Source organism: Algoriphagus boritolerans DSM 17298 = JCM 18970 (genome assembly GCF_900108085.1).
GTDB lineage: Bacteria > Bacteroidota > Bacteroidia > Cytophagales > Cyclobacteriaceae > Algoriphagus > Algoriphagus boritolerans.
Genome location: NZ_FNVR01000018.1, coordinates 26,864 through 84,534, shown reverse-complemented (window position 1 = coordinate 84,534; position 57,671 = coordinate 26,864). Strand labels below are relative to the sequence as shown.

General features: G+C 43.9%; 53 protein-coding genes, 1 pseudogene and 1 riboswitch (1 of these 55 cut by a window edge). Of the genes and pseudogenes, 27 read left to right on the top strand and 27 right to left on the bottom strand.

Going from position 1 to position 57,671, the window contains the following annotated elements:
• Together C4S61_RS14845 and C4S61_RS14840 are read right to left on the bottom strand one after the other, a co-directional pair.
• On the bottom strand, nucleotides 1-674 hold the 5' portion of the coding sequence (locus tag C4S61_RS14845; protein ID WP_103925595.1) for a hypothetical protein. The gene continues 610 nt to the left of window position 1, outside the view; only the first 674 of its 1,284 coding nucleotides appear in the window; it begins with the start codon at nucleotides 672-674; its stop codon lies off the left edge, out of view.
• Nucleotides 664-1,380, bottom strand: coding sequence for a type III pantothenate kinase (locus tag C4S61_RS14840; RefSeq protein ID WP_103925594.1), 717 nt, complete (start codon nucleotides 1,378-1,380; stop codon nucleotides 664-666). Before C4S61_RS14840 ends, C4S61_RS14845 begins: the two co-directional genes overlap by 11 nt.
• 91 nt (nucleotides 1,381-1,471) lie before the next feature.
• On the opposite strand from C4S61_RS14840, the gene C4S61_RS14835 reads away from it, so the two are divergent.
• From C4S61_RS14835 to C4S61_RS14825, 3 genes are all read left to right on the top strand, one after another.
• Nucleotides 1,472-2,545 carry an anhydro-N-acetylmuramic acid kinase gene (locus C4S61_RS14835; protein ID WP_103925593.1) on the top strand — a complete coding sequence of 358 codons (1,074 nt, stop codon included), beginning with the start codon at nucleotides 1,472-1,474 and terminating at the stop codon, nucleotides 2,543-2,545.
• An 80-nt stretch (nucleotides 2,546-2,625) separates the two neighbouring features.
• Nucleotides 2,626-3,852, top strand: a complete 1,227-nt coding sequence (locus tag C4S61_RS14830) for a Glu/Leu/Phe/Val dehydrogenase dimerization domain-containing protein (protein WP_103925592.1) — start codon at nucleotides 2,626-2,628, stop codon at nucleotides 3,850-3,852.
• Nucleotides 3,853-4,032: 180 nt separating this feature from the next.
• Complete coding sequence (locus C4S61_RS14825; protein ID WP_103925591.1) at nucleotides 4,033-5,562, top strand: sodium:proton antiporter; 1,530 nt, start codon at nucleotides 4,033-4,035, stop codon at nucleotides 5,560-5,562.
• Here the strand turns inward: C4S61_RS14825 and C4S61_RS14820 are convergent.
• On the bottom strand, nucleotides 5,539-6,141 hold the full coding sequence (locus tag C4S61_RS14820) for a DNA-3-methyladenine glycosylase I (RefSeq protein ID WP_103925590.1): 603 nt from the start codon (nucleotides 6,139-6,141) through the stop codon (nucleotides 5,539-5,541). The genes C4S61_RS14825 and C4S61_RS14820 overlap by 24 nt on opposite strands.
• A gap of 94 nt (nucleotides 6,142-6,235) precedes the next feature.
• Here C4S61_RS14820 and alr point away from each other — a divergent pair.
• Nucleotides 6,236-7,410: pseudogene (gene alr, locus C4S61_RS14815) on the top strand (alanine racemase).
• 1 nt (nucleotide 7,411) lies between these two features.
• Here alr and C4S61_RS14810 read toward each other — a convergent pair.
• From C4S61_RS14810 to rfbC, 7 genes are all read right to left on the bottom strand, one after another.
• Nucleotides 7,412-8,149 (bottom strand): shikimate dehydrogenase family protein, encoded by a 738-nt coding sequence (locus C4S61_RS14810; protein ID WP_103925589.1) that lies wholly within the window; start codon nucleotides 8,147-8,149, stop codon nucleotides 7,412-7,414.
• A complete protein-coding gene (locus tag C4S61_RS14805; protein WP_103925588.1) occupies nucleotides 8,146-9,081 on the bottom strand; it encodes a DUF368 domain-containing protein in 936 nt (311 codons plus the stop codon). The genes C4S61_RS14810 and C4S61_RS14805 overlap by 4 nt, the downstream gene beginning before the upstream one ends.
• Before the next feature lie 54 nt (nucleotides 9,082-9,135).
• Nucleotides 9,136-9,906, bottom strand: a complete 771-nt coding sequence (locus C4S61_RS14800; RefSeq protein ID WP_103925587.1) for a phosphosulfolactate synthase — start codon at nucleotides 9,904-9,906, stop codon at nucleotides 9,136-9,138.
• Between the two features lie 108 nt (nucleotides 9,907-10,014).
• A complete protein-coding gene (locus tag C4S61_RS14795; RefSeq protein WP_103925586.1) occupies nucleotides 10,015-11,430 on the bottom strand; it encodes a tetratricopeptide repeat protein in 1,416 nt (471 codons plus the stop codon).
• 162 nt (nucleotides 11,431-11,592) lie between these two features.
• On the bottom strand, nucleotides 11,593-12,546 hold the full coding sequence (locus tag C4S61_RS14790; RefSeq protein ID WP_103925585.1) for an NAD-dependent epimerase/dehydratase family protein: 954 nt from the start codon (nucleotides 12,544-12,546) through the stop codon (nucleotides 11,593-11,595).
• 9 nt (nucleotides 12,547-12,555) lie between these two features.
• Entirely contained in the window at nucleotides 12,556-13,305 is a 750-nt protein-coding gene (locus C4S61_RS14785) for a tyrosine-protein phosphatase (RefSeq protein ID WP_103925604.1), read from the bottom strand.
• Nucleotides 13,305-13,859 (bottom strand): dTDP-4-dehydrorhamnose 3,5-epimerase, encoded by a 555-nt coding sequence (gene rfbC / locus C4S61_RS14780; RefSeq protein ID WP_103925584.1) that lies wholly within the window; start codon nucleotides 13,857-13,859, stop codon nucleotides 13,305-13,307. Before rfbC ends, C4S61_RS14785 begins: the two co-directional genes overlap by 1 nt.
• 202 nt (nucleotides 13,860-14,061) lie before the next feature.
• On the opposite strand from rfbC, the gene hflX reads away from it, so the two are divergent.
• Nucleotides 14,062-15,327 carry a GTPase HflX gene (gene hflX, locus C4S61_RS14775; protein ID WP_103925583.1) on the top strand — a complete coding sequence of 422 codons (1,266 nt, stop codon included), beginning with the start codon at nucleotides 14,062-14,064 and terminating at the stop codon, nucleotides 15,325-15,327.
• A gap of 64 nt (nucleotides 15,328-15,391) precedes the next feature.
• On the opposite strand, the gene dgt is transcribed toward hflX, so the two are convergent.
• Nucleotides 15,392-16,732: a dGTP triphosphohydrolase gene (gene dgt, locus C4S61_RS14770; protein ID WP_103925603.1), complete on the bottom strand. Its 1,341-nt coding sequence runs from the start codon at nucleotides 16,730-16,732 to the stop codon at nucleotides 15,392-15,394.
• A gap of 109 nt (nucleotides 16,733-16,841) precedes the next feature.
• Here dgt and C4S61_RS14765 point away from each other — a divergent pair, with 109 nt between their 5' ends.
• The 4 genes from C4S61_RS14765 to C4S61_RS14750 all read left to right on the top strand — a co-directional run bounded on the left by C4S61_RS14765 (nucleotide 16,842) and on the right by C4S61_RS14750 (nucleotide 20,058).
• On the top strand, nucleotides 16,842-17,648 hold the full coding sequence (locus tag C4S61_RS14765; RefSeq protein WP_103925582.1) for a DUF4382 domain-containing protein: 807 nt from the start codon (nucleotides 16,842-16,844) through the stop codon (nucleotides 17,646-17,648).
• Between the two features lie 118 nt (nucleotides 17,649-17,766).
• Nucleotides 17,767-18,558 carry a DUF4382 domain-containing protein gene (locus tag C4S61_RS14760; RefSeq protein ID WP_103925581.1) on the top strand — a complete coding sequence of 264 codons (792 nt, stop codon included), beginning with the start codon at nucleotides 17,767-17,769 and terminating at the stop codon, nucleotides 18,556-18,558.
• Nucleotides 18,555-19,583, top strand: coding sequence for a bifunctional diaminohydroxyphosphoribosylaminopyrimidine deaminase/5-amino-6-(5-phosphoribosylamino)uracil reductase RibD (gene ribD, locus C4S61_RS14755; protein ID WP_103925580.1), 1,029 nt, complete (start codon nucleotides 18,555-18,557; stop codon nucleotides 19,581-19,583). The genes C4S61_RS14760 and ribD overlap by 4 nt, the downstream gene beginning before the upstream one ends.
• Nucleotides 19,576-20,058, top strand: a complete 483-nt coding sequence (locus C4S61_RS14750; RefSeq protein WP_103925579.1) for a GAF domain-containing protein — start codon at nucleotides 19,576-19,578, stop codon at nucleotides 20,056-20,058. The genes ribD and C4S61_RS14750 overlap by 8 nt, the downstream gene beginning before the upstream one ends.
• Here the strand turns inward: C4S61_RS14750 and C4S61_RS14745 are convergent, their stop codons facing one another.
• Nucleotides 20,059-20,826: an alpha/beta fold hydrolase gene (locus tag C4S61_RS14745; protein ID WP_103925578.1), complete on the bottom strand. Its 768-nt coding sequence runs from the start codon at nucleotides 20,824-20,826 to the stop codon at nucleotides 20,059-20,061.
• A gap of 10 nt (nucleotides 20,827-20,836) precedes the next feature.
• Nucleotides 20,837-22,750: a 1-deoxy-D-xylulose-5-phosphate synthase gene (dxs, locus tag C4S61_RS14740; protein WP_103925577.1), complete on the bottom strand. Its 1,914-nt coding sequence runs from the start codon at nucleotides 22,748-22,750 to the stop codon at nucleotides 20,837-20,839.
• A gap of 177 nt (nucleotides 22,751-22,927) precedes the next feature.
• On the opposite strand from dxs, the gene C4S61_RS14735 reads away from it, so the two are divergent.
• Genes C4S61_RS14735 through C4S61_RS14720 form a run of 4 tightly spaced genes read left to right on the top strand, consistent with a single transcriptional unit; the run spans nucleotide 22,928 to nucleotide 28,065 of the window.
• Entirely contained in the window at nucleotides 22,928-23,677 is a 750-nt protein-coding gene (locus tag C4S61_RS14735) for a segregation and condensation protein A (protein WP_103925576.1), read from the top strand.
• Between the two features lie 2 nt (nucleotides 23,678-23,679).
• Entirely contained in the window at nucleotides 23,680-24,753 is a 1,074-nt protein-coding gene (locus C4S61_RS14730; protein ID WP_103925575.1) for a lysylphosphatidylglycerol synthase transmembrane domain-containing protein, read from the top strand.
• Nucleotide 24,754: 1 nt separating this feature from the next.
• Entirely contained in the window at nucleotides 24,755-27,223 is a 2,469-nt protein-coding gene (locus C4S61_RS14725; RefSeq protein ID WP_103925574.1) for a bifunctional UDP-N-acetylmuramoyl-tripeptide:D-alanyl-D-alanine ligase/alanine racemase, read from the top strand.
• 23 nt (nucleotides 27,224-27,246) lie between these two features.
• Nucleotides 27,247-28,065 carry an ion transporter gene (locus C4S61_RS14720; protein WP_103925573.1) on the top strand — a complete coding sequence of 273 codons (819 nt, stop codon included), beginning with the start codon at nucleotides 27,247-27,249 and terminating at the stop codon, nucleotides 28,063-28,065.
• Here the strand turns inward: C4S61_RS14720 and C4S61_RS14715 are convergent.
• Nucleotides 28,062-29,276: a voltage-gated chloride channel family protein gene (locus C4S61_RS14715; protein ID WP_235010012.1), complete on the bottom strand. Its 1,215-nt coding sequence runs from the start codon at nucleotides 29,274-29,276 to the stop codon at nucleotides 28,062-28,064. The two genes, C4S61_RS14720 and C4S61_RS14715, sit on opposite strands and share 4 nt — an antisense overlap.
• A 150-nt stretch (nucleotides 29,277-29,426) precedes the next feature.
• Here C4S61_RS14715 and C4S61_RS14710 point away from each other — a divergent pair, with 150 nt between their 5' ends.
• Nucleotides 29,427-30,320 (top strand): TIGR01777 family oxidoreductase, encoded by an 894-nt coding sequence (locus C4S61_RS14710; protein ID WP_103925571.1) that lies wholly within the window; start codon nucleotides 29,427-29,429, stop codon nucleotides 30,318-30,320.
• A gap of 5 nt (nucleotides 30,321-30,325) precedes the next feature.
• On the opposite strand, the gene C4S61_RS14705 is transcribed toward C4S61_RS14710, so the two are convergent.
• The 5 genes from C4S61_RS14705 to C4S61_RS22680 form a co-directional block, all read right to left on the bottom strand.
• Nucleotides 30,326-30,700 (bottom strand): type II toxin-antitoxin system VapC family toxin, encoded by a 375-nt coding sequence (locus tag C4S61_RS14705; protein ID WP_103925570.1) that lies wholly within the window; start codon nucleotides 30,698-30,700, stop codon nucleotides 30,326-30,328.
• Nucleotides 30,687-30,851 (bottom strand): hypothetical protein, encoded by a 165-nt coding sequence (locus C4S61_RS21885; RefSeq protein WP_160111258.1) that lies wholly within the window; start codon nucleotides 30,849-30,851, stop codon nucleotides 30,687-30,689. Before C4S61_RS21885 ends, C4S61_RS14705 begins: the two co-directional genes overlap by 14 nt.
• A 107-nt stretch (nucleotides 30,852-30,958) precedes the next feature.
• Complete coding sequence (locus C4S61_RS14700; protein ID WP_103925569.1) at nucleotides 30,959-31,126, bottom strand: PLDc N-terminal domain-containing protein; 168 nt, start codon at nucleotides 31,124-31,126, stop codon at nucleotides 30,959-30,961.
• A gap of 3 nt (nucleotides 31,127-31,129) precedes the next feature.
• Nucleotides 31,130-31,354, bottom strand: a complete 225-nt coding sequence (locus tag C4S61_RS14695) for a PLDc N-terminal domain-containing protein (protein ID WP_235010010.1) — start codon at nucleotides 31,352-31,354, stop codon at nucleotides 31,130-31,132.
• Nucleotides 31,355-31,375: 21 nt separating this feature from the next.
• Complete coding sequence (locus C4S61_RS22680) at nucleotides 31,376-31,615, bottom strand: PLDc N-terminal domain-containing protein (RefSeq protein WP_103925567.1); 240 nt, start codon at nucleotides 31,613-31,615, stop codon at nucleotides 31,376-31,378.
• 92 nt (nucleotides 31,616-31,707) lie between these two features.
• Here C4S61_RS22680 and C4S61_RS14685 point away from each other — a divergent pair, with 92 nt between their 5' ends.
• From C4S61_RS14685 to C4S61_RS14670, 4 genes are all read left to right on the top strand, one after another.
• On the top strand, nucleotides 31,708-34,260 hold the full coding sequence (locus C4S61_RS14685; RefSeq protein WP_103925566.1) for a M14 metallopeptidase family protein: 2,553 nt from the start codon (nucleotides 31,708-31,710) through the stop codon (nucleotides 34,258-34,260).
• 93 nt (nucleotides 34,261-34,353) lie between these two features.
• Nucleotides 34,354-35,466 carry an amidohydrolase family protein gene (locus C4S61_RS14680; protein ID WP_103925565.1) on the top strand — a complete coding sequence of 371 codons (1,113 nt, stop codon included), beginning with the start codon at nucleotides 34,354-34,356 and terminating at the stop codon, nucleotides 35,464-35,466.
• 194 nt (nucleotides 35,467-35,660) lie between these two features.
• On the top strand, nucleotides 35,661-35,753 hold the full coding sequence (locus C4S61_RS22675) for a hypothetical protein (RefSeq protein WP_332912689.1): 93 nt from the start codon (nucleotides 35,661-35,663) through the stop codon (nucleotides 35,751-35,753).
• A gap of 4 nt (nucleotides 35,754-35,757) precedes the next feature.
• Nucleotides 35,758-36,045 (top strand): Fic family protein, encoded by a 288-nt coding sequence (locus C4S61_RS14670; protein ID WP_103925563.1) that lies wholly within the window; start codon nucleotides 35,758-35,760, stop codon nucleotides 36,043-36,045.
• 263 nt (nucleotides 36,046-36,308) lie between these two features.
• On the opposite strand, the gene C4S61_RS14665 is transcribed toward C4S61_RS14670, so the two are convergent.
• Nucleotides 36,309-38,699 (bottom strand): TonB-dependent receptor, encoded by a 2,391-nt coding sequence (locus C4S61_RS14665; protein WP_103925562.1) that lies wholly within the window; start codon nucleotides 38,697-38,699, stop codon nucleotides 36,309-36,311.
• A gap of 139 nt (nucleotides 38,700-38,838) precedes the next feature.
• Nucleotides 38,839-38,935: riboswitch (TPP riboswitch) on the bottom strand.
• Between the two features lie 89 nt (nucleotides 38,936-39,024).
• Here C4S61_RS14665 and C4S61_RS14660 point away from each other — a divergent pair.
• The 3 genes from C4S61_RS14660 (at nucleotide 39,025) to C4S61_RS14650 (ending at nucleotide 42,602) form a co-directional block, all read left to right on the top strand.
• Entirely contained in the window at nucleotides 39,025-39,870 is an 846-nt protein-coding gene (locus tag C4S61_RS14660) for a fumarylacetoacetate hydrolase family protein (protein ID WP_103925561.1), read from the top strand.
• 3 nt (nucleotides 39,871-39,873) lie between these two features.
• Entirely contained in the window at nucleotides 39,874-40,302 is a 429-nt protein-coding gene (locus C4S61_RS14655; protein WP_103925560.1) for a secondary thiamine-phosphate synthase enzyme YjbQ, read from the top strand.
• 86 nt (nucleotides 40,303-40,388) lie between these two features.
• A complete protein-coding gene (locus tag C4S61_RS14650) occupies nucleotides 40,389-42,602 on the top strand; it encodes a DUF5916 domain-containing protein (RefSeq protein WP_235010008.1) in 2,214 nt (737 codons plus the stop codon).
• Nucleotides 42,603-42,765: 163 nt separating this feature from the next.
• Here C4S61_RS14650 and C4S61_RS14645 read toward each other — a convergent pair whose 3' ends face one another.
• Nucleotides 42,766-45,171: an alpha-L-rhamnosidase-related protein gene (locus C4S61_RS14645; protein ID WP_103925559.1), complete on the bottom strand. Its 2,406-nt coding sequence runs from the start codon at nucleotides 45,169-45,171 to the stop codon at nucleotides 42,766-42,768.
• A 216-nt stretch (nucleotides 45,172-45,387) separates the two neighbouring features.
• Between C4S61_RS14645 and C4S61_RS14640 the strand changes: the two genes are divergently transcribed.
• Nucleotides 45,388-46,827 carry a DASH family cryptochrome gene (locus C4S61_RS14640; RefSeq protein WP_103925558.1) on the top strand — a complete coding sequence of 480 codons (1,440 nt, stop codon included), beginning with the start codon at nucleotides 45,388-45,390 and terminating at the stop codon, nucleotides 46,825-46,827.
• Nucleotides 46,828-47,139: 312 nt separating this feature from the next.
• On the opposite strand, the gene C4S61_RS14635 is transcribed toward C4S61_RS14640, so the two are convergent.
• Genes C4S61_RS14635 through C4S61_RS14625 form a run of 3 tightly spaced genes read right to left on the bottom strand, consistent with a single transcriptional unit; the run spans nucleotide 47,140 to nucleotide 49,861 of the window.
• Nucleotides 47,140-48,375 (bottom strand): serine hydrolase, encoded by a 1,236-nt coding sequence (locus C4S61_RS14635; protein ID WP_103925557.1) that lies wholly within the window; start codon nucleotides 48,373-48,375, stop codon nucleotides 47,140-47,142.
• Nucleotides 48,372-49,430 (bottom strand): aminotransferase class I/II-fold pyridoxal phosphate-dependent enzyme, encoded by a 1,059-nt coding sequence (locus tag C4S61_RS14630; protein ID WP_103925556.1) that lies wholly within the window; start codon nucleotides 49,428-49,430, stop codon nucleotides 48,372-48,374. The genes C4S61_RS14635 and C4S61_RS14630 overlap by 4 nt, the downstream gene beginning before the upstream one ends.
• Before the next feature lie 8 nt (nucleotides 49,431-49,438).
• The gene (locus C4S61_RS14625; RefSeq protein WP_103925555.1) at nucleotides 49,439-49,861 is read right to left on the bottom strand and encodes a VOC family protein; all 423 of its coding nucleotides are present in this window, start codon (nucleotides 49,859-49,861) and stop codon (nucleotides 49,439-49,441) included.
• Nucleotides 49,862-49,920: 59 nt separating this feature from the next.
• Between C4S61_RS14625 and C4S61_RS14620 the strand changes: the two genes are divergently transcribed.
• From C4S61_RS14620 to C4S61_RS14600, 5 genes are all read left to right on the top strand, one after another.
• Nucleotides 49,921-50,823, top strand: coding sequence for a patatin-like phospholipase family protein (locus C4S61_RS14620; protein WP_103925554.1), 903 nt, complete (start codon nucleotides 49,921-49,923; stop codon nucleotides 50,821-50,823).
• Nucleotides 50,810-51,430, top strand: coding sequence for a class I SAM-dependent methyltransferase (locus C4S61_RS14615; protein WP_103925553.1), 621 nt, complete (start codon nucleotides 50,810-50,812; stop codon nucleotides 51,428-51,430). The genes C4S61_RS14620 and C4S61_RS14615 overlap by 14 nt, the downstream gene beginning before the upstream one ends.
• A gap of 180 nt (nucleotides 51,431-51,610) precedes the next feature.
• Nucleotides 51,611-52,213 carry a trimeric intracellular cation channel family protein gene (locus C4S61_RS14610; protein WP_103925552.1) on the top strand — a complete coding sequence of 201 codons (603 nt, stop codon included), beginning with the start codon at nucleotides 51,611-51,613 and terminating at the stop codon, nucleotides 52,211-52,213.
• 152 nt (nucleotides 52,214-52,365) lie between these two features.
• Complete coding sequence (locus C4S61_RS14605; protein ID WP_103925551.1) at nucleotides 52,366-53,259, top strand: YitT family protein; 894 nt, start codon at nucleotides 52,366-52,368, stop codon at nucleotides 53,257-53,259.
• A complete protein-coding gene (locus C4S61_RS14600) occupies nucleotides 53,259-53,840 on the top strand; it encodes an HD domain-containing protein (RefSeq protein ID WP_103925550.1) in 582 nt (193 codons plus the stop codon). Before C4S61_RS14605 ends, C4S61_RS14600 begins: the two co-directional genes overlap by 1 nt.
• Here C4S61_RS14600 and C4S61_RS14595 read toward each other — a convergent pair whose 3' ends face one another.
• The 3 genes from C4S61_RS14595 to C4S61_RS14585 form a co-directional block, all read right to left on the bottom strand.
• Complete coding sequence (locus C4S61_RS14595) at nucleotides 53,841-54,983, bottom strand: DUF4221 family protein (RefSeq protein WP_160111257.1); 1,143 nt, start codon at nucleotides 54,981-54,983, stop codon at nucleotides 53,841-53,843. It lies immediately after the preceding gene.
• Between the two features lie 4 nt (nucleotides 54,984-54,987).
• Entirely contained in the window at nucleotides 54,988-56,127 is a 1,140-nt protein-coding gene (locus C4S61_RS14590; protein ID WP_103925548.1) for a DUF4221 family protein, read from the bottom strand.
• Between the two features lie 73 nt (nucleotides 56,128-56,200).
• Nucleotides 56,201-57,571: an alkaline phosphatase family protein gene (locus C4S61_RS14585; protein ID WP_103925547.1), complete on the bottom strand. Its 1,371-nt coding sequence runs from the start codon at nucleotides 57,569-57,571 to the stop codon at nucleotides 56,201-56,203.
• Nucleotides 57,572-57,671 lie beyond the last annotated feature (100 nt).

Sequence of the window (57,671 nt, the reverse complement as noted above, 5' to 3'; positions counted from 1 at the left end):
ATGTAATGCAATCCTAATTTATATGCTACATCAGACACGGTCAAGCGCTCATAATACTCAGACGGACTTCCTACCTCCACTCCTTCTGTATCTGTGATTATTAATTGATTGGACCGGATCGTCGAACCAAATAAATAGGAACCGTGAAAACCTATACTGAGATTTTTTGCAAGCAAGTAACCAAAATTGACGTAAGCCTCGGAGATTCCTCCATCGCCACGGAGAAAACTGTTCGCCCTCAAATCTGAATTATCAACAGTACTCTCCACTCTCAGACGATAATTAACACTGGTGACTTGACCCAATCCCATCCCGGAAGTAAACTTTCCGGATTTGATGGGAAATGAGAGCGCCAGATAAGAGAGACCCCCGCCATCGACCAGTGAGTTTTCGGTTCCGTTGTCTACATTCAGTCGTTTATAGTTCAGGGCAGCCTGAAAATTAAAAATAGTATTCCGTGTAGTAATGGCAGGATTGACATTGTTTGCCTGCCATCCCGTTCCATAACTGATGCCCATACCTCCCATCCCTTGATTTTGGGTAAGTCCGGAGTAATTAAACTCTCCGATCCCCAAAGCACTGTAAGTGGATGCGCTGTTTTGGGCACTCACTTCTGAAAATAATAAAAGGGTGCATAATACACCCAGCGACTTCAACCCGTTTTTACTCAACATTGTGGTTTAGAATACAATTCAATCCATGGAGGACTAAATTTGGGACTACAAATATGTGGTCTTTTGCCAATGATTCAAAAGAATGCGAATCTCCCCCGCAGATATATACCTTAATTTCAGGAATTTTAAGACGATAGGCCTCTATTTGGCCCCTCAGTTCAAACTCGACTCCGTACCAAACTCCTGCCTGCATGCAGGAAATGGTTGAATTTCCGGTGAGACTTTCCGGTTTTCGGTCCAAATCCACCATTGGCAGCCGTGCTGTAAAGGCATTCATCGCCTTGGCACGCATCCGAAGACCGGGACTGATAGCACCACCCCGATAGATGGCTAGGTCATCTACAAATTCGACCGTAATGCAACTTCCCAAGTCAATGGCTAAAACGGGCTTTCTTCCAGCCATTTCCCAGGCCCCAATGGCTGCTGCAATCCTGTCAAGCCCGAGTGTTTTGGGAGTCAAATACCCATTCAGGATCGGTAAACTGGTGCTGTGGTCAAGAAATTGAAAAGGAAATGGGATTTTTTCGGATAGATCTTCCTTTGAAAATCTCACCGAACTGATCAGGCACGCCTCAAATTCCATTGCCTCCCAAAAAGTCAATGCTGCCTCAAGCTCTTCAAAATTATGGTCACCGATCAATTCATTTTTTTCAAAAAGAGCAGATTTGATTCGGGTATTGCCGATGTCTATGACCAGGTTTTTCATATCGACCGCAAATTAGACATTATTGAAAAGGAGACTTTTTCCCGCTTAAATTTATCTTTGATTGGCTTCTTTGCTTAACAATCTTTAACCCATGAACTCACAGAAATACAATTTGATCGGATTAATGTCAGGGACCTCAGGGGACGGGTTGGACTTAGCTTACGTACATTTTGAACACCAGGAAACTTGGTCTTTTCGGATCGAGCGGGCTGAGACGTTTGCCTTTCCGGAGGAATTAGGAAAAAATCTCGCTGCATCCCATCAACTTACCGGCCTGGAACTGGCACAGTTGGATGTGGATTTTGGAAAGTGGATGGGGCTCCAAGTGAAGGAGTTTTGTGACAAATTCCGGCTAAACCCAGCTGCAGTCGCTTCCCATGGGCACACGGTATTTCATCAGCCGACACGGGGACTAAGTCTCCAAATCGGCAACGGCTGGGCTCTTCATCAGGCCTCGGGACTGAAAGTTATCAATGATTTTCGGATGCAGGATGTGCAGCTGGGAGGACAGGGTGCACCCCTTGTACCTATTGGTGATCGGCTTCTTTTCTCAGATGTGGATTTTTGTATAAATCTTGGAGGCATTTCGAATATTTCCATGGAGAATAATGGGGCAAGGATCGCTTTTGACTCCAGCCCCTTCAATCTTTTACTTAACGCCGAGGCACAAAAACTGGGGAAAGCTTTCGATGCAGGTGGAGAAATCGCCCGTTCCGGAGAAGTGAACCTGACACTTTTTGAAGCGCTGAACCGACTGCCTTTCTATGAGAAAAAATCAGCCAAATCATTGGGAAGGGAGGATATGGAGCAGGACTTCTTTCCCTTAATCAAAAAATCAGGACTTAACCCGGCAGATACGTTGTGTACCTTAGTGGAGCACTTCGCTTTTCAAATCAGCTCGGTGATTCTTTCTTTTTCTACAAAAAAAACTCCCTCTGTCTTGCTAACGGGAGGAGGTGCTTACCACACTTACTTTATAGAGCGATTGGATCATTATCTCAAGAAACACTGGGTCAAAGTGGAAGCAAATCCTCAGCTGATTGAATTCAAAGAAGCTATGATTTTTGCCTTTTTGGGAGTTTTACGATTGAGAGGAGAAAACAATTGCCTTGCCTCTGTGACAGGAGCCATGAGGGACAACTGCGGAGGAACTGTTTATGGCTGAGCTGACCGGTCATCCCAAGAGCATTGAGGACTGCAAGGTATTTTTCCTATTTTTGGCCATGAATATAAACCCAAAAAGCAATGCAGGATCTGCTGGAAAAATTTGAAAACAAAAAACCTGAAATCGTATTTGAGTGGAGTGATTCGGAAACAGAAGCCGAAGGATGGGTAGTGATCAACTCCCTGAGAGGGGGGGCCGCTGGCGGCGGTACCCGCATGCGAAAAGGCCTGGACAAGCGGGAAGTGGAATCACTGGCAAAAACCATGGAAGTAAAATTCACTGTATCAGGGCCTGCGATCGGTGGAGCCAAGTCCGGGATCAATTTCGACCCCGCGGACCCGAGAAAATCAGGAGTCTTGGAGCGGTGGTACAAAGCTGTAATGCCACTCCTTAAGAATTACTACGGAACCGGAGGTGACCTCAATGTCGACGAAATTCACGATGTCATCCCCATTACGGAATCCTATGGACTTTGGCATCCGCAGGAGGGAATCGTCAACGGACACTTTCACGCCAACGAACCTCAAAAAATCCGAAAAATCGGACAATTGAGGCAGGGGGTTTCCAAAGTTTTGGAAGACCCGAACTTCACCCCAAATGGTCCTAAAAAATATACCGTTGCGGATATGATCACCGGATATGGTGTGGCGGAGGCAGCCTGTCATTTCTACTCCATTTGGGGAGGCGATATCCGGGGAAAGCGTGCAATCATTCAGGGTTGGGGAAACGTGGGTGCCGCAGCAGCCTGCTTTCTTGCAGTAAAGGGCGTGAAAATCGTGGGAATCATCGATCGTGACGGTGGACTGATCAAAGAGGAAGGATTTGATTTGGACGAAATACGGGAGCTATTTGTAAAGCGAAACGTTAACAAACTGGTGGCTGAAAATCTCATTCCTTTCGAAGAAATAAATGCAAAAATATGGGACTTGAAAAGTGAAATCTTCATCCCTGCAGCCGCTTCGCGCTTAGTCACCCAAGATCAGGTGTCACGAATGGTTGCTGCAGGTTTGGAAGTAATATCCTGCGGGGCAAATGTGCCTTTTGCAGATTCTGAGATTTTCTTTGGGCCGACAGGTCTTTGGGCCGATGAAAAAATCTCCGTGATTCCGGATTTCATTGCCAATTGCGGCATGGCCAGGGTCTTTGCCTACCTGATGAGTGATGATGCAGAAGTGACCGATAAGGCGATTTTCTCAGATGTGTCCAACACCATCAAAACAGCAATGGAAAAAACGTTTTCCAAAAATCCCCAAAAAACTAAACTGGCCCAAACTTCCTTTAAAATAGCTTTGACACAACTCGTGTAAAAGGAGGCTGAAAGAACCGAGATCGGAATTAATTTTTCCTTAATTCCGGCTCGGGTTCTTCTGAAAGTTGGACTGTTTACTTCAAAATCTGTAGTTTAGTAACCAACTTAATCCTGAAACACCCCATTAAAATTTGTTTAAATTGCCGGAAAGTAACACCCTGCACATCAAACTGACGCAATGAAGAAACATCTTATAAGTCTATCCATAATTTTCGGAATATTATTTTTTGGACTTATTGAATCCACGGATGTTTTTGCGTTTTCCGTTGAAAATGTGACGGAATTTATTGCCCAAGCTGATCCAGATTCTACCCAACAAGCTGTAGCATCTTTGGATGCCCCTGCGGAAGAAGGGGGGCATGACAGTCATTCTGCTCCGGCTTGGCTGGTGATTCCTTTTATTATATTGCTTTTGATGATCGCCACCGGGCCGCTTTTTTATGAGCATTTTTGGCATCACAATTACCCCAAAATCGCAGTAGGATTCGCGATTATGGTGGTTTTGTATTATTTGTTTGTCTTGGGCAACGTGCATAGTCCTGTCCATGCACTGGCAGAATATATTCAGTTTATCGCGCTCTTGACGTCCTTGTATGTGGCCTCCGGGGGAATTCTGATTGAGATCGACAAGAAAGCCACCCCAATGGCTAATGTTTCTCTGCTATTAATAGGTGCTGTGGTGTCCAATCTGATAGGAACCACAGGAGCCTCCATGCTCTTGATCCGTCCATTTATCCGACTCAACAAAGGAAATATCCAAGCCTATCACGTGGTATTCTTCATTCTGATGGTCAGCAATGTCGGCGGTTCCTTGACTCCCATCGGAGATCCTCCTTTGTTTTTGGGATTTCTAAAAGGTGTCCCATTCTTCTGGACAATTGAACACAACTGGCCGGCATGGGCTTTTGCACTCACTACACTGGCTACTATATTTTATTTTGTCGACCGCAAATTCGGAAGGCTACCAGAAGACGAATACACCGAAGAAATCACTTATACCAACAAATTATCCCTGATTGGGGTCAAAAATTTTGGTTGGTTATTCATCATTATTTGTGCTGTTTTCCTCGATCCCAATGTGATTGAGGGTGTTCCTGCCATCGTCTATGATGGCCAAAAATTCTCCTATCTGAGAGAGACTATCATGCTTTCGGTAGCTTTCTTCTCTTACAAATTTGGGGACCAAAAAGCCTTGAAAGGGAACGAGTTCAATTTCGAGCCGATTCGGGAAGTCGCGTTTATTTTCGTGGGAATCTTCGGCACGATGATGCCGGCTTTGGAGCTGGTGGGTAACTTTGCAAAATCTCCAGAAGGCGCTGCCATAATCACTCCCAACACGCTCTACTGGGGAACGGGAGTGCTTTCCGCGGTTTTGGACAATGCGCCAACCTATCTGAATTTCCTTGCAGCTGCCATGGCATCCGAAGGAGCGAATATCAACAGCATAGCAGAAGTACGGGAATTTGCAGCCAATACGATGAATGATTCGGACACGACCTTTCAGCTTTTGGCCATTGCCATTGCTTCGGTATTCTTTGGAGCGATGACTTACATTGGCAACGGTCCCAACTTCATGGTAAAATCAATTGCTGAGCAAAGCGGTGTGAAAATGCCTTCGTTTTTTGGCTACCTGATTCGCTTCACCCTCCCGATTTTACTTCCAATTCTCTTTTTGGTTTGGCTTTTATTTATTGCTTTCGCGGGCTAGTTTCTTCACTTCCTCATATCGGTGACAATCGACCAAGTGGTCGTTGACTAAGCCAGTTGCCTGCATGTGGGCATAGATCGTGGTACTTCCCAGGAATTTAAACCCGCGCTTTTTGAGGTCTTTGGCCAGTCGGTCAGATTCCGGAGTAGTGGCTAGGGCTTCGCCCATTGTTCTCAGAGAATTTTGAATGGGTTTGCCTCCGACAAATCCCCAGATGTAGTTTGAAAAGCTTCCAAACTCCTGCTGGACTTCCATAAAACACTGTGCATTGGTGATAGCTGCACGGATTTTCAACACATTCCGGATGATTCCCGGATCCTGCAGCAGTTCCTGCACATAACTCTCCGGAAATTCTGCTACTACCTCATAATCAAAATCTGCAAAAGCCCTGCGATATCCCTCCCGCTTCTTCAAAATGGTCGCCCAACTCAATCCTGCTTGGGCACTTTCGAGGATTAAAAATTCAAAATGGACACGGTCATCATAGACAGGCACTCCCCACTCGGTATCGTGGTAGGTGATGTATTCCGGGAATCCGAGGCACCAAGGGCAGCGGGATTGTTGAAGGAGATCTGACATAACGGCTTTGTGAACTTATGCTTTTAAAACTAATCAAGAATTGGGATAAGAATCCTTAAGGGTTTAAATTTTGCAACTTACATTAACATTCTCAATGCATCATACTTCCAGTCTGGAAATCAGTGCCAGCGCCTACAGCCAAAACATCAAATTTATACGATCTAGAATTGGCCCCGCACCGGTGATTTCAGCAGTGGTAAAAGGAAATGCCTACGGTCACGGTATCGCACAACTTGTACCTATCGCCGAGCAAGTCGGAGTTCATCATTTCAGCACCTTCAGTTCAGATGAGGCGCGTGAAGTACTTGCAAGCAGTACACTGCCCAATGAAATTATGATCATGGGAATGCTGCAGCTTGAAGAAATTCCTGATCTGATCCAGTTAGGTATTCAATTTTTGTTTTCGATTTTGAACGACTGGAAAAGGCGATCGAAGCCTCAAAATCGCAAAAGAAGAAAGCCCAAATTCATGTGGAAATCGAAACTGGCTTTCGAAGGACGGGCTTTGAATGGGAGGATCGGGAAAAACTTCTAAAATTACTGGTGGACAACAAATTGCATTTGGATTTAAAAGGACTTTGCACTCATTTTGCCGGTGCGGAAAGTGCCCAAAATCACACCCGAATCCTCAGTCAATTGGAGCAGTTTGAGAGATTTAGCAGGTTTTTTAAAGAAAACGACCTTGAATTTGAACGACTGCACACTGCCTGCTCTGCTGCCACTTTGCTCTTTCCGGAAACGCACATGGATCTGGTCAGAATTGGCATTGCAGGTTATGGTTTCTGGCCAACCCAAGAAACGTTTGAACTGATCAAAAATCAACTTCCGCCGGAAAACCGCAATCCCCTAAAACGTCTTTTGACCTGGAAAACACAAATTATGAGTCTCAAAAAGGTGAAATCAGGCGAATTTGTGGGCTATGGAAAAAGCTTTGAAGCAAGTCAGGATATGACTTTGGCAATCATTCCTGTAGGCTACTCCCACGGTTATGGGCGCAATCTCAGTAATCAAGGGAAGGTGCTTATTTCAGGTAGCTTTTGTCCTGTAGTGGGAACTGTAAATATGAATGCTGTCGCGGTTGATATCAGCCATTTGAAGCTTGCCAAATCTGGCGATGAGGTGATATTAATTGGAACTCAGGGCAAAAATGAAATTACCGTTGGGTCATTTGCAGAGACGTCAGACCTTGTCAACTATGAAATGCTGACCAGATTGCCGTTTCAAATCCCCAGAAAAATCGTCGATTTATCGCTTTGTTCATCGAGATAACTTAAGAATTCCAGATAATCCATGCGGCCTCAGCCTGAAGCACCAGCATATCCATACCATTTTTGACTTTGCCACCTCTGGCAAGACAGGCCTTCATCAGCTTGGTCTCGGCGGGATTGTAGACCAAATCATAAACGCAATGCGAGGCATTCAGCATTTCTACTGGAATATCCGGCATTTCTTCAGTATTGGGAAAAGTACCCAAAGGCGTCGTATTGATGATTAGGGGGAATTTTTGGAGAAAAGCAGGGTTGTCTACCAAGTCGGTATAGGTGATTTGGTTTTCTCTAGGGCTTCTTGATACAGCCAAAAAATCAACTCCAAGATCTCTTAAAGCAACTTTCACTGCTTTGGAAGCCCCTCCTGTGCCTAAGACCAAGGCCTTTGGAATCTGGGTACCCAGCCAATTTTGAAGTGACTTTTTAAATCCAATGTAATCCGTGTTGAAACCTTTGCGGTATCCATTTCGGATTTGAATACAATTGACTGCCCCGATGAGTTCACAGGCAGGATCCAATTCATTCAAAAACCGAATCACCTCCTGCTTATAAGGAATCGTCACGGACATGCCTTCCAAACCGGGATTTTCCGCCAGTACTTTTTCAAAATCCGAAATATCAGGGATCTCATAGAGGTCAAAACTGCAGTTCCAGATGGATTCCTTTTCAAACTTTGCCATGAAATATTTCTTGGAAAAAGAATGGGTTAGCGGGAAACCGATGAGTCCAAATTTTCTCATGATTTCAATAGTTTGGATGCAAGCCACTCAATGAAAAGTACCAATCCGATTCCAAAAGCAAAAGCCAAAACAGCAGCCAAAATTTGCGGGGGCTCACCGACTTGCTCCAGGTAACTACCCGGAAGGATGTTCTCTGTCAAAAATGGTTTCTCCTCCCCACTGGAGGAAGTACGCCAAGCGGTGACGGTTTTCCAGGGCCAAAGCTCATTGACCGAACCCAGCATAAAACCCGAAAGAAGGCCAATTGTGGCTGAATGATACTTTCTCAAAAGCCAGGACACTACCCGGCTAAAAGACAAAATCCCAACGATACAACCTGCCGCAAAAACGATAAGCTTTAAAAAATTCCGCTCAGTGACTGCTTGAAGAATCCCTTCATATTGCCCCATAATCAGAAGAATAAAACTTCCGCTTATGCCAGGAAGGATCATTGCACAAATAGCGATGGCCCCAGAGATAAAAGTGAACCAAAGGGCATCCGGAGTAGTAGTGGGTGGCAAATTGGTAACCCACCAAGCAATGGCTGTTCCAATCACAACTGCTAAAACCACCCCTAAATGCCAGCGTTTGATTTCTTTCAGAATAATAAATGCACTGACTAATATCAGTCCGGTAAAAAAAGACCACAAGGGAATGGGATGATCACTCATCAGGTAGGTAATGATCCTGGAAAGGACAAAAATGCTCGTCAGAATTCCCAGGAGAAGGCTTGCTAAAAATGAGCCATTAACAGCTCTATAGAACTTTTTTACTTCTCCTTGTAACAAAAGCCTAAGGTTTTCCAGCGTAAACGAATTGATACTATTCAGAAGCTCTTGATAAATCCCTGCTATCAACGCGATTGATCCGCCTGAAACCCCGGGTACTATATCAGCAGCACCCATAGCCATACCTTTGAGATAGGTCATCGCGTATTTTTTGATTGAGTTCATATACAAAAATAAAGGCTGAACGACGAATCGATCAGCCTCTTTGGGATAGATTTTTTAAAGTTTGATTTCACCGAGGAAATGATCGAACGTATCTCCTCTGAGTCCAAGTCGGATAGTTTCAAGAGGAATCACTTCAGAAGGACTGATATTTCCAAGGTTCACGTTTGCGCCCAACAGTTTGATAAACCAAACTTGTTGAGATTTCTGAGGTGCTTCCCAGATGATTCTTTCTTCAGGAACTTGAGTCAGAATTTCCTCCACCAAACCCTGACGAACCTCACCGGAATCACGGAACAAGCCGACATTTCCTCCTTCACGTGCCTCGCCAATTACTTTCCAGGCACCTGCCGCAAGCTCTGTTTGCATCTGCTCGATCCACTTGTAGGGAGGGATAATTTTGGCGGCATCTTTAGATCCTACTTCGGAAAGTACCGTTACCTGCTTGGCAAGTGTGGAAATGTATTCACATTTCTTGTCATGATTCAGGGAAATGGAACCATCCGATACCTCTGCAAATTCAAGGTCGTACTTGTCCAGTACGCGCTGATAATCTTCAAATTGCCCTCTGACAATAAACGCTTCAAAAAGTGTACCCCCCAGATACACAGGAATCCCTGCCGCCTTGTAAACAGCCAGTTTCTCGTTTAAGTGTTTGGTGACATAGGAGGTCGCCCATCCTAATTTAACAATGTCAACAAAATCAGAGCAGCTGTCAGCAAAATCCTCGGTTTCCCGAAGGCTAAGACCTTTGTCCATAGCCATAGTAAATCCCCTGGAACGTGGCTTATCAGTCCGTACAGGAATATTCTTTAGCACATAATTCATGTGATTATAATTTGATTTTAAAGGCCATAAGGAATCTTGCATGCGGGATAATCCTCACATTGTGTGACTTTTTTTTAATGCTTGATTTCATTTGCCAGGTTTTAAAATTTAGAGCAGGGAATGGTCATCCCGATATTGAGCGATGATCTTGTAGATCGCCTTTTGTTCTTTCAACTCAGGCATCAATTCGTACAAGATAGTATGCTTATCGAAGTCCAAAGTTAACGCATTTTCTAAATATGAAAACGCATCTTTGTATTTGCCCATCTTGACGAGGTAGACCACCATGCGGTAGTAAAGCTCTGGCTCCTCTGGTGCTTCTTCGATTCCCTCACGAACCACGTCAACAGCTTCTTCAAAGCGGTTTTGCTCAAAATAGATCACCGAGAGATTGACATAGGTCTCCATGATTCCCGGCTCCAGGTTAATTGCTTCTTCGTAGGCTTCAGAACTTGCCTGCATATTTCCAAGGTTGAATTCGGCATCTGCCAATCCGACCCAGAAGTTGGCATTTTCCTTATTCAGGTTTAACGCCTTCTTGAAATAATGGATAGCCTCAAAGAATTTTTCCTTTTTCAGCATGCACATCCCCAACCCAAACCAGGCATCATCATATTCCTCATCCAGTTTGGCTGACTTTTTAAAGTATTTGAACGCTTCGTCAATTTTGCCCAGCTTCTCATAGGCTGCACCCATGTAGCAGCAGTTTTCTGCATTGACTCCTTCACAGTTGATGGTGTTCTGATAGGCTTCCAGCGCTGCTTCGTATTGATGCGTATTCATCAGGGCGTTGCCCATGTTGAAATAGGCAGACGCAAACGCATCATCGATGATCAGGGCATACTCATAAGCCGAAATGGCGTCTTCAAACCGGCCCAGGCGATTGTACACCACGCCCAGATTGTACCAAGCTCCGGCAGAATAAGGATCCTGATCAATGAATTCCTGGTAGAATTGGAGAATTTCGTCAAATGAACCCTCTTCCTCAGTGATCATTGCCAATTGAAACAAGGCGTCCTCGTGATTGATCCGGTTTTTGACTGCTTCCTTGAAATAATCGCTGGCTTTGGCGTTGTCTCCTTTGGCTCTGTAGAGGTTCCCAAGTGAGTAAAAAACCTCTGCTTTATCTTCCGCCAATGGCAAATAATTCTCCAAAAGTTCGATTCCTTCCTGATGATTTCCGGCCAGAATCTGTGCATTGGCCAAAGCCAAAACGATGTCCTCATTATTGGGGGAGAGATTGTTGAGATTTTCCAAAATACCCAGGCCTTCTTCCAACTCATCATTGAAAATGAGACACTGAGCCTTGAGCAGCCGGATTTCCACAGAAAAGGGAAACTTTTCAAGGGCATATTCAGAAGCTCTTAGGGCTTTGAGGAACTTTTGCTGATCGAAGTAAAACCGGATGATGTCTTCCAGTTCTTCTTCTTCAAAATAGAGGTCCAGGTTGGACTTCAGGGAGTTTTCAAAACGCTCAACGAGTTTTTTATCTTCTTCCCAGTCGTGATCGTGATCTCCGGTCATTCGGTGATGTTATGGTTTATTTAAGATACCAATAAATGAGATATCACAAAATACAGGTCGTTTAAATTTTCCAATCAGCCTGATATTTTCCTGAAATGAAAAATTGCATGATTCAATGAGTCAGCTGTTGAATTAACGCCTGGTTAGAATAATAAGTTTGTTTCAGTTCTCTTTTACCCATGCTAAGGTCTCTCTGATCGGGAAATATGAATAATCGAGCAGATTTTGAATCTTTGAATTATCAAAGCGGAGCTTTTGCTGCACAATCATCGCCGTCCGTTTGTTCAGTGGACTATTGCTCAGACCCAGTGTGCGGAATATAGAATTGAATGCAGACGCCAATGTTATCAACGAATCAGGCAAAGGAAATTTTGGTGCTTTTTTACCAAAGACCTTCGCAACTTCCGCGAAGAATTCTTGATACGAAATACTTTCCCTATTTAAAATAAACCGCTCTCCCCAAGCTTCCTTTTCTACGAGCATACGGGTGATTTTGGCAGCATCCCTCACATCGATGTAGTTCAGATCCCCCTTTGGGAAAAATTTATTCCCCTCCAAAACATAAGAATAAATCGCTGAACTGCTTTTTCCGTAGTTTGATTTTCCGAGTAAAATTGATGGATTGACCACAATCAACTCCAAGCCCTCCTGCTCACCACGCCAGGCTTCCAATTCTGCCCAGTATTTGGAAACTGCGTATTCGGTATTCAAGGGAGATTCGGTCCATTTAAATTCTTCATCGATTACGCTCAGTTCAGGACTTCTCCCAATCGCCGCAACTGAACTTACAAATACTAAATTATTGACTCCAGTAGTCAACATCGCATTGACAAGGTTTGCTGTGCCGATGGCGTTAACCTCATAGAGTTTTTCTTTGTCCTTTGATGAAAAAGATACCAAACCCGCAGAATGAATCACGAGATCTATATCTGAAAGGGATTCCATGAGGGATTCCATGTTGGAAAGTTCGCCGACATGCCATTGGACCTCCACATCACCGATCAAGTCCAAATTTGATCCCTCACGCCTGAGTCCATGAATTTTCCCCAATTGGCTAAACTCCCGGGCTAGTTGGCTTCCAAAAAGCCCGGTTATTCCCGTGATTAAAATATTCATAGCCAATTTCTAAAGTCGGGTATTGATCAAATCGAGGTGCTGGATTTTATCATAAATCTTCCGATTGCTTGGAAGTGTTTCGAGCATGTCCAAATAGCGCTCATTATGGCAATCTGTTCCCAACAGAGCGACTACACCCTTTTCCACCAGCAATTCCCCAAAATCTTTCACCTGCTTGGAATAAAAACCTGTAAATGACAACAAATTGACCTGAAAGAGGAGTTTTCTGTCGAATAGATCTTCTTGAAGTTTCTTATCCATTAACAGATATTGATAACGCTCAGGGTGAGCCAGGATAGGTTTAAACCCCGCCATTTCCAAGTGAAAAATTATATCCAGAAGCATTTGGGGTTTATTGATAAATCCCGTTTCGACAAGAATATAATTATCTCCAAAAGTCAGCATCTTTTCACCTGCCTTTACTTTTTCGAGAAAAATCTCATCCATATAATACTCCGCAGCAGCATCGATTTGGATTCCAATCCCTTCCTGCTTGATAGCTTTTCGAAGATCCTCCAATCCCATTTCTATGATTTCGGGAGTATTTCGATAATATTCCGACATGATATGCGGAGTGATAATGATTTTTTCCAATCCATAACCTGCCAGTCTTTTTACCAAGTCTATCGACTCCTCCATTGATTTGGATCCGTCGTCTATTCCCGGTATCAAATGGGAATGCATGTCGACTTTGAGCCAAGAAAGGTCAAGCGGTATCACTTCCTCTGGTTTTCTTTTAAAAACATCTAACCAGCCCATCATAAACCTCCATTAGTTTGATTTTTGAATTCTTCCAAAGTCATCCAGAGTTGATCTTTATCTGAGATTATCGGACTTTGGATTTGCCAGTCAATTCCTAACACAGGATCGTTCCAAAGGATTCCTCCTTCAGAAGGCTGATGGTAATAATTAGAGCACTTATAGGCGAAAATCGCATCCTCCAAAACAGAAAACCCATGTGCAAATCCTTCAGGAATGTAAAGCAGATTGTGCTTAACCCCATCTAGCAGCGTGGAGAAATGCGCTCCGAAAGTAGGAGAATCCTTCCTCAAATCCACCACCACATCCAGCACCTTGCCGGTGATGACGCGGACCAGCTTGGCCTGTGCAAAAGGAGCCACCTGGAAATGAAGCCCACGAACAGTTCCTTTTTGGGAAAAAGACTGATTATCCTGTACCCAGTCTACGCTAATCTCTTCTTTTATAAACCAATCCATTCGAAAGGATTCAAAAAAATAGCCCCTGCTATCGTGGAAAACTCTTGGAAAGATTTCAAGAAGACCTTCTATTGGAGTGCTGCGCAACTCTGCCATTGGAAAATTAATTCTGGTGCTTGGAGCGGTAAAATAACTACTCCCAAATTGACTATCCTAATCTACTTTAAGGAATTATAGGCAAATTTGCATTTCAAAAACTGAAAATCAAGGTCTCATCAACCCGGCGTGATTCGCTCCAATTTTTTTGGAGGAACCATTTGTCTAAAATTGCCCTTTCTCAAAGCGAATAGAACCTGCTATGAATAAATTTTCAAGGAAACTCCAAAAACTTCACGACACCGCTCCCAAAGTAGAAACCGCCATCTTGGTCACACTGATTCGTCAGCAACAAAGCGATCCGGAAGTGGAGGAACATTTGGATGAACTTGCTTTCCTTGCGGAAACTCTCGGCGCCAAGACGGTTTACAGATTTACTCAACGAATGGAAAAACCAGACATCAGGACTTTTGTGGGCTCCGGTAAACTGGAAGAAATCAAAGCATACGTCGCGCATTTCGAAGTGGATATGGTCATTTTTGATGATGACCTCAGCCCCTCCCAAATGCGAAATCTGGAAAATGAAATCAAGGTGAAAATCTATGACAGGTCCTTGCTAATTCTTGATATTTTCCTGAAAAGAGCGCAGACTGCCCAGGCAAAAACCCAGGTCGAACTCGCTAGATATCAATATCTCCTCCCTCGGTTGACCAACATGTGGACACACTTGGAGCGTCAGAGAGGTGGTACCGGCACCAGGGGAGGTTCAGGTGAAAAAGAAATTGAAACGGATAAAAGGGACATCCGTACAAAGATAACCCTCCTGAAAGAAAAGCTTCTGGAAATAGAAAAACAGGGTATTACACAGCGCAAAGGTAGAAAAGGAGTGGTTCGCGTGGCTTTGGTAGGATATACCAACGTAGGAAAAAGTACCCTGATGAACCTAATTACAAAAACCGATATCCTTGCTGAAAACAAACTGTTTGCTACAGTAGATTCTACTGTGCGAAAAGTCGTATTGGACACGATCCCTTTTCTTCTTTCGGATACGGTGGGTTTTATCCGAAAATTACCAACTCACCTTATCGAGTCCTTCAAATCCACGCTCGAAGAAATTCGCGAGGCTGATTTACTCGTGCATGTGGTGGATATTTCGCATCATGCTTTTGAAGATCAAATTAATGTGGTGACGCAGACATTGAATGAATTGAAAGCTGGAGACAAGCCTGTTCTGTTGGTATTCAACAAGATCGATTTGGTCCAGCAAATGCCTTCCGAAGAAGAATCCTTGCACATCAGCGAGCACGAACTCCAGGAAACTCGGTATGTCGATTTCAAAGCCCTCAGCGATGCCTATGAAAAGAAAAACGGGATTAAGCCGGTGTTTATGGCTGCCTCCTCTGCCGAAAATGTGGAAGAATTTCGAGCTTCTCTATTAGTAGAAGTAAAAAAACAGCATCGAAAAATCTATCCACATTACCTCGAAGATGAGGTAGTTAACTGGTCAGAAAAAGACAATTTGAATTAAGCCTAAAGCGATTAAACAAAATTTAGCGGTGAGGATTGATTCTTCGCCGTTTCTTTTTTCCCTTTTAACCCGGAAATGAAATCCCTTTGACACGTCGGTATAGATTAAGTGCAAACTTATCTGTCATACCTGAAATAAAATCCACCAAATTCCGAAGCAGGGGATAGGGGTTGACTTCAGCGCCCCAGCCTTTAAGTGGAAAGTCCTCGGGCAGCAATCTCAAAATACTTTTGTCTTGACCGGAAAACGACTCCGGACTATAAAACTGGTGATAAAGCGCCTGTGAAAAGACAGTCAAGAGCCCTTCCAGCACCTGAAATCCTGCTGCCTCTTTTTCCAAGACAACCTTGGAGCGGTAGATACTTTTCACAGATGCAGTTGAAATGGAAGCGAGCGCTTTTGCCGAAGGAATAATTTCCGTCAGCGCTTTGTCAAAATTACCCTTGCGCATCCCTTCTTCATAGTGACCAAAAACTTCTACAGTCTCCCGAATCAATTGACCGATTGCCATAGCCCGCAAAATTGCAAGGTTTTGAGATTGAGTCCGATCCTTGAGTTTTTCCTTGTCGAATTTTTCTCCCAAAATCGGCTTTAAAAGACCAACTGTTTCCTCAAAGCTTACTAAGCCCATCGTGCAGCCATCTTCCAGATCAATGATGTTGTAGCAGATGTCATCCGCTGCCTCCACCAAAAATGCAAGTGGATGCCTAACCCAGCATTCCGCGCTGGTTTTTTCAATTCCCAGTGCATCGGTCATCAGCTCAAAATCCAGCAGCTGATTGATAAAAAAGCCGAATTTTTTCTGACTTTTTCTTGCGATATCACGTTGCGGAATAAGACTTGGTCGGGGATATTTGGTAAAGGCGGCAAGCGTTGCATACGTAAGATTTAGACCAAACTGCTTGGAGACCAACATTCTGAATCCCTGCGCATTGCCTTCGAAATTGATCAAATCAGACCATTGATCTACTCTGACGTGTTTTTCCCAGACTTTTCCGTAAGGATGAAATCTGAAAAAGTCCGAAATTGCTTCTTCTCCTGCATGTCCAAAAGGAGGGTTTCCTATATCGTGAGTAAGGGCAGCGGCAGCCACTATCGAGCCAATAGCTGAGGAGGAAATACCCAAGTTCTGTAGTGTGTGATACTTTTCGAGGAGAATTTCCCCCGCTGCTTTTCCTAAAGATCTGCCAACGCTCGAAACTTCCAAGCTATGCGTCAATCGGGTGTGTACGAAGGCCTGTTCCGGAAGCGGAAAAACCTGCGTCTTGTCCTGAAGATTCCTGAAAGGTGCCGAAAAAATGATTCTATCGTAATCTATTTCAAATTCTGTGCGGCTGGCATCCAGATTCAGTGACTTTGGAGTTTCACCAAAACGGCCACTAGCCAGCAACTTTTCCCATTTCATCATCCCCAAAATTAATCAGCTCCTGAGATATATCCGGTATTTGAGGAAACTTTGATGAACTGGCATGGTGATTGAATTTTAGGTAGGAATAAACCAAATTACCACACCCATGAAAATTATTATTAAAAACCTTACGGTATTCCTGTTAGGGTTCGCAGCCTTCGCCTGTGATATTAATAACAGTCCTAAATCCGGTCAAGCCAGAGTAAACTTCTATCTGGTAGATGCGCCAGCAGATTTCGATGAAGTATGGATCGAGGTACTTGCCTTAAGAGTAAAGGCCGAAAATGAGGAAAGCGAGATGACTGAAGATGATGACTCTTGGAATGAAATAGTTTTTGAAGGCAGCAGATATGTCAATCTATTGGATTTGACTGGTGGAAATTCCCTTTTGCTTGGTTCTGAGGACTTTCCTGAAGGTAATATCGATCAAATCCGTCTCATTCTCGGAGAGGACAACTACCTCACGAAAGATGGAGAACGATTTGAATTAAAAACTCCAAGTGCACAGCAAAGCGGCCTAAAAATTAAAGTAGATCAAACTCTCGAAGCTGGAAATACTTACAATCTGATTATTGATTTTGACATGGCCAAGTCCATCGTTGTAGCAGGAAACTCCGGAAACATAATTCTTAAGCCTGTTCTTCGTGCTTTCCTTGAACAATCTCAAGGCGTTCAGGGGCAAGTTTTGCCGGTTGAGGCCCAACCTGTCATGATTACCGTTACAGTAAACGGAATTGATCTCAATACTTTTGCCGATGAAAATGGCAACTATGTCATTCAGGGTATTACACCCGGAACTTACGATCTGACCTTCATGCCGAATGAGGGCTATGAGCCCGTCACAGTCAATGGAATTGTAGTTGAGGCAGAAAAGGTCACCACAGTGCCTCCAGTTACGCTTGTAGAGAAGTAAAAAAATAACCGAATGCCTGATATGCCCCCAAAAAGTTAGACACTTTGCGGGGGCATTTTTCTTTTATTCCCAAAAAGGAATTTTCTTGTATTGAGGACTTTTGCCCTAAATTTGATGCGTGAATAAATTGAGATTAATCCTATTCCTACTTTTTCCGATTTTGGTTTGCTCGTGTAAAGACTTTGACAACAGTCCGAAAGCATTGGTAAACATTCTCCTGATCGATTCGCCAGCTCAATGGGATTCTGTGATAGTAGAAATTCAGGGAGTCGAGCTGGAGCTTATTCCAAATGGAAGAGAAGGTGATGTTCAGAAAATCTTTCTGCCGTATGAGCCTGGAGACAAAGAAGTGGATATTTCAAAGCTTGTAGCAGGGACAGTATTGCCGGTCGCCAGAAATGAAACCCAGCTGGGCATAGTCACCGGCATCACCCTGAAGCTGGGTACTCGAAATTCGCTCTACCTGGATGAAGATCGCTTTCCGCTTGAATTACCTCAAGGAATTACCGACTATTACTTACCCGTTTCCATCAATCTCGAACAGGGATTTTCCTATGATTTGATCTTGGATTTTGATCTGGAAAAGTCCATTCAGGTGACCAATCCTGAACCGCTTACCCTGGATTTTAATCCTACAATTTCGGCCTATTCGGATATAGGAAGGGGAGAATTAACCGGTACGACCAGTCCATCTGAAGTCCGACCGGTGATTTTTGCAGTAAATGGGGAAGACTCCGTCAGCACACACACCAATACCAGTGGGAATTTTTCGTTTCGCCTGGAGCCAGGGACCTATGATGTATACATCGACCCAAAAAACAGCCGGTATAATTCTGATACCATCAGAGGAGTAATCGTCGAATCAGGAAAAATCACACCACTGGAGCGAATCACTTTGACAAGAAAATGACCGAACAGGATCTACAATTCATGCGGCGGGCATTGGAGCTTGCCGAAAACGGAAGAGGGTATGTAAGCCCAAATCCAATGGTCGGATGTGTCATCGTTTATAATGAACAAATCATCGGAGAAGGATTTCACCAAATCTATGGAGGCCCTCATGCTGAGGTCAATGCGATCCAATCTGTAGAAAATCCCAATTTGCTTCCCGAATCAACTGTCTACGTCACCTTAGAACCCTGCGCCCATTGGGGAAAAACACCTCCCTGCGCCAATCTTTTGGTGGATAAAAAGGTGAAAAAAGCCGTAATCGCAACGATTGATTCCAATCCACTGGTAGGTGGAAAAGGGATAGAGATCCTTCAAAAAGCAGGCATTGAAGTTGAAACCGGAATTTTGGAACAGGAAGCCAAATGGCAAAACAGACGCTTTTTTACCCAAATCGAAAAGCGACGTCCCTACGTGATCCTGAAGTGGGCCCAAACAGAAGATGGTTTTATTGCACGCACTGACTTTTCATCCAAATGGATCAGCGGGACTCAAAGTCGACAGTTGGTCCATAAATGGAGAGCCGAAGAAGATGCAATTTTGGTTGGAAAAAACACCGCGCTCCATGATGATCCAAGCCTAAACGTACGCGATTGGGTAGGAAAAAATCCAGTACGGATTGTAGTGGATTCCAAATTGGATTTGCCAAGGAGCCTGAGACTCTTCGATGGGTCGATCCCTACCATTTGCTTCAATAGCAAAATATCAGAAACTCATCAAAACCTTGATTTCATGAATCTAGGAGACAGTTTTTCGATTTCAACTATACTTGCTGAGCTATACGCTCGAAAAATCCAAAGTCTGATCGTAGAAGGGGGGAGTAGCGTTTTGACTCAATTCATTGAATGTGGACTCTGGGATGAAGCCCGGGTTTTTACAGGGAAATCCAAATTTGGAGCGGGCATTTCTGCTCCGGTTTTGAACCAAAAGCCCACTGAATCACTTTGCATCGGAGAAGATATTTTGACAGTTTACCATCATGGCTGAGACCTTATTTATTCCTGAATCAGCTGCTAAGGCTGAAAAATACGAAGCGCTAATTCCTCAAATCGAAGCACTGATTACAGGTGAGGAAGATGTCTATGCCAACTTGGCCAATATTTCTGCAGCTCTGAAAGAGGGATTTGGCTTCTTTTGGGTAGGATTTTACTTAGTGAAAAATGAGCAGTTAGTATTGGGTCCGTTTCAGGGATCAATCGCATGTACACGGATCAACTTTGGCAAGGGCGTCTGTGGCGAAGCTTGGAAAGAGGGCAAAACGCAACTCGTCCCTGATGTGGATGCTTTTCCAGGACATATCGCCTGCAGTTCTGCTTCGCGCTCCGAAATAGTCGTTCCCGTATTCAAAGGAAATGAGGTCGCCATGGTGCTGGACGTGGACAGTGACAAACTAACTGACTTCGACGAAATCGACCAGAAGTATCTGGAAGAACTGATGGGGATTTTGGGAAAAACGCTTTGACTACAGTGATTCCAAAGCAAAGGCTCTGATAAGCTCCAAAGTTTCCTCCTTGCTTTCGACCATTCCCATGTGACCCACGCCTTGAAGCTCATAATAATGGGAAAAAACATCTTTTTGAGCGCGACTCGATTCAATTTTCACCGCAGCATCTTCCGTTCCGGCGATCAATAATTTTGGCCCGGAATAAAGCTTGAGAATATCCAAACGTTCTTTTCGGTCTCGCATGGCTCCTGCATATGCAATCAGCCCATTCAGCGTGGAGCGTTTCCCGTCCTCAATGGCCAATTCAATTTCTTTGGACAATTCTGCTCTTCGGTTTTCTGAAAAAAGTGGAGGAACGAATGAGGTGACAAATTTTTCCACTCCATATTTTCTAAGAAAAGTGATGGTACGGTTTCGCATCTCCTTTTTCTCCCCATCATCTGCAAAAGCTGTGGAGTGAAAAAGACCGATCGCTTTGATTCGATTGCCCATTAATTCCAATAAGGCAAGGGAAACATATCCGCCCAATGAATGGCCTATAACAATTGGATTTTCGATTTGATTGACTTTCATCCAATCCTCCAAACTGACCGCTACTTCCTCCAAAGTAATCTGATCTTCTGAAATTGGAGAATTCGCGATTCCCGGCAAATCAGGACAGATCACCCGAAATTCATTGGAAAGCGCTTCAGCAAAATCAGCCCACATGTTTCCTGTCTCACAAAATCCATGTATCAGGACTAAAGGATATCCTTTTCCTCTCTCAAAAAAATGAATACCAGACATTTTGAAATTTTTAAGAAATGCGAACAACCTCTGAAAGACTCCTTACCGCAGCAGCAATTCCATCAGGATCAAAACCGCACTCACGATGCAATTCGATTTGTTCTCCATGTTCGATGACCTTATCAGGGATACCCAGCCGCTTCACCTGAGCGGAATAGCCCTTGTCAACCATCCACTCCAGGACAGCCGAACCAAAACCACCCATCAGACAGCCATCTTCAAGAGTGACTACTTTTTTGAACTTACCAAAGATCTCGTGCAGCAATTCCTCATCCAGTGGCTTGACAAACCGCATATCATAATGTGCGGGATCAAGTCCCTCTTTGCTCAAGACTGAACAGGCTTCCACCGCATAGTTTCCGATATGACCAATTGACAGGATAGCCACATCTTGTCCTTCTTTGACGATTCGTCCCTGACCCACCGGAATCAACCGAAATGGAGTTCTCCACTCTGGCATCACCCCATTTCCTCTTGGATATCGGATTGAATAAGGACCTTCGTGAAGGGAAGCTGAATACATCAGATTTCGAAGTTCTTCTTCATTCATAGGTGAAGAAACCACAAGATTTGGCACACAGCGGAAATAAGCGATGTCATACGCGCCATGATGAGTAGGTCCATCCGCACCTACGAAACCTGCTCGATCGAGGCAAAATACAACAGGGAGATTTTGAAGGCACACATCATGCACCACTTGGTCATAGGCTCGCTGCATGAATGTGGAATAAATATTACAGAAAGGAACCAAGCCCTGAGTAGCCAGACCGGCAGAGAATGTCACGGCATGTTGCTCGGCGATTCCCACATCAAAGGCACGATCCGGCATGGCCTTCATCATGATATTCAGCGAAGAACCGGACGGCATGGCTGGCGTGATACCCATGATTTTTGGGTTCATTTCCGCTAATTCAACCAGTGTGTGCCCGAATACATCCTGATATTTTGGGGCTTGGGGAGTTGAAGGTACTTTTTTGAAGATTTCTCCGGTCACTTTATCAAAAGTCCCGGGCGCATGCCAGGTAGTTTTATTGCCGTTTTCGGCAGGGGCATAGCCTTTTCCTTTTACCGTAATGCAATGCAGGATTTTAGGTCCCGGAATATTCTTCATGTCTCTCAGAATCTCAACGAGGTGATTCACATCGTGTCCGTCGACGGGGCCGAAATAGCGAAGATTTAATGATTCAAAGAGATTGCTTTGCTTGAGTAAAGCCGATTTGATCGCTCCTTCTACTTTGGAGAGGACCTCCTGAGCACTGCTTCCAAACTTACTGAATTTGCCCAGCATTTTCCACACCTCATCTTTGACTTTATTGTAAGTATGCGAAGTGGTGATGTCAGTCAGGTAATCTTTTAATGCCCCAACATTGGGGTCGATGGACATACAGTTGTCATTCAGAATGATCAGGAGATTCGTGTCACTCACCCCTGCATGATTCATGGCTTCGAATGCCATTCCACCGGTCATCGAGCCATCACCGATCACTGCGACATGCTGGATGTTTGAGTTTTTGTATTTGGAAGCTACTGCCATTCCCAATGCCGCCGAAATAGAAGTACTGGAGTGCCCCACACCAAAGGTGTCAAATTGGCTTTCTTTTCGTTTTGGGAAACCTGAAATTCCACCGTAAACCCGGTTGGTGTGGAATTTATCTTTTCTTCCTGTCAGGATTTTGTGCCCGTAAGCCTGATGGCCTACATCCCATACCAATTGGTCTTCAGGAGTATTGAGCACATAATGTAGTGCTACGGTCAATTCAACAACCCCCAAACTTGCCCCGAAATGACCACCGTAAACGGATACATTATCCACGATAAACTGGCGGAGTTCATCACAGATTTGCACAAGTTTGTCCTTCGGAAATTTCTTCAGGTCATCTGGAGTATTGATTTGAGCGAGTAATTCTCCTGGAGTGATTTGCATTTTCTGAAGTAAAGGGTGTCTAAAAGAAATAACAGCAAGTCGATTCGTTTGTTTTAACTGCCAAAAAAAAGGATAAAAACACCGTTTTGCTTTATTCTTTTCGCCTCCGTATAATTTAGCTTAATTGAATATCTTTGGCTGATAGTCTGTAAAATTAACTAATAAAATTAAAATTCGGTGAGTTTCGAGATCAAATTACCGCTCTTTGAAGGTCCTTTCGATCTGATGCTGTTCTTCATTGAGCGTGACGAACTCGATATTTATGATATTCCGATCTCCAAGATTACCAATGACTTCCTGGATTACATTCACCAGTTGGAGAAAATGGAGATCGAGGTAGCCAGTGATTTTATTCTGTTTGCAGCCACCTTGATGAAAATTAAATCCAGAATGCTGTTGCCACGGCCAGAATTGAATGAAAAAGGAGAAGAAATCGATCCCCGGGAGGAACTCATCAGAAACTTATTGGAGTATAAAAAATATAAATCTGTCATAGAAGACCTTGCCCAACTGGAAGCAAATCGACTTTCAAAAGAAAAAAGAGGTAATCTGGCAAAAGAACTTTTGGAACTTAGCAAAAATGAGGACGTTGAAGCAGAGATGCAGCATGTGGACCTTTATAAATTGCTCAAGGTGTTCCAAAAATGTATGGCTAGACTTGCCTCACGAGTAGACGAAACCAAACATACTGTAATTCAGTACCCTTACACCATTGAGCAGCAAAAAGACTTTGTTTTGGAAAAAATAAGCTTCAAAAAACCGGTACCTTTTGATGAATTCATCCAGTACAAACCAGAAAAAATCTTTGTGATTTATACTTTCTTAGCAATTCTCGAACTGCTTCAACTTTCGATGGTTACCATCATTATTGGTGAAGGATACAATAATTTTTGGGTAGAGAAGCCTGAGCCAATCGCTACAGCCTGACGATGAAGCTGGATAACAAAAAAATCTTTCAAACCCTCAACCCAAATAAAGTTTGGGTGCCTATCATCATCGGGTTAGGGATAGTTTTTGGGATGTTTTATTTTGATCCCTCGATCACGGCTGAGTCACTCAAAGTAGTTTTTGATGCTTCCATCCCTTGGTTGTTTTTTGCGGTATTGGTGCTTTTTTTTAGAGATTTTGGGTACGTCTACCGCATCCGCGAGATCACCGACAGACAACTCACATGGGGAAGGGCGATCTATGTGATCATCCTCTGGGAGTTTGCCTCGGCAGTTACCCCATCTGTTGTTGGAGGCACAGCTGTGGCGATGTTTATTCTTAACAAAGAAGGAATAAAAATGGGAAAGGCGATTGCCTTTGTGATGGTGACGGCCATTTTGGACAACCTCTTCTTTGTCATTGGGGCACCGATCATCTTATTTTTTGCTAAAGGAAATATTTTCCCGGATAGCAAGCTCTTAGAAACTCAGATGGAAAATAGTCTTCAGGCTATTTTTTGGATAAGTTATAGTCTCTACGCCGGTTACAGTTTGGTGATGGCGGCGGCACTTTTTTACAGACCGAGGGTATTCAAATGGGTGTTAATCAAGATTTTCAGCATCAAATTCCTCAGAAAATGGAAACACGATGCGCAAGAATATGGCAATCAGATCATAGAGGCCTCACGTGAATTACGGGGTAAAAACATGCGATACTGGCTCCCGATTATCGGAGCTACCATTTTTATCTGGACCTCTCGCTACCTGATGCTCAATGCCTTGATCTCTGCTTTTGTACCTTTATCCATGGAGCAGGAAATCATCGTATTTGCCAGACAGGTTATTATGTGGATCGTGATGATGATTTCGCCTACTCCCGGCAGTAGTGGGACAGCAGAGTTTTTCTATGCACAATTCTTTGCTCAATTCTTGGGTGGCTACACCTTTGTGACCAGTATAGTCTGGCGTCTGTTTTCCTATTATCCTTATTTGATTTTAGGAGCTATTTTCCTTCCAAGATGGATTCGTCAGGTTTTTTTCAAAAAGAAAAAGCTCGAAGAAGAAGAAGAAGAATAACATGCTTACCGCTTTATCCATAGCCCAACTCGAAGAAATCACAAAAGGAAAAGTTCTTGGCAAAGGATTTTTGGGAACAATAGCCCAAATCAGCATCGATTCGCGGCAGATTATTCAGCCGGAACAAAGTTTGTTTGTTGCGCTGCGTGGTGCAAAAGCGGATGGCGCGGATTACATCCCTGGGTTGATCCTTGAAGGTGTCCGCGTGTTTTTGGTACACCATGACTGGCGATCTGATTCAGAACTGCTCACCAAGGCTACTTTTATTCAAGTAAAGGACACGCGCGAGGGGCTTCAGGCTATTGCTGCTTTTGAGCGGAGACAGTTTGTAAAACCGATCTTAGGCATCACCGGAAGCAACGGAAAAACAATAGTAAAAGAGTGGCTGGGACAGATTTTGAGCGAAAGCTTTACTGTTGCGAAAAGCCCAAAAAGCTACAACTCTCAGGTTGGAGTGCCTCTTTCCATTTTTGGAATTCAATCTTATCATCAGGTTGCAATCCTTGAGGCGGGCATATCCAAAAAAGGTGAAATGGAAACACTGGCCCAAATGATCCAACCGGATTTGGGAATCTTTACCAATATTGGAACCGCACATGAGGAGGGCTTTTCTGGCATCGGGGAAAAAATCCGGGAGAAACTTCAGCTTTTCTCCAAAACCAAACTGCTGATTTACTGCAAAGACCAGCCTCTTGTCAGCAAAGAAATTGAGGCTTCATTCTCTGCAGAAAAACTGATCTCCTGGTCCGAAAATCCAGGCTCTGACTTTTCGGTTTCAGTGAAAAATCAGGATACGCGAAGCAAAATCATCCTCGTAAACAAGCTGCTGAGCACCTATACTTTTCAGGTTCCGTTTACCCATTCTGCCTCGATAGAAAACATCACTCATGTGATCATCGCTGCATTGACTCTAGGACAGGATGCTACTGCAATTCAGGAAGGATTGAATCACCTGAAACCCGTGGATATGCGACTCACTCTAAAGCCAGGATTAAATGATTCGCTGATCATCGATGACACCTACAACAATGACATTGCCGGACTGAAGGTGGCATTGGAATTCCTGAGTCTACAACGGCCAAAACGGTCAAAGATCCTGATAATATCTGATCTCCTGCAGCAGGGGTTTCCTGAAAAAGTCTATGCCGAAGTTGCCGAACTTATCAATTCCTATGATCTGGACCAAATCATCGGTGTGGGAAATGAAGTCGTTCGATTGAGGGATTTTTTCCCAAGAAAGTTTGAAGCCTATCCGTCAACAGAGTCCCTACTTCAATCCATTAATCCAGATACGTTTGAAAATGACTTGATTCTGATTACGGGAGCCAGACCCTTTGCATTTGAGCGGATAGTTAATAAACTTCAACAACGCATTCACGGCACCACGTTGGAAATCAATCTAAATGCCCTGACTCATAATTTTAATTTTTTTAAGCAACTGCTGAAGCCCCAAACCAAAATGATGGTCATGGTGAAGGCATTTGCGTATGGAGGAGGAGCTGCTGAGATTGCCAATCACCTGCAAACCATGGGGACAGATTATTTGGCCGTCGCGTTTTCAGATGAGGGTGTGACACTGAGAAAGCAGGGAATCCGGCTTCCGATTATGGTGCTCAATCCAGTCGAGGAATCCTTCGATCTACTTCGGGAATACCGGCTTGAGCCGGTCGTCTTCAGTCCTGAGTTTTTCAGAAAGCTTGGGAATTATGCCAAAAACCAGCAGGTAGAAGTGTCCATCCATTTAGATTTGGACACAGGTATGCATCGACTTGGCTTTGAAAAACAGCACTTGAATGCCTTGAAAAGCCTGATTAAAGATTTTCCTGAACTGAAAATAGCCAGCATTTACACGCATCTCGTAGGTGCTGATGAGCAGGAACATGAAGCCTTCTCACTGGAACAACTTCGCTTATTCACTGAAATGAAAACAGAAATCGAGTCAATTCTGGATTATAGGCCCCTGATTCATGCACTCAACTCAGCCGGGATTGTACGGTACCCTGACTTTCAGATGGATATGGTCCGGTTGGGAATCGGACTCTACGGAGTAGAAGTCACCGGTAAATTTGATGCCAATCTAAAGTCTGTCAGCACCCTGAAAACCACTATTTCACAGGTGAAAACACTCCCCCCGGGAGCTACCGTTGGCTATTCACGAAAAGGCCAATTACCTCAGGGCGGCAAAATCGCCACTTTAGCTATCGGGTATGCTGACGGATATGACCGCAGATTTTCAGGAGGAAAGGGATATGTCCTGATCAATGGAAAAAAAGCACCTGTGATTGGAAATGTCTGCATGGACATGACGATGGTGGATGTGAGTGAAATCGATGCAAAAGTGGGGGATGAAGCCGTGATTTACGGTGAACAAATTTCATTAAATGAACTTGCAGACCAGATTGGCACGATTCCTTATGAATTGCTGACCAATATCAGTGCTCGGGTAAAACGGGTTTATTATCTGGATTGACCTAATTTTCTCTAAATTCCTCAATGATTTTATCGAAAAGAAAACTTGCGCATATCGTTTTTGAGTCCAATGACAAGGCCTCGAGGACTTTTGACTTGGTATTACTTTGGCTGATCTTTGGCTCGATAATTACGGTCATACTAGACTCTGTGGGTGAACTTCATCTGAAGTATGGCAAGATTTTTTACATCATGGAGCTGGCCTTTACCTTCATTTTTACTTTAGAATACCTCCTGAGAATCTGGCTGACCAGCAAGACACTAAGATATGTCACCAGCTTTTATGGAATAGTCGATTTGCTGGCGATTTTGCCCGTTTACCTCAGTTTTTTCATCATCAATACTCAATTGCTTTCAGTCATTCGGGCCTTAAGACTACTCCGCGTAATTCGGATTCTGAAGCTCGGCAGGTATCTTTCTGAGGCTGACTTCTTACGGCAATCACTCAAAGCCAGTGCCGCAAAAATCCAGATTTTCCTTTTCTCCGTTTTGACCATCGTCCTCATCATGGGAACACTGATGTTTGTGGTCGAAGGACCCGAACATGGCTACACCAGTATTCCCGTGGGAATGTACTGGGCCATCGTAACCTTAACTACAGTGGGATTCGGAGACATCACCCCACAGACTCCCATCGGCCAGTTTTTGGCTTCCCTGATCATGTTGATGGGTTATGCTATCATTGCGGTACCTACCGGGATCGTGAGTTCAGAAATGGCCAGGAGAAAAAGAAAAAGACCGGAGCACTATGAGGACGTAAAAAGCTGCACCTACTGCGGGTTTGACCAATTGGAAAAGGGAGATAATTTTTGCAGAAAATGTGGAGAAAAGATCCCCGATTAACTCTTACGATATTTTTCCGCAAGATTCTGAGAACTGTAAACACTACTCTTTCCGCTGAATAAGTAGGCGATAACACATGCAAAGCCTAGAAAAATACCCGATTCATAGCCAAAAAGCTCCATTCCCATCGCGGTGCAGGCCATTGGTGTATTCGTAGCACCTGAGAAAACCCCGACAAATCCCATCCCCGCCAGAAGTGCCAAAGGCAAAGGAATCCATGCCGAAAGTGCATTTCCCAAAGTAGCACCGGTGAAAAACAGGGGGGTCACTTCCCCACCCTTGAATCCCGATCCCAGGGTCAAACCAGTCAATCCAGTCTTTGCCAGCCAATCATACCAAGGTAAAGGAACCTCAAAGGCCTCCACAATCTGGGGTACACCCAGTCCGATATAGGTTGTAGATCCAGTGAAAAAGACAATCAACGCCACTAGGATTCCTCCAGCAACCGGCCGAAACGGAGGATAGGAAATCATGTTTTTGAAAATGGCCGAAATCCCATGTCCTGTCTCGGCAAAAAGCCGTGCCGAAAGTCCAAAGGCGATTCCAGCCGGAATCACCCAAGCCAAATTGGCCAGGGAGTGAATCGGGATCTCCGGAATAGAATATTGTGTATGCCCAACTCCCCAAGCCAACTCACAGATCCAGTCCGCCACAAATGCGGACAAAAATGCCGGAAAAATGGATTTCCAGCGAAATTTTCGGGTCAACATCCATTCCAGTGAAAAAATCGCTCCAGCCAGTGGAGTCCCAAAAACGGAAGCAAATCCTCCGGCAACACCACAGATGATAATCAACCTTCTATTTTCCTGATTGAGCGAAAACCACTTGGTCAGCTGATCTGCCAATGATCCGCCCATCTGCACTGCTGTTCCTTCCCTTCCTGCTGATCCGCCGAAAAGATGCGTGAAAATCGTCCCAAAAAGCACGAGGGGAGTCATTCTCAAGGGAATTGGATTTTTACTTTGGTACAGTTCATCCAGCAAGAGATTATTCCCTTTTGTAGAATTGGCCCCATAATGGTGATAGACATAGCCGATGCCAAAGCCAGCCAATGGAAGAAATGCGATCAACCATAGATTCGCTTCTCGAAAATTGGTCGCCCAATCAAGCGAAACCAGAAAAATCGCTGAAGCTGAGCCGGAGAGAGCGCCCACCAGAGTAGCCAGTCCAAGCCAAAGGGCAACGTATCTCGTAAATTCTTTTCCGTTCACGGGTAAGGATTTAGCGCAAAATAAGGCTGAAAACAGAAAAGTGTGTTAAAATCAAAGAAATAAACCCAAACTTAATGCTCGGACGTTTGTCTCGAAATCGTACATGCCAACTAATTCCGGGTTTTTAAGGTTACTTTAGAAATTTTCATTATGCAAACTATTTTAATCACCGGCGGATCAGGACTGATAGGTCAACAAATCACCTCCCTTCTGGAAAAGAAGGGATATCAGGTTGCCTGGCTGAGCAGATCAGCTCAATCTGGACAAAAATCATTTATCTGGAATATCGAAAAACAGGAGATCGACCCTGAAGCCATCGAATGGGCGGATGCGATCATTCATCTGGCCGGAGCGGGCGTGGCGGAGAAACGCTGGACACCGGAGCGCAAAAAACTGATTCTCGAATCCCGCACCCAAAGCACTCAATTACTTTACAACGCCCTAAAAAAAGCAGAAAACCGGCCAAACACCTTTATTTCTGCATCAGCGGTTGGTTATTATGGATTCAACACCGGGACTTCTCTAGTGGACGAAAACAGTCCCGCAGGAACTGATTTCCTTGCCGAGGTGGTAAAAGCCTGGGAAAATGAAGTAAAAAAAATGGAAAGCCTGAATATCCGTACTGTCTTACTTCGCATCGGGATTGTGCTGGATGCCGAGGGTGGAGCTTTGGGAGAAATGCTAAAGCCACCCGTGGCAGCACCTCTGGGCTCGGGGGATCAGTGGATGAGCTGGATTCACATCGAAGATCTGGCCAGAATGTTTGTTTTTGCATTGGAGAAAACCACCCTCCAAGGAGTCTACAATGCGGTCAGTCCCAATCCTGCTACCAATCAGCAACTCACCCAAGAGGCTGCCAATGCCAAAGGAAAAACGTATATCGGAATCGGAGTACCGGGATTTGCTTTGAAACTTGTTTTGGGAGAAATGGCGGCGATGGTATTGGGTGGAAATCGTGTTTCCTGCCAAAAAATCCAAAAGGCGGGATTTCAGTTTGAGTTTTATGAGCTTTCAGCTGCGCTGAAGGATATTTTTAGAAGCTAATAACTTTACTCTTTCTCATAAAATAGGATATTCAATTCTTTGAGTTTCTTCAGCTGTTTATCCGAAGTCATAAAAGGAATGTTCAAACTCAAGGCAGTTGCTGCAATAATGGCGTCTGGTAATTTGATTTTATGCGATTTTCTTAATTCAATTACACCCTTTTTAATTTCTGAATTGATATCGATTATAGTACAATCAGCCAATAACCCTTCGATGATCAATTTTTCATCAGATTTTATTCCTACAAATCCCAATAATTCCAACTCAGTTACAAAGGAGATATACACGTGATTCTTGTTTAAGAAATCAGCAACTGTCTGGTCTCCAGACAATAGATAAAGAATTATATTGGTGTCTAGAAGTATATTATTCCCATTCATTTCTCATTCCTCTTTGAATGACAAGTGGGTCCTGTTTGATCTTTAATGCACCACAATACTTTTGAGCATCAAAGCTTTTTTTGCTTTTAACCTTTGAAAGAGCCTTTTCTATCTCTTTTGTATCCGATCCTTTTTTTATTACCGTTACCATATTTCTTTTATTTCAGCGGAACGAATTCCAGTAGCAATTTAATCTCGAAAATATATTCAAATTTAATCCGATCTGGAAAATCAATTTACCTAAAAGGATTCTGTCGACTAAAGCCTCTTATTCCTCCCAATCACAAACCACAGCACTGTACCCAACAGAGGCACGAGAAGTACGATCAAAATCCAGATCAGCCGATCATTAGAATTGGCAAACTTGCTGGTCACGACATCGTAAATCGTATACGCGTAAACGATAATTCCGAGAAATTTCCACATGGGCTAGTTTGTTTTAGAGTCTTTGGCCAAAATCAAATAGGCGATCGGACCCAATCCGTGTGCGAATAATAAAATGATAATCCAGATCAATTTCATGTTGGGGTCCTTGAAATTGGACCGAATCGCATCGATGAGGCAATAAACCCACAGGATAAAATAGGCGATGGAAAGAAGCATGAAAAGAATCAAAACTCCCCCTCCCATATTTTGGATAAATAGTGCTGTCATTTAGTAAAAGTTTAAAATTGCTTACTTTTTAAAATCGGGTCGGAATAATCGTTTTTCTCTAGTTCGTCGATTCATGCTCATGTAGAGAAAAGTGCCAATCACAGGTGCAAACAGGATCAAAATCACCCATATCAACTTTTGATGTGGTCCCCTAAAATCAGTTCTTAAGCAATCAAACAGCGCATAAATCCAAAATCCCAGGTAAATCAGGCTTGATAATTGCCAAAAAACCAATCCGTATCCTGGAGAAATCAAATCCATATCGTTTGAGTTAGTATTTTTACCATCGATCCAAAATAGCTTTTTTTGACAAAACTTAATTAGAATTTAGGCCAAAGTTTAAAAACCACCCCATGAAGAAGTACACGCTTGCAGTGCTTTTAGCCCTTTTTACTTCACTCACGATTGCGCAAGATCTGAGTTATTACCTTCCAAAAGGCTACACCTACAATCCCGCTGTCCCTACACCAAAGCAGGTTTTGGGCTATGAAGTCGGCGAGTGGCACGTCACCCACGATCAACTCGTGATGTACATGAAAGCAGTGGCGGAAGCTTCAGATCGGGTGATTTTTGAAGAAACAGGCAGATCTTATGAAAAGCGGCCACAGACACTTTTGACAATCACCTCCCCTGCCAATCTGGGCAAACTGGATCAAATCAAGGCAGAGCGGGCCAAACTCCGGGACCCCAATGCATCGGTGTCAATAGAAAATATGCCTGTGGTCATGTTTATGGGCTATTCCGTGCATGGGAATGAACCCAGTGGGGCGAATGCCTCCTTGGTGGCCGCCTATCATTTTGCAGCAGCAAATGAAATCTCCGAAGATCTTGAAAACATCGTACTTCTACTCGATCCTGCCATCAATCCGGATGGACTTAATCGTTTTGCTTCCTGGGTCAATTCGCACAAGGCATTTACGATGAATGGTGATCCTGCCCAGCGGGAACTGAATGAAGCATGGCCAAGAGGCCGCACGAATCACTATTGGTTTGATTTAAACCGGGACTGGCTTCCCGTACAGCACCCTGAGTCCAGAAATCGGGTGAGGGTCTTCCAAAGCTGGCTTCCAAACATCCACTTGGATTTTCATGAAATGGGAACCAACAGCACCTTCTTTTTCCAACCGGGCGTTCCAGCCAGAATGCACCCATTGACGCCGGACAAGAACTTTGAATTGACCGAAAAGATTGGAACTTACCACGCTAAAGCCTTAGATCAAATCGGTTCACTTTATTACAATCAGGAGAATTACGATGATTTCTACTATGGAAAAGGCTCTACCTATCCGGACGTGCAGGGATCCATCGGAATTCTTTTTGAGCAGGCAAGCTCAAGAGGACATTTGCAGGAAAGTGCCAATGGGATGTTGAGCTTCCCCTTCACGATTAGAAATCAGTTTACTGCCAATTTATCCTCTTATCAGGCTGCGAAAGAAATGCGCGTGGAATTGAACCAGTGGATGAGGGATTTTTACACCGAGATCAAAACCGAAACTGACACAGACACCAACAAGGCCTATATTTTCGGGGCCAAAAATGATGATGCCCGAAGTTTTCACTTGGCTGACTTGATTTTGCAGCACGACATCAAAGTCTTTGCACTCAATGAAAACATTACAGTAAACGGCCAGGAATTCAAAAAAGAGACTTCCTACATCGTCCCCGCGGATCAGCCTCAATACCGACTGATCAAGGCCATGTTTGAGACGCGGACCACCTTCAAAGACAGCTTGTTCTACGACATCTCAGCTTGGACTTATCCGATGGCTTTTCATCTGGACTACATGGCACTAAATAGTAAAATCCTCAATTTGGCCAATGTCAAACAAGTAGACAAAACTGATTTTGTATTAGCTCCGGGAAAAGTCATAGGCAATGCCGGTGCGTATCACTATGCCATGGAGTGGACAGATTACTATGCTCCAAAAGCCGCTTATCAGCTCCTCAAGTCAGGTTTTCTGGTGCGGGTGTCCAATGCAGAATTCTCAACAGCCGAAGGCAAAACCTTCGGCAGGGGCACCCTTTTGATTGATAAAGGCGAATCTGGCTTAGACGAAGACGCCTTTTTTGCAAAACTACAGGAAATCGCGTCGGAGGCTCATGTGGACATCCACGCCCTAATTACTGGCTATACCAGCGGTGCAAATTTGGGATCGACTTTTATGGCTCCACTAAAAACTCCCCAAATCGCACTGCTCGTGGATGGCGGAGTAGACAGTGGCGAAGCAGGTGAAATCTGGCACCTACTTGATCAGCGTATGAAAATGCCTGTAACACTACTTCCTGTGGGTTCAGTTAACAATGCTAATCTAGATCGATATAATGTGATCCTGATGGCAGATGGCAACTATAATTCCCTTGGAAAAACTGGCGCTGAGAAGTTGAAAGAATGGACATCAAGGGGTGGAACACTCGTCGCAAAAGGCGGTGCGCTTCAATTTCTTGCTCAAAATGAAATTGGCAATTTCACCTTCAGAACTGTGGATAATGCTGAAAAAGGCATTCAAAAAAGCTATGCCGATTTTGAAAATGCAACTGGAGCAAAAGGAACTTTCGGAGCCATTTTCAAAGCAAATCTTGACATCACCCACCCGATAGGTTATGGCTATAGCGAAAAGGAAATCTACACATTCAGAAACGATAACTTCTTCATGGAAGTGTCTCCTAACCCGTATGCGAATCCTCTGGTTTACACCGAAAATCCCCTTGCCTCAGGCTACCTTCACCCAAGTAACCTTCCGGGAATTCAAAACGGAAGTGTCATCCGAATCTCAGGCGTGGGTAGAGGTAGAATCGTAGGATTTGCAGACAATCCAAACTTCAGAGCATTCTGGTTTGGAACCAATAAGTTATATATGAATTCCATTTTCTTTGGTCAGGTAATCGACGGCGGCACAGCACGTTAAAACAGTGAAATCCCGATTAACCCGTCGGGATTTCTTTTTTCCCACTTAAAGAATTTTCAAATCCAAATCGATCTGATTTCAGTTTAATCGCTCATGAACAAAGCACTATCTTTATTTACAGCATTTCTATTTTCTGCGGGAATTTCATCGGCTCAGGAGATGAGCTTTGAAAACTACAATCCCCCCTCCACACTCAAAGTGCCACAAAACCCCGTATCACGGGCAAAATTTCCTTTCGTAGACATCCATAGCCATCAAGGAGGTATCAATGAAGCCAAAATCGACCAACTCGTCAAGGAAATGGACGAACTAAACATGGGCGTATTGGTCAATCTGAGTGGTAGAGGATTTGGTCGTGGCGACAGCAATTCCCAGCAGGAATACATCAAATCCATGCTTCAGGAGTTCAAAACCCATGCCCCGGGGCGTTTTATGGTTTTCACCAACTTGAATTTTGCAGGATTTGGGGATTCGGAATGGACCAGAATAGCTATAAAAGAACTGGAGGAGGATGTGGCAGCAGGAGCAGCAGGGCTGAAAATTTATAAAAGCTTAGGTCTGAATTCCAAAGACATCAATGGCAACCGAATCCCAGTGGATCATCCGGACCTGGATCCTGTTTGGGCCAAAGCCGGCGAACTGGGAATCCCCGTTCTGATTCACTCGGCAGATCCTGCGCAATTCTGGCAGCCCATGGACTCCACAAACGAACGCTGGCTGGAACTGAAACTTAACCCAAACCGAAAAAGATCGCCAACTGATCCGGCACCGTTTGAACAAATTATTGCCGAGCAGCACCGTGTCTTTGCCAAGCATCCCAAAACCACCTTCATCAACGCTCACATGGGTTGGATGGCCAATGATCTCGATGCCGCGGGTGCTCATTTGGACAAGTATCCAAATGTGAACTTTGAAATCGGGGCTATTATCGCAGAATTGGGACGCCAGCCAAAGCGGGCAAAGGAATTTTTCACCAAATATCAAGACCGTATTCTCTTCGGAAAAGACGCTTACAATAAGGAGGAATTTTACACCTACTTTAGGGTTCTGGAGACAGAAGACGAGTATTTTCCCTACTACAAAAAATACCATGCCTACTGGAAAATGTACGGATTGGGTCTACCAGACGAAATACTGAAGAAAGTGTACTATAAAAACGCGTTGCGAATTGTGCCTGGACTGGACAAGTCGCAGTTTCCCAATTGATTTACTTTGTTTTTCCGCAGATCAACGCAGATTTTAAAGCGCAGATATTCGCGGATTTTTCTTTGGGTCTCTGTGGAAAATTTCCCTTTCTCCCGGAGAAGGGCACTGATTGAGATACGAAGATTTGCGGAGATTTATCTTTGTGAAACAAAGTCAGTTCTTCGGTAGAAAACATCATCACGACCCATGACGACTTGTACAAAGCCAATTTGGACTTTGAAGTTAGCATCAGTCCTGATGTCAAAGAAGTGCGGAACTACATGGCAGCAATGATGCGGGGTTTTTGAGCTAGTGCAGACGAAGGGATTGCTCACCAATCAGACTATTTTAAAAATTCAGGAGACATTAAAAGGAAATAATGCGGGCTTTGGCAAGATTCCTGGAACAGCGTTGAAAAATGCCCAAACAGGCGAAATTGTCTATTTACCTCCTCAGGATTCGGAGGAGATTTTGAACCTGATGACCAATTTGGAGCAATTTATCCAAAATACTGAACTGAGCGATTACGATCCCCTGGTAAAAATGGCAATTATGCACTTTCAGTTTGAGAGCATCCACCCTTTCTATGATGGAAATTGAGTGCTACGAAAAGAAAGACCTGCGAACAGGGAATTATTATGTGAATAAAAAACTGTTTGCCATGCTGAGTAGCCGATGATAGATTTCCCGCTGATTTGCGCGGATTTTTACACGCTGATTCTCGCTGATCTCAAGATTTCTGTGAATATCTGTGGGAAATTTTTAAAGAAAAAATGTCCTGCTTTCGGAAAAGCAGGACAAATTGATTTTTAAAATCTGCGCTTATCAGCGACTTTTTCTGCGAAAATCAGCGGGAAAAATCCCTAAAACTTCAAACTCAATCCCAACAGGAAATTCGTTCCCGCCTGAGGGTAGTAGAAGTTCTCTGTGACTAATTCCCTCCCGCTCGTTTCTCCAGGCACGAAATAGCTGAAGGTATAGCCATTTGGCTCATACAGCTCATTGAAGATGTTATTGATCAGGAGGTTGACTTCCAATCCCTTGAAAAACCTAGGAGTCGCTGAATAGCTGATTCGCAGATCATTGGTGAAGAAAGCATCCAAAGCCCTGCTTTCATTTGCGGTATTATCCAGGAATTGCTGACCTACATACTTACTTAGCCAGTTGAGCGACAGATTTTTGGTTGGCTTGAACTCGATGATGGCCGAACCAACCACATTTGGGGAGAAGGCGATGTCGGTGTTGGTGTAAGTAATTGCTTCCTGCTGAAATTCGGCCACACTGTAATCGTCTATGTACTCGGTGAATTCCTTGATTTTGTTTTGACTGAATGCAATATTTCCACCCAAAGTCCAGGCCGAAGAAAGCCGATATGCTCCGTCCAATTCGATCCCTGCACGGTAAGAAGAGGCAACATTTTCCCGAATGTAAGCTCCCACATCATTGATCTGTCCGGTCAAGATCAATTGATCCCGATAGTCCATGTAGTAGAAGTTGGCATTGTAGCTGAAATTTCCAGCTTTGGCACGCACACCTGCTTCGATGTTGTTTAACTTTTCCGGTCTTGGCACTTCTGAGATTGGATTATCTGTGAAGTCAGATCGGGTAGGTTCCCGGTTGGCCACAGCATAGCTGGCATAGAAGGTCTGATTTCCCTTTTCATAGGAAAATCCAAACTTAGGATTGAAAAAGGTGTAATTCTCCTGCCCGGACACGACTCGTTGATCATCATTCACTCCATCGAAAGTGTAATTGATTCCTCGCACCTGCAGATCACCAAAAAGATTCAACCCCGGACTGACTTCGTAAGTTGCTTTCGCATAAATATTTCGATCATCTTTGATCGCATTGTTGTCGTAGTATCGGTCACGGATATTGGTATTTCCGGCGATTCGGGCCCAGATGATTTCTCCAAAATGAGCTCCATCATAGCGATTGGCACCTCCACCTAGGATCATATCCAGCTTTCCGTCTGTGGAGACATAATTCACCGAACCAACAAAACCGAAGAAATCATTATCCAGCCAACGTCTACGGATGATGTCGGTTCTGGTGATCGTTTCGTCTCCAATGATCACATTGGGTAAAGCATAATTAGAAAACCGGTCATTTTCCCTGTACTGTTCGTAATATCCTCTTCCGTAGGTATAATGAAGCGCCAGATTTGTCTTCCAGTTGGACCCGACTTTCCCGGTGTAGATCAGCTGATAGTGATCCTGTTGGTAATTGTCCGTCTCATTGTCATAGGTGTAGAAATTATGCGTCCTGTCATTTTCCAGCTTGTCTTCAGGGAGGCCATACCAGCTTTGATAGGTTTGCTCTTTTCCCGAAAAAGCGATCAACTTGATCATATTTTTTTCTCCATAATATCCACCGGAGACAAACCAACTGCTTAAGTCAGAAAATGCCCGATCCACATAGCCATCTGAGGTGATTTTGGAAAGTCGAGCATCCACTGCAAATCGATCATTTAGCAGTCCTGTGCCAGCTTTAACCGTATGTCTCCAAGTATTGAAAGAGCCAAAACCGTTATCCAGTTCGGCATAGGCATCATCTCGGCGGGTATCGGTTTGGAAATTGAGGCTGGCGCCAAAAGTAGCCGCCCCGTTGGTCGAAGTTCCGACCCCACGTTGGATCTGCACGTTTTCCACAGAGGAAGCAAAGTCCGGCATATTCACCCAAAAGACCCCATGCGACTCTGCGTCATTCAGTGGAATGCCGTTAACTGTGGCATTGATCCGGGTTTGGTCTGTGCCCCGAATCCGCAATCCGGTATAACCTACGCCGGCTCCTGCATCAGAATAACTCACCACAGAAGGGGTAAAATTCAGCAGTATTGGAATGTCCTGTCCCAAATTTCGTTTGGCGATTTCGGACTTATCCACAATACTGAAGGTCGTTGGCGTGCTTCCTGAAGCACGTGTAGCCGATACGATAAACTCCTCCGTGAGTATATCCTTGGGTTCCAGTTTAATTTCAAGATCGCCAGATTGCGGAACCACCACAGTGATTACTTCTGTCTCATACCCAAGGTAGGACACTCGAATCCGGAGACTTCCCTCCGATAACCTACCAAGCTCGAATAGTCCGTTTTCATCGGTGACCGTGCCTCTTCCGGCCGTTTCGGCCCATAGCGATGCCCCCACCAAAGGCACATTGCTTTTAGCGTCCACTACTTTCCCGCTGATGCTATTCTGCGCCCAAGCGGAAATTGCGGCTAGGTATAGCACCAAGCCAAATACTAACTTTTGCATGATAATTCTCCCCTTTCGGGTATTGAGTGAAACATTAGAAAACCCAAGGGAGGTTTTCCGTAATAGTTTACCCGCTGTGCAAAACGAAAACTGCTAAATTGCCCGAAGGGTACCACTTCGGCATGTTCACTGGCAGCAACGCTTTACTTTCTCATTTCCCTTCGCCGGCATTACCCGGATCAGGTCGTATGGGTATGATCTCAGCCCGTTTTGTTAAGGCACCCCTTATGATCTAAGACAAAGGTACGAGCGAAAAGTTTCATTGCAAGTCTCTTCCTTCAATTCCTTTTTATAAATTCCCGAAAAAATAAACCCCTATAAACCTATGAAGCTTTACAAATTAACGGCGGGAACACTTTTAGAATCTGAAAACGGCATTTTTCTCGGACCTGAACTCGATTGGGATCAACTCTTGGGTAGAGAAAACCTTCCCAAACTTTTGAAATCAGAAGCAGCGCATTGGGAGAAGATTTCCTTCGAAAAAGCGGAAGAATTGAAGGAGGAGGGACTTTTGGCCCCCATGGGAAATCAGGAAGTCTGGGCAGCTGGCGTGACTTATTACCGAAGTCGAACGGCCAGAATGGAAGAATCCCAAGATGCAGGAGGAGCAGACTTTTACGACAAAGTGTACACCGCAGATCGACCGGAGCTATTCTTCAAAGCCACTTCAAGCCGTGTTTCCAACCCCGGCGAGACAGTCAATATCCGCAAAGATTCCACTTGGGATGTACCAGAGCCGGAATTGACTTTATTGATTTCCCCTTCGGGAAAAGTTCAGGGATTTACCGTAGGAAATGACATGAGCAGCAGAAGCATCGAGGGAGAAAATCCGCTCTATTTGCCTCAGGCGAAAGTGTATCAGGGTAGTGCAGCCATAGGTCCATGCATTTTGATACAGGAAGAATTGCTCCCAGATTCAACTAAAATCAGTCTGGAAATTTTAAGAAACGGTAAAACCGAAGCATCGGGAGAGACTACTTTGGCACAGATGAAGCGAAAGCCTCAGGAACTCGCAGACTGGCTTTTCAGATCCAGCACGTTTCCGATCGGTTGCCTGATGATGACCGGGACAGGTATCGTGCCGGATAATTTTACGCTTCAGGCTGCCGATGTGGTAAAAATCACCATTGATGGTATTGGGACTTTAGAAAATAAGGTTGGGAAAATTTAACCAATGTCCGTTTTCTTCCAAAAATCCCTTCGTCTTCCTAGTTATCCACAAGGATATCATCTGATCACGGATCAAATCGAAAAAAAAATTCCCGAAATCCAGGATATTCGGATTGGATTTTTACAAGTATTTCTACAGCATACTTCAGCAGGATTGTGCATCAATGAAAACGCGGACCCTACAGTGAGAAAAGATTTCCAAACTTTCATAAGCGAATTAATTCCAGAGACTTATCCACGCTTTGTCCACGACTATGAAGGGACAGATGATATGCCTGCTCATATTAAAAGCGCATTTTTTGGTGTCAGTCTTCAAATACCGATTTCCGGTGGAAAACTCGCCTTGGGAATTTGGCAGGGAATTTACCTCTGTGAGTTTCGTCATCACGGAGGCAATAGAAACCTAATCCTGACCGCTTTCGGTACCAAATAATGCCTTAAAAAAGGAGCTTAACCATTGGTAAAATTACTTGGTTGGAATCATTTGACAAAGTTACTTTTGCAAGCCACAGACCTTGCATGAAATCTTCTCTTGGAATCGCAGCCTTGTGCTGTTTTCTCTTCATCGATCATACTTTTGCCCAATCACCAGCTCAGGCGAATGCTTTTGCTTTCAAATTGCAGGAGCCTATCACGCTTGACGGTAATCTGGACGAGGAAATCTGGACAAATCCCGAAGGATGGAACGGAAACTTTATGCAATATTTTCCTTCCGATACCTCTGCTTCCAAGGTAAATACCCGAATGAAAATTGCCTTTGATGATCAGAATCTTTACATCGCGGCAGTAATGGAAAATCTTGGTCCCAGAAAGTATGTGTCGACCTCACTTCGGCGCGACTTCCGAGGCGAGCAAAACGATGCCATCGTATTTGTCATGGATACTTTCAATGACAAGACCAATGCTTTTTCTTTCGGCATTAATCCTTATGGTGTACAGCGTGAAGGACTCATATCGAACGGTGGCAACAGATCAGAAGATCTAAGCCTTGCGTGGGACAATAAGTGGTTTTCTGAAGCTAAAATATTTGAAAATCACTGGCAAGCCGAATTTGTAATTCCTTTGTCCACGCTTCGCTTCAATGACGAGGCTCAAAACTGGAATCTGAATGTCTATCGGATCGACAGTGAATTGGGTGAACGAAGTACTTGGACTCCAATTCCAAGAAATTTCCCTATCATTTCGACAGCTTTCAGTAAGAAGCTCATCTTCGAAGAGCCAATTAAGAAGACCTCTGCCAACATTTCTCTTATTCCCTACACGGCCGCAAGAATGTCCAGAAACTTTCTTGAAGGAACATCCGAACCACTCACTCCGGCCTTTGGGGGCGATGCCAAAATCGGGATTGGGCCTGCATTGAATTTGGATTTGACATTCAATCCGGATTTTTCACAGGTAGAAGTAGACCAGCAGGTGACGAATTTGGATCGTTTTGAGATTTTTTTCCCGGAAAGAAGACAGTTCTTTCTTGAAAATGCCGATCTGTTTGACAGTTTTGGACAACAACGATCCCGTCCCTTTTTCTCCAGAAGAATCGGAGTGGATGTAGATTCTGCCACAGGTCAAAATATCCAAAGCAAAATCATCTATGGTGCCCGAATCAGCGGTAAAATCAAGGAAGACTGGAGAATCGGAGCGATGAATATGCAAACTGCAACCGATGAGGACGCTGGAGCTGCAGGAAAAAATTTCACGGTTTTGGCACTTCAGAAAAAGGTGTTTACCCGATCCAATGTCGGGCTGATCTACGTGAACAAAGAATCCTTGGCCTTGGATGAATTCCAGCAATTATTTGATCCAACTGCTTACAATCGGCTTTTAGGTGTGGATTATAACCTAAACTCTGCTGATGGAAAATGGACGGGTAAGGTATACTACCACCGCACGTTTGAATCCGAAAAGAAAGATTCACCCTACTCTTTCAATGCCTATTTGCTCTTTACCGATATCCACTGGAACTGGAGCTTCAGCTATCAGGATATCGGACAAAATTTCAATCCTGCCGTAGGATTTGTACCTCGGGTAAACTTCAAAAGACTCAATCCTGATGTCTCTTATCTATTCTACCCCAACTCAAGACTAATCAACCGGCATGGACCAAAACTGGAATATGAAGGCTATTGGAATGAAGAAATCGGACTAACGGATCGTGATATCGATCTGGGCTATCTGATTCGGTTCAATTCACTCTCTGAACTTGAAATCACTCATCGAAATCGCTACCTCTACCTGTTTGAAGATTTTGATCCGACTCGAACAGGCGGAGAACAGCTCCTTGCAGGCACGGACTATACCAACAGAACTTTGCAGATTGAATACCAAAGCAACCCAAGAAATATTTTCAATGTCCAGCTGGATGCAGAAGCCGGTCAATATTTTACCGGAAATTTCCAGCGATTCACCAGCGAAATGGGGGCGAGATTAGGCTATCTGGCCAATATTTCGATGAACTTTAACTACGCCAGAATCCGGTTGCCAAAACCTCAAAACGATGCGGATTTAATATTGGTCGGACCCAGAATAGATCTGACTTTCAGCAAAAAAATCTTCTGGACGACCTTTATCCAATACAATAACCAGATCAACAATCTCAATATTAACACCCGACTGCAATGGAGATATGCGCCTGTTTCAGATTTCTTCCTAGTTTACACGGATAATTATTTTCCCGGAGACTTTATGCCCAAGCAGCGGTCTTTGGTACTGAAGCTGAACTATTGGTTGAATTTATAAAAGCTCAGACCGGTCAGGTTTTCAAAAACCTGACCGGTCTATTTTTTTTCTAACATTAAGGAATTAAGAAAATTAAGAGCCTGAATTTACCGCTCCAATCTTAATGTCCTCAAATTCTTAATGGTTTAATCTGAGCAAAACTGTGAGAACATCTTGATGGCTTTTACTTACTCGCCTCCACCCTTACCTTTTTCCCAGTCATCAAAATCCTTCGGTACCCGTTTTGAGTGTCCGAACTAACCTCTTTTCCCAAAATCTTAACCTTAGTAAATTCCTCAGAAATCTCAATCGAAATCCCCCATTTGGATTGGGTTTGCTCCACTTCGATGGCTAAAACTCCAGACTTATCCACATAGCTCATGCTGATTTCATTGTCGCCAATGATCACTTTTTGGATAGAGGCTTCCTCCCAAGTGCTTGGCATCTGTGGACGAATGGAAATTTCCTTGTTTCCAGCATCGGGTTTGATTCCAAAAAATTGGGTGATGATCGGAACTGCATAGCTATACAAATTCCAAGCTTGAGTGAACATGCCGTAATCCGGAGACACTTCATAAATCGACCCGGGCAGTGCAAAGCTAAAACTCCGCGTCATCCGCTTGAGGTAATCCAAGGCCTGATCCGGATTGCCGTAGTTATTTTCTCCAATGGCCGAAACCCCTGTCGGCAAAGTCATCACAGCACCTGTGTAGGAAAAGCTTTTGCTTCCAACAAAAGAGCCATCCTCATTTTCCGCACGTTCATCCCGGTCAATTCCTGTGACAAAAACCCCAAATGGATTGGTGTATTTTCTGCCCGTCTCCAGCGCGATTCTCGACTTTTCCGGATCTGCTATTCCCGTTTCCATCGGGGTATTGACGACCCAATTGTGATACAGGACAAAACCCTGTTTTTGCCCTTTCGGTAGTATGGATAACTTGGCTTTTGTGGCTTGCAATTCCGCCACAGCCCAAGGTTTATTTAAAGTATCTGCACGAATAATTGCTCCATCAATCAAATGAAGCGCATCCTCTGACGTACCAATAAAATCCGCATAACTTCCAAATTCGGGAACCCAAAAATCTGAATTGATTTTGACGGACAAGGCATCAGCGGTTTGTTGATAACTTTTAGAAAGTTCCGATTTTCCCAGAATTTCGGCCATTTTGGCCGCATCTGCAAAAGCTTTTTGGCTGTAAACTGCCACATCGATCATCTCCGATTCTAAGCCATGAATCTCCATCATACCATATCCATCGGCCAGGAAATTCCCGTCTTTGTCATTTTCCTCCAAAAGCCAGCTTAATCCTTTTTCAATGGATGGAAAATAGGTTTCCAAAAACTCCCGATCTCCTGTCCACCGATATACCTCCCAAATCGTGGACACCCATTGTGGCGTTTCATTGATGTTTCCGGGATTGAAAACCACTCCATTGGTGCTCACTTCGTGCACGATGCGGCCGTTGCCATTTTCCTTTTGGGAGAGCCTGTGGATAAGTTCGATCGTGGAATACACCAAGTCCTTTCGACCCGTGGTGATCAGTCCCTGAATCGTGTACTCACTATCCACTCCAAAAAACCAGGGGTAATCCGGCAAACCCGCCCCAAATCCTCTCCCGATTCCGGGGACATCCCGCACCAGCCAATCCGTGTTGTATTTCGTCCACTCAACCGCCTGCTGCAATTCCTTGTCAGGAATGTTGATTTTTGAAAGTGCTTGAATAGCCTCATAGCGCTCTTTTTTAGCCATCCAATCGCTTTGAAGATTTGATCGGAGATCGGCTAAGGTCTCCAGGGCTTTCAATTCACTTTCGGTCGAACCGGAAATGAAAACCGGTATGATCTGCTCGGATTCTGCGGGAAGATTGATGTCTAAACCAAATCCTGCATTTGTGCCATTTCCCTTGGGAGACATCGTGCAGGAAGCCGATTCTGTGGGATTCAGCGCGATCCCCTCCGCACTTCCCCAAACCACAAACCAGTCATTGCCCTGATCCTTTCCGGTAAAGGTGTTGGTCTGATCACTAAAGGTAATTTCGTCCGGATGATCAATCATCCCTGTCCGCTCTCCTAGCCACACCGGCATCAAATCCACGTAGGCATTAAAGTCAAAACGAATAGCTTTATCGGAGTTATCCACATTTTTAATCCTGAAAAGAATGACCATCCCTTCCCTTCCATCCGGCACAAATTGTAACCTATCCACCGCGATGCCTACTTCCGGTTTTGAAAAATTCAGCACATTGGAAAAAGGGTAATTGGTAAAAACATTTGCTTGGTCAAGGCAAAAGGTATTTTCTTCCACAGAAACAGAAGCAGTAAACCCATCCATCAATTTGATCGGATGGAGCCAAATTCCTCCCATCTCTCCTTCCACATGCCAGCCCAAATCAGGAAAGGTACCATCCTGATGACCCACAAGGTAAACCCGATCTCCTGCAGCAGCAAATGGAGAATTTAGATATTCTGCCTTTCCGGAAAGCCCCGGTTGGGAGTCAAGATCCGAAAACAACACCAGTTCCTGTGATGGTCTGGAACAGGAGAAAATCACAAAAAGCAGAAATAGAAAGTAGGGATTAAGCGGTCGCATGCATAAGGATTTGAATGTGAAAATTATAGCTTTTGCTCAGATTTTGCTCCATTTTTTAAAATCATCCAAAGATTACTACTGTCTCCTCTTTCAAAAACCGTTAACCAATTTCAGGTATTCAGGGACGAAAAGAACCAATTCAATTACATAAAATTCCTGCTTTAAAATTCCTGTAGAAACCAAAACACTTCATGTAAACAGCCTGTTTTGAGTGTCATGAGTCCTAATCGGGTAATAGTTTGGTTTCGAAATGATCTTCGGATCGCAGACAACGAAACGTTGATCAAAGCTATACAATCTGGGAAAGAGATTGTACCGGTGTATTGCTTTGATCTACGGATGTGGGCGAAAACAGCGTTGGGCCTCACGAAAACCGGTGCAATTCGGACGAAGTTTCTAATCGAATCGATTAGAAATCTCCGGGAGTCCTTCCAGAAATTAGGAGGAAACCTGATCATCCTTCAGGGAAAGCCTGAGGAGGAAGTAATCAAACTTGCTGAGAAACTAAAAGTTGGTGCCATCTTCTATTCTCAGGAAGTCACTTCCGAGGAAAAAACTGTGGATAAGTCACTCGAAAGTGCCGCTTTTGCCAAAGGAATATCTACCGAAAGCTTTTGGCAAAGCACGCTTTATCATATTGACGATCTTCCTTTTCCTGTCAGTCAAACTCCTGAAGTGTTTACCCACTTTAGAAAAGCAGTAGAAAAATTGGTGAAGATCCGTCCAACCGGGTCAACCCCATCGAAAATCAATTTTCCAAGTGATCTGGACCCTTCCTTGTTAGGGAGTCTTCCTTCACTGCAAACTTATGGACTGGAGAAACCCGCCCGGGATGTCAAATCGTGGATGGAGGTTGAAGGTGGAGAGCATTCCGGAATCGGGCGACTTCGGTCCTACTTTTGGGAAAAAGACCTGCTTAAAGATTACAAGGAAACCCGCAATGGGCTGATCGGGATGGATTACAGCTCCAAATTTTCGCCATGGCTGGCATTGGGCTGTATTTCTCCCCGGTTGATTTATGAGGAAGTCAAGCGTTATGAAAAAGAGCGCAAAAAGAATGACAGTACCTATTGGCTCATCTTCGAGTTAATCTGGAGGGATTATTTCAGGTTTATTGCAAAAAAGCACGGTGACAAAATATTCAATATCCGAGGCATCAAAAACCAAGAGGACTCCTGGAGTAGAGATAAGTCTCAATTTGAGGCTTGGACTGAGGGGATGACAGGAGTTCCTTTTGTGGATGCCAATATGCGCGAGCTGAACGCGACTGGGTTTATGTCAAACCGGGGCCGTCAGATTGTCGCGAGCTTTCTGGTCAATGATCTCGGAATCGACTGGACTTGGGGTGCGAGCTATTTCGAAAGTCAATTGATTGATTACGACGTCTGCTCCAACTGGGGGAATTGGATGTATGTAGGCGGTGTGGGAAATGACCCGAGGGAAAACCGCTATTTCAATGTCCTACGACAAGCCAAAAATTACGACCGAAACGGAGATTACATCCGATTGATGATCCCTGAATTACAGGCGATTAAAGGGTTTGACATTCATCAGCCTTGGGACTTATCCACATCCCAACTGAGAAGTCTAAAAATACAATTAGGTCACACTTATCCACATGCCCTGAGAAAGATTCCGACTTTAGAAAAAGCTTAAATTCGATTAGTTGAAATTTTTTCATTTTTTAAATGTCTGTAATCTGCCTGTGCAACTCCTTAGCTAAATCAACTATTCCCTCTTTTTTAAACAGCTTTTAACACAGGAAAATCGCTTTTGAAAAAAAATCATCCCTTTCTCCAATTATGAAAAACGAAGCAGGTTGAAAAATTTTTACCATGAAGAGAATTAAGGTCAGTGAGAGCGGGATTAAAACCTAATCAATAAGTTTTTTTCAAAAATTACCCTTGACTGTACTTCTTAATTTTCTTAATGAACTTAATGGTTAAAATAAATTAATTTCTAGAAAAACTAATACTCAAACCTAAACCCACTCAAATCCGCCGGAATCTGCTTTTTTCGTTTCAGCTCTCTCTGGTACAAATACTCTCCCAACTCGGCGAAAAAAGGAAGACCGATTTCCTCCGTTTCATAAGTGTCATCGTTCAGGATTTCATTTTCATTGGTGTAGATCACCGCTGTGACAAAAAATTCCACCCCATTTTCAAAATCCACAAAATAGCTTCCATCAATCAGATGTCCATAAGCCCAACCCGTCTTGTTAAAGATCCGGAATTGGGCCGGAATCGGGTTTTTATCTGTTCCAAACTTAAAAAACTTGGAGTAGCTGTCAGTATACTCTTCCTGTGGATAACTTGGAAAATCACTCTCTCTGGGAAGCATACTCATGTATTTTAGGACAAAATTTCGATGCTCCTCACTGATTTCAAATCGCTCATCTCCCAAGAAAGCCTGTGGAAAAACAATCCGCTTCAGCACCCCATCGAAATCAGAAATCGAAAACTTGTTTTTGAACGTGAAGTCCAGCGGCTCAGGAATCAGCGAATCTCCTGAATAATACGCCTTCCCGATTTTTGGTTGGTTGGTATTGGAAAAGACAGTTTCTGTACTTCGGGCAGGAATTTGAAGAATGACATTTCCGGACTTATCCACAAATCGAATTGGATTAAAATGTCTATTTTCTTCCGGACTCATTGGCATGCTAAGCCGGTGATTGATGACCGTGTGATTCAATCCCTTTTCGCTCAGCTTTCGATTGATATAGTCCTGACCGAGCAATTCATAGAGTCGGTTGAAAGCGTCATTGTCCGAAACTAACAGGATTTTTTTGATGTAATGTCCGATGCTCGGATGTCCTGATTGAGAGGAGCTATCCACCAAGGCCGAAAATTGAGAAGGACGGGCAGAATCTGTCAGCATGATCGTCTCAGCATCCAATCCCTCCAAATTTTGCTCCTCCAACCATTCCAAAGCCAACAAAACGACGGGAAGCTTTACCGTAGAAGCAGGATAGAAATAGCGCTCATCATCAAGATTAAACTTGAAAACAGTCATCAATGGATTTGCATGTTCATTTCGGTCGATCTGAGTGTATAGGATCTGAACTTGGTACTTGGAGGAGTCTTCTAAAACTTTTTTCAAGACGGGGTAATGCTCCAAACCGGATTGAAACGGCACATTTTGCTTTTCAGCACATGAAAAAAGAAAAAGTACAGTCGAAAGAAACAGAAGTAAATATCTGGTCATTGGGCAAGATTTTGGATTATTCCATTGAGGTACATCAAATCTTCCAACTCGTGGAAACCTGAAATCACGATACGGTTTACACTTGGACTTTGGGCGGTCGGATAGGAAAATGAAGAGGTGATAATTCCGGCCTTCTCAAATTCCTTCACCCAAGAATCCTCTGTGTACCTAAATGCCGGGAACAATTTACTTCCCTTAATTTGCGGAATACTGGCTGTCTCCTGTGCAAAGATCCCACAGGCATCTTCCAGCCAGGCTTTTTTCTCCAAATACCGATCTTCCATATCCAAAAAAGTCCGCAAATGAGCCGGAGAACCCGGAGATGCTCCTCCAAATAGAGGGGTTTGTTTAATTTTTTGGATTTGCTTCGAAGAACCCAAAATAATTCCAGCGGGCAAGCCCAATCCTTTACCCAACGACCCTGAAACCACCAAGTCAATCCGAGGGTTGGCCCATTGGTCATAGGTGCCATAAATGCTTGGTCCTAATGTACCAAAAGCGTGACTGTCATCAATTAGCTGGCAAACCTGATGCTTCCTGGCAATTGTTCTCACCCAGCGGTAATCATGGATTTCACAACGCATGGGATCCAAGGCATTTCCTATGATGAGAATTTTCCTTGGTGAAAGCTGATCAGATTGTTCCAAGCACGCTTTTTTCCATTGTACAAAATCTAATTGAGTAGAAGCTTTATAGCCCTCAGGAATGATGGCAGCATGCGCATCCGGCGTGATCCAGACTTCATCTGCATCCTCGATTAGCGATTTGGATGCCGCAATTCCTGCCAAATAACCCGAACTGAATACCGCAGCGTCCGGTGAATTTGCTGCGAAAGCGAATGATTCTTCAAACTCTTCAAATACCCGAAGACGAATATTGTTATTCCTACTTTGCCCGTGATTCGCTCCGAATTCGAATAGATTATTGGCCAAAATATCCAAGAAATCTATGTCTTGAGCCATGCCTAAATAGGAGGTTCCGCTGAAATAGAAATAATCTTTTCCATCAATCTCGATCATCCGACCGATCCCGGTATCTAGGTAGTGGTTTTTCAAAACAGAAGTTATTTGGCAAAAATCTGAGAAGGATCCTGAAATGACTTAAACTCCAGCGCATTTCCACAAGGATCCAAGAAAAACATCGTCGCCTGCTCACCTACTTCTCCTTTGAATCGAATATAGGGTTCAATGACAAACTTCATTCCATGGGCTTTGAGTTTGTCAGCGAGCGCATGCCATTCTTCCCAGCCCAAAATAGCTCCAAAATGCCGGACAGGTACATTTTTTCCATCGACCTCATTGGTTTTGGCATTTGCCAGCTCCTCAGGCTTGATGTGGGCAGAAAGTTGGTGTCCGAAGAAATTGAAGTCGATCCACTTATCGGTACTGCGCCCGATGTCACAGCCCAGGAGATCTCCATAGAATGCCCTCGTTTCGTCGATGTCACGGATAGGGAAAGCGAGGTGAAAGGGTTTAAATTCGCTCATATTGCTAACTTTGAAAGGTGATTTTTGTACGAAGTACGTAATTTTTATTCCCTAAAGATATGTCAAAAAAGAAAACAGTTTCATTGGTTTTGAGCAGTGGCGGAGCGAGGGGATTAGCGCATGTGGGTGTGATCGAGGAGCTGGAAAACAGAGGCTATGAAATCGCTGAGATCGCCGGTTGTTCGGCGGGCGCATTGGTCGGCGGAATGTATGCCGCCGGCAAGATGCCTGAATTCAAGGATTGGATCTGCAATTTGGATCGCTTGGATGTTTTTTCTCTGATGGACTTTACCTTTTCCAGCCGGGGCTTTATCAAAGGCGAAAAAGTGTATAATGCCCTGAAAAAAGTGGTCAAAGACTGTCAGATCGAAGATTTACCAATCCCATTTTCCTGCAATGCGGTGGATTATCGAACTGGGCAGGAAGTGGTTTTCCGGGAAGGGAGTCTGTATGCGGCCATTCGTGCTTCAGGCAGCATTCCTTCTGTTTTTCAGCCTGCCCGACATCACCGCCATGAATTTATTGATGGTGGAGTGGTAAATCCGGTACCTATTTCTCTGATTACCAACCATGAAAATCGACTGTTGGTGGTAGTGGAAGTCAATGGACCGGAAATACATTATATCGAGCCCCCAAAAAAAGATGAAAAAGGCAACCGTTTTTTGACCATCCCAGGTTGGCTTCAAGATTACAGAATTAAGATGCGGCAATTTTTCCCCGAAGGAATTAAAGAAGAAAAGTCCACATCCCTCAGTTCGCTAAATCTCCTTACTCGATCCTTTGACTTGCTCCAAGATCGGTTTTGCCAATTATTGATTGAAAAATATCCCGTAGATGTGATGGTCAGGGTTTCGAGGAAACAAGCCGGTACCTTAGAGTTTCATCGCGCTGCAGAAATGGTCGAAATTGGGCGACAAAAAGCAAAAGAAGCCTTAGACCAACTGGAAAATGGAAGTAACTGAGCTCAACCAGCTTTTGGGTAATGTGGATATCTACCTGTTAGATCAAATTCTCAAGGGAAGATTTTCCAAGGAAATGAAAATCCTGGATGCCGGCTGCGGAGAAGGCAGAAACGCGGTTTATTTTATCAATCAGGGCTATCAAATCTTTGGAATTGATCCCAATGAATTGGCTGTCCAATACTGCCAATATCTCTCCAAAAGCCTGAACCCTGAATTTGATTCGCATCGATTTCAGACGGGAAGATTGGAGGAGATTCCCTTTCATTCGGAGGCCTTTGATGCAGTGATCTGCTCCGCAGTTTTGCACTTTGCAGTGAGTGTGGATAACTTCTGGCAAATGATTGATGAAATCAAGCGAGTGCTCAAACCGGGAGGTATTTTCTGGTTCCGGATGACGACCGGATTTGGAGGGATGTTAGAGGAGAGCGTAGCATTATCTGATGGTAAATACCTGCTTCCTGACGGTTCAGAACGATTTTTACTTACCCAGACAGCTGTGGATAAGTTAGCGCAACTAGGATTCCGCCACCTTGAAAATCCGAAGTCAGTCTTGGTCCATGGACAGCGAGCAATGGGGGTTTTTGTGATGGAAAAGGTGAAGAAATGATCAATTTTCAAATTCAATGATCAATTTTCAAGTAATTTGTGCATTCCCCTGAAAATTGAGAATTGATCTTTGGTAATTGAAGATTAAAACTTTCTTGGTTCTTGCCTCTCGTATCTTGCTTCAGTCCATTTCAACATTTACCTGAATTCTATATTTTCAACCTCAATCCCCTTCTAACTCATGGACCTCCAATACGCACTTGAGCTTTCCGGAACCTTTGTATTCGCAATCTCGGGCGCTTTGGCAATCCGGGAAAAGGAACACGATCTTTTCGGGGCGGGGTTTACAGGATTTATTACAGCAATCGGAGGAGGTACGCTTCGGGATATTTTGCTGGATAGTCATCCTTTGGTCTGGATAGGGGATATCCATTTTCTTTATGCGATATTAATTGGAATCCTTACTGCATTCATTTTTCCTAACATTCTGAGTCGACTGCGCAAAACTTTCTTTCTGTTTGATACGTTGGGTATTGGATTTTTTACAGTTTTAGGTGTGGAAAAAGCCCTCAGTTTGGGGGTAAGGCCAGAAATAGCTGCTATCATGGGGATGTTTTCAGCGGTGATGGGCGGAGTAATCCGGGACACACTCACCAACGAAATCCCGATTTTGTTTAGAAAGGAAGTCTATGCCTCGGCTTGTCTCGTTGGGGCCATACTGTACTTAATTCTGCATTATTTTGCTGTCGATCGAAACTACAACATGTTAATTTCAATGTCATTGATCATCAGTATTCGTATGATTGCCATGAAGTATAAGCTCAGCTTGCCCAGGTTGGGTTGAGCAAAGAAGTTCAAATTTTTACAGAAAGCATTCAAATTCTACTTTCCTTAAAGATTACGCTAAAGAATATTTGGACAAACTGGTATTTTGCTTAAATTTTAGGGAAATATGACAAGTAAACGCTGCATGGACTTTTTTAATCCAATTCTGGAATGATCACATCCAGACAAAATCTCGATTGGAAAGCCGTATTTGATCCATTTTCACTTGTCTATATTGTGGCAGGGGTATTTTGTGCGGCGGCGGCGTTGCAGGTTTTCATGCTACCCAATAAATTCCTGGATGGAGGAGTGACCGGTATCGCCATTATTATAAATCTACACTATGGCATCAATCTTACGCTGCTGCTGGTAGTGATCAATATCCCCTTTCTGTGGCTAGGATGGCGTAAAATCGGAAAAACCTTTGCCGTACAATCCAGCTTTTCGGTTTTTCTGCTGGTCATCGTTTTGGAATTTCTCAAATTCCCCGCTATCACCAGTGACTTGGTTCTCAGCGCAATATTTGGGGGCCTGTTAATGGGATTGGGTATCGGACTGATCATCCGAGGAGGTGGCTTGATTGATGGTTTTGAAGTAATTACGGAATTTGTTCAGAAAAATTCTCCGCTTTCAGCCAGTGAGATTACAATTTTTCTTAACTCCCTGATCATGTTGTTTGCTGCGATTTTCTTTGGCATAGAACCTGCAATGTATTCCATCCTGACTTACTTCACCGCCATAAAAATGACAGATTACGTAGTCGAAGGATTTGAGGAATATACCGCCTTGACGATTATTTCAAGAGAAGATGACAAGGTGAAAGAGTTAATCGTCAGAGAATTTGGGAAAGCAATATCTGTTTATAAAGGCGAAAGAGGTTATCTTCCAGAAACATTCCACATCAAACATCCCTGTGACATTATCATGACGGTGGTAACAAGACTGGAAGTTCATCGAATCAAAGAAGCAATTCAACAAATTGACCCTAAAGCATTCTTTTATGTACAAACCATCAAGGAAGTAAAAGGCGGCGTCATCAAAAGGGTCGGTAAAAAACACAGCTGATGGTATTTGAGGAAATCCAACATACGGTCTACCAGGAAATCTTGGCAAAATTGCCATCACACTTGACCTATCACAATCTGGATCACACCGATTACGTGATTGAAAAAGCCATATTTCTAGCCAAAGAACTCAAGGTCTCTGCGCAAGACCTTCATTTATTGAAGTTGGCGGCGCTTTTTCACGATACGGGCTTCATCGATAATCCCAAAGACCATGAACAAAAAGGCTGCAAAATCGCCAAAGGCTATCTTGAAGAAGGGTATACTCACGAGGAACTCCAAAAAATCTACGGGATGATCATGGCTACCAAAATCCCGCAAAGTCCTACCACGCTCCTAGAAAATATCCTGGCAGATGCCGATTTGGAATACTTGGGAACGGATCTTTTCGAGAAAATAGGGAAAACACTTTATGAGGAACTGAAGCATTTCAACCCGGATTTTACAGAGCAGGCTTGGGATGAATTGCAGCTGGTTTTTATGCAAAAGCATCATTTTCACACCGAATATTGCCAAAAACACCGCGAACCCAAGAAGCAGGAAAATCTCCTGACGGTGAAGAAAAGGCTGGGGGTGGTTTAATCAAAACTTAAAATCCATCACAGCAAAGCCTAATTCATCCTCCACATTGACATAGGACCAGAGCTTGCCGTCTTTGAAGAAGGGCCAACTGGGCTGGGAAGGAAGTTCCTCCACCGTGGATTCCCCGATCAAATTCAGCCCCTTGTCAAACGCAAGCAAAAACACTTCACTTTTGGCTGGAAGCTCAGGATTGGCGTTTGGTTTGGTAATCGAGGCAAACCGAAGGTAAATTCCTCTGTTTTCGTCCCAAAGCGGGTCCCCAAAGAAAATCTGACTGCGAGCCAGACTAATCGCCTCATCAAAGGCTTGTCTGCTTGTAAACTCACTGATAGCCGGAACTTCCGCCTGGGCTGGTACCAAACTTGGTGTGTAAGTCTTGAAAACCAGAGAATCCGAACTCAGATCATAGGTGTAAATACTGGTCGTTCCAGAGGAAAATGCCAACAATCGATTTTCCTCCAACTTCAGATTTAAACTGGCAAAACCGGCACCACTATAGTTGTCTCCTTCACGAAATTCAAGTGTAAACTTGGTTAAAAATCCAAATTCAGGTAAGGGAACCAAACGGCTTTGGGAACTCGAATTATCCCAAATTGCCAAACTAACGCGCTTAATTTTGGAATCAGAGGGGAGCGAAAAAAACAGTTCCTGCCGCTCATTTGCCTTGAGCCCTGTTTGCAAGCTATATCCTTCCACATCTGTCAAATCCGGAAATTTTTCTTTATCAAAAGGAATATCTGTCAGCTTTTTACCTGCTGAATCATAGGTGCTGATTATTCTAAATCCGGTAAGCAAAAAGTGGTTATCATCAAATAACTGAAAGTTTGAGACAAACCCCGGAATGGAATTAGGCCCCTCCTTTTCAAACTGAATCTTCTTTATCAATTTCTTTCCTTCCAAATCAAAAACTGTCAATTCCCCCGAATTCCGGTGCATGAAATAGTACCGCTGTTGGTCTGAAGAAAGTCCAAAAAGTGACGGTACAAATTGGAGATTGACCACTTGATCTCCGGGATCCATGACCACCGTATCGACAGTAAAAGTCAGATTCTCCAAAATATTGCCCGATTCGGCTTTATCAGAAGAATTCCCTCCGCAGGAAAAAATCAAAGGGAGGAATAGTACTGTTACAAGTTTTCTCATAATTCTAAAATTTAAAGTCGATGACGGCAAAACCCAGCTCGTCCTCCACATTGACATAGGACCAGAGCTTGTCGTCTTTGAAGAAGGGATAAGCAGGGACTTTTTCCAAGTCCTTGAGCTGGGTCTCACCGATCAGATTGAAATCTTGGTCGTAGGCAAAAAGAAAAACATCGGCCTTTTGAGGAGCTTTGTCGTCTAATTTTGGTTGGAAAATCTTCGCGAATCGGAAATATCGTTTGCTGACATCATCCCAAATGAACTTCTCGAAGCTGATTTGAGACCTCAACTTGCCCATTTCATCCTCGAATTCTTTTTGTGAAGTCACTTCATTTCGGACCGTTCCTTCCTTTTTTTTCAGGACAAGTTTGTGGTCGAATGTTAAAAACCTAAGCGAATCGGCGATATAATCATAAAGGTAAGCATCACTTCCGGCGGTATTTTGGATGATCAATTTTCCATTCAACTCCTGAAGGGAGATCTCCTCAACATAAACAGACATCATCTCATCCGAACGAAGCACAATCCGAAATTCAGAAGCGATGTCCATAGCTGGGATATCAATGACTTTCCCTTTTTTGCTTGCAAAATCAACCCTTACCAAGTCTCGGGTACCTTCAAAGAAATTTCCGGGAAGCGAAAAAAGATACTTTTTGTCGCTGGAGATTTTTAGACCATTCCAAATACTGTTCTCATCGGCTTCATTCATTCCTTCCACATCAGCAGCGGAAATCTTGATGGTTTCCAGTTTTTCACCTTGGAAGGAATAAATTCCGGTATTCTGAAAACCGGAGAAAAGAAACTGCTCATCAGGAAGTAGTTGAACAGCATAAAGGTATTGGCCTATTCCATTTGGACCTTCTCTCTCGAAAGGTAGCTTTCGCAAAAGCTTCAATTCTTCCAAATCGATCACAGACAAGCTTTTGTCTTTGTCATCCAAAAGGTAAAGTGTACGCTTATCGGGTGAAAGATCCGAAAGCCGAAGCCCCGAAGCCAAATTGATAATTTCTTCACCGGGATTGACTACAACAGTATCAATTGTGAAGTTGATATCCTCTAAGACATTTGAAGAAGCGGAATCTTTGGAAACATTTGACCCACAAGAAAAAGCAATTAAAGCAACAGCAAAAAGGGCGAGTCTAGTCATAGTAAATAATTTTACTACTAAACTAGCTTTGTAAAACTAAAATCAAAGAATCCGCGAAAGTATTTTTGAAAATTTAACCCCGGACTGCCCTCAAAATCAGGTCAAAGACTTCGGTTGGTTGGATTTTTTCGGCTGAATTGATCGCCGAATCCGACACAAAAAGCGGCTTGTCCAAATCGGATTCAGGGATTCTGCCATGGGCACCTTTGATCAAAGTCGCATCCAAAGGAATCACATCCATCAGGTAGCGGAAACCCAGCTTTTTCTTCAGCACTTTTGAGCCAACCGTCAAAAGCGGAATTTTAATCTTGGGATCCAGGATTAATTCTACAGGATCGTAGCCGGGCTTGCGATGAATGTCCACACATCGCGCATATTCGGGTGCTTTGGCATCGTCCAACCAGAAATAGTAGGTAAACCAAGAATCTGCATCTGCGATCACTACCAAGTCTCCCGAGCGCTCGTGGTCGATGTGGTAGGCTTTTTTTCCTGCATCGTCCAGGACTTTTTCCACTCCCGGTGTCTTTTCCAGCAGGTTTTTCACTTCCGCAAGTTTGGAGGTGTCATTCACATGGACATGCGCCACTTGATGATCTGCTACCGCAAAAACTGCCGAAGTTCCAGCATCCAGCGTCTCTTTTCCCAATTCATCTTTCACCTGAATCCAGCCCTTTTCTCTAAAAATCCGATTCAGGTGAACTGGCTTACTTACCGACGTAATTCCATATTCTGACAGCAGCAAGACTGCTGTTCCCTGCTTTTCGAAATAGGTAATCAGGTCTTCTGCAAGCGCATCGACTTCCTGAAGATCCTTACCGATTTTTTCAAAATCAATCCCGTACTTCTGAAGTCCGTAATCCAGATGCGGGATGTAGATCAGATTGAGCATTGGGTTATGCCATTGATCGACTTTTTTGGCTGCTTCGGCGATCCACTTGCTGGAAGCAAGGCTGGTTTTGGGTCCCCAAAACGAAAAAAGCGGAAACTGACCGAGTTCCTTTTGCAAGCGATCCCGGAGTTCCATGGGTTGGGAGTGGCAATCGGGCATTTTTCGCCCGTCCTGAAGGTAAAGTGGTCTCGGCGTCACCGCAAAGTCCACGCTGGAGTACATGTTATACCACCAAAATAAGTTGGCAACGGTGAAATCCGGATTTTCCTTTTTGAGCACTTCCCATACTTTCTCTGCCTGAACTAGCTTGTTGGATTGGCGCCAAAACTTGATTTCGCACTCGTCTTGGAAATACCAGCCATTTCCCACGATTCCGTTTTCCGAAGGCCATTTACCGGTTAGATACACCGACTGAGCGGCGCAAGTTACGGCGGGAAGTACAGGTTCGACAACCGCCTTTTGCTTCGCTTCAATCCAATTTTTTAAAAAAGGCGTATGGACTCCGATCACTCGCGGAGAAAGGGCAACAATATCTAAGACTACTGTTTTATTCATTTTCTTAATACCCTGAGGGGATTTGAACCATTAAGGGAGTTACGAAAATTAAGAACTGCTAGTAAAGCGCTTAATCCCGCTTTTAAGGCTGTAGATTTTA

Bases quoted from the DNA above. Each gene is read 5' to 3' on its own strand.
- C4S61_RS14790 (WP_103925585.1), bottom strand. From the start codon at position 12,546: ATGAATATTTTAATCACGGGAATAACCGGGCTTTTTGGAAGCCAACTA.
- C4S61_RS14685 (WP_103925566.1), top strand. From the start codon at position 31,708: ATGAAGAAGTACACGCTTGCAGTGCTTTTAGCCCTTTTTACTTCACTC.
- C4S61_RS21885 (WP_160111258.1), bottom strand. From the start codon at position 30,851: ATGGTAACGGTAATAAAAAAAGGATCGGATACAAAAGAGATAGAAAAG.
- C4S61_RS14825 (WP_103925591.1), top strand. From the start codon at position 4,033: ATGAAGAAACATCTTATAAGTCTATCCATAATTTTCGGAATATTATTT.
- C4S61_RS14705 (WP_103925570.1), bottom strand. From the start codon at position 30,700: ATGAATGGGAATAATATACTTCTAGACACCAATATAATTCTTTATCTA.
- C4S61_RS14695 (WP_235010010.1), bottom strand. From the start codon at position 31,354: ATGACAGCACTATTTATCCAAAATATGGGAGGGGGAGTTTTGATTCTT.
- C4S61_RS14650 (WP_235010008.1), top strand. From the start codon at position 40,389: ATGAAATCTTCTCTTGGAATCGCAGCCTTGTGCTGTTTTCTCTTCATC.
- C4S61_RS14750 (WP_103925579.1), top strand. From the start codon at position 19,576: ATGGCTGAGACCTTATTTATTCCTGAATCAGCTGCTAAGGCTGAAAAA.
- C4S61_RS14835 (WP_103925593.1), top strand. From the start codon at position 1,472: ATGAACTCACAGAAATACAATTTGATCGGATTAATGTCAGGGACCTCA.
- C4S61_RS14725 (WP_103925574.1), top strand. From the start codon at position 24,755: ATGCTTACCGCTTTATCCATAGCCCAACTCGAAGAAATCACAAAAGGA.
- C4S61_RS14745 (WP_103925578.1), bottom strand. From the start codon at position 20,826: ATGTCTGGTATTCATTTTTTTGAGAGAGGAAAAGGATATCCTTTAGTC.
- C4S61_RS14785 (WP_103925604.1), bottom strand. From the start codon at position 13,305: ATGGGCTGGTTAGATGTTTTTAAAAGAAAACCAGAGGAAGTGATACCG.
- C4S61_RS14595 (WP_160111257.1), bottom strand. From the start codon at position 54,983: ATGAGAAAACTTGTAACAGTACTATTCCTCCCTTTGATTTTTTCCTGC.
- C4S61_RS14840 (WP_103925594.1), bottom strand. From the start codon at position 1,380: ATGAAAAACCTGGTCATAGACATCGGCAATACCCGAATCAAATCTGCT.
- C4S61_RS14635 (WP_103925557.1), bottom strand. From the start codon at position 48,375: ATGACCAGATATTTACTTCTGTTTCTTTCGACTGTACTTTTTCTTTTT.
- C4S61_RS14830 (WP_103925592.1), top strand. From the start codon at position 2,626: ATGCAGGATCTGCTGGAAAAATTTGAAAACAAAAAACCTGAAATCGTA.
- C4S61_RS14710 (WP_103925571.1), top strand. From the start codon at position 29,427: ATGCAAACTATTTTAATCACCGGCGGATCAGGACTGATAGGTCAACAA.
- C4S61_RS14600 (WP_103925550.1), top strand. From the start codon at position 53,259: ATGGTATTTGAGGAAATCCAACATACGGTCTACCAGGAAATCTTGGCA.
- C4S61_RS14795 (WP_103925586.1), bottom strand. From the start codon at position 11,430: ATGACCGGAGATCACGATCACGACTGGGAAGAAGATAAAAAACTCGTT.
- rfbC (WP_103925584.1), bottom strand. From the start codon at position 13,859: ATGGCAGAGTTGCGCAGCACTCCAATAGAAGGTCTTCTTGAAATCTTT.
- C4S61_RS14610 (WP_103925552.1), top strand. From the start codon at position 51,611: ATGGACCTCCAATACGCACTTGAGCTTTCCGGAACCTTTGTATTCGCA.
- C4S61_RS14620 (WP_103925554.1), top strand. From the start codon at position 49,921: ATGTCAAAAAAGAAAACAGTTTCATTGGTTTTGAGCAGTGGCGGAGCG.
- C4S61_RS14700 (WP_103925569.1), bottom strand. From the start codon at position 31,126: ATGTGGAAATTTCTCGGAATTATCGTTTACGCGTATACGATTTACGAT.
- hflX (WP_103925583.1), top strand. From the start codon at position 14,062: ATGAATAAATTTTCAAGGAAACTCCAAAAACTTCACGACACCGCTCCC.
- C4S61_RS14605 (WP_103925551.1), top strand. From the start codon at position 52,366: ATGATCACATCCAGACAAAATCTCGATTGGAAAGCCGTATTTGATCCA.
- C4S61_RS14645 (WP_103925559.1), bottom strand. From the start codon at position 45,171: ATGCGACCGCTTAATCCCTACTTTCTATTTCTGCTTTTTGTGATTTTC.
- C4S61_RS14810 (WP_103925589.1), bottom strand. From the start codon at position 8,149: ATGAGAAAATTTGGACTCATCGGTTTCCCGCTAACCCATTCTTTTTCC.
- dgt (WP_103925603.1), bottom strand. From the start codon at position 16,732: ATGAAATGGGAAAAGTTGCTGGCTAGTGGCCGTTTTGGTGAAACTCCA.
- C4S61_RS14680 (WP_103925565.1), top strand. From the start codon at position 34,354: ATGAACAAAGCACTATCTTTATTTACAGCATTTCTATTTTCTGCGGGA.
- C4S61_RS14720 (WP_103925573.1), top strand. From the start codon at position 27,247: ATGATTTTATCGAAAAGAAAACTTGCGCATATCGTTTTTGAGTCCAAT.
- C4S61_RS14665 (WP_103925562.1), bottom strand. From the start codon at position 38,699: ATGCAAAAGTTAGTATTTGGCTTGGTGCTATACCTAGCCGCAATTTCC.
- C4S61_RS14585 (WP_103925547.1), bottom strand. From the start codon at position 57,571: ATGAATAAAACAGTAGTCTTAGATATTGTTGCCCTTTCTCCGCGAGTG.
- C4S61_RS22680 (WP_103925567.1), bottom strand. From the start codon at position 31,615: ATGGATTTGATTTCTCCAGGATACGGATTGGTTTTTTGGCAATTATCA.
- dxs (WP_103925577.1), bottom strand. From the start codon at position 22,750: ATGCAAATCACTCCAGGAGAATTACTCGCTCAAATCAATACTCCAGAT.
- C4S61_RS14765 (WP_103925582.1), top strand. From the start codon at position 16,842: ATGAAAATTATTATTAAAAACCTTACGGTATTCCTGTTAGGGTTCGCA.
- C4S61_RS14640 (WP_103925558.1), top strand. From the start codon at position 45,388: ATGAGTCCTAATCGGGTAATAGTTTGGTTTCGAAATGATCTTCGGATC.
- C4S61_RS14805 (WP_103925588.1), bottom strand. From the start codon at position 9,081: ATGAACTCAATCAAAAAATACGCGATGACCTATCTCAAAGGTATGGCT.
- ribD (WP_103925580.1), top strand. From the start codon at position 18,555: ATGACCGAACAGGATCTACAATTCATGCGGCGGGCATTGGAGCTTGCC.
- C4S61_RS14730 (WP_103925575.1), top strand. From the start codon at position 23,680: ATGAAGCTGGATAACAAAAAAATCTTTCAAACCCTCAACCCAAATAAA.
- C4S61_RS14590 (WP_103925548.1), bottom strand. From the start codon at position 56,127: ATGACTAGACTCGCCCTTTTTGCTGTTGCTTTAATTGCTTTTTCTTGT.
- C4S61_RS14655 (WP_103925560.1), top strand. From the start codon at position 39,874: ATGTCCGTTTTCTTCCAAAAATCCCTTCGTCTTCCTAGTTATCCACAA.
- C4S61_RS14800 (WP_103925587.1), bottom strand. From the start codon at position 9,906: ATGAATTATGTGCTAAAGAATATTCCTGTACGGACTGATAAGCCACGT.
- C4S61_RS14615 (WP_103925553.1), top strand. From the start codon at position 50,810: ATGGAAGTAACTGAGCTCAACCAGCTTTTGGGTAATGTGGATATCTAC.
- C4S61_RS14820 (WP_103925590.1), bottom strand. From the start codon at position 6,141: ATGTCAGATCTCCTTCAACAATCCCGCTGCCCTTGGTGCCTCGGATTC.
- C4S61_RS14660 (WP_103925561.1), top strand. From the start codon at position 39,025: ATGAAGCTTTACAAATTAACGGCGGGAACACTTTTAGAATCTGAAAAC.
- C4S61_RS14625 (WP_103925555.1), bottom strand. From the start codon at position 49,861: ATGAGCGAATTTAAACCCTTTCACCTCGCTTTCCCTATCCGTGACATC.